This window comes from Actinacidiphila yeochonensis CN732 (genome assembly GCF_000745345.1).
GTDB lineage: Bacteria > Actinomycetota > Actinomycetes > Streptomycetales > Streptomycetaceae > Actinacidiphila > Actinacidiphila yeochonensis.
In genome coordinates, this window is the sequence record NZ_JQNR01000002.1 from 221,498 (window position 1) to 262,169 (window position 40,672).

The following is a 40,672-nucleotide window of genomic DNA, read 5'->3' on the forward strand; positions in this document are numbered from 1 at the left end:
CGGGGGTGCCGCCCGGTGAGGGGTGGGAGAGAAGCCGGGCGGCGGCACGGGGGTCAGCGGCGCATCCGTCGGTAGCGACCTTCTGACACATTAAGTATAGCCTCAACGATGCCGGAGAGTCAAGTTTTATGTGTCGTTACGGGTAGCGGTGAGGGTGCTCACCGTGCCGTGATGAGCACCCGATCCGGCAGGAACCGCTCCAGGTCCGGCAGGAGCCCTGCGTGCCGGAAGAGCGCCGGCCGCCCGGTCGACGGGGCGGAGCCGTGGGCGGCCCCGCGGGCGTAGGCGAGAGCTTCGTCCAGGGCCCTCGCGTAGTCACCCCGCATGAACGAGCGAAGCCGCCAGGCGTAGCCCAGGCGCGTCCGAGCGCCTTCGGCGTGACGCTCCGCGAGTCGGACCAGGAGGGAGCGGCCTGCCGTCAGGTGTGCGACGGCGCGGAAGCCTGCGGCGCGGCAGGGGCGGGCTTCCGCGGCCGGGGTCAGCTCCAGCTCGGCCAGGCGTACGGAGCGGGCTATGGCGCGCCAAGTCTCCTCCGTGCGGGGCGGGATGACGCGTGGTGTGCGGGCGTGCTTCGCACGGGAAGGCATGTGGGATCCTCTCGAGGAATGTTGCGAACGACACGTAAAACTAAGCTCGAATGGCGGTGCGGTCAAGTTTTACGTGTCATAATGGGAGTCGCTCCACCGGGAACGGAGGGGCGACCGGACGCCGGCGGACATGCCGGTGCACCCGGATTGTCAGTGCCGCCTGGAACCATGTCCTGGCCGCATCCGTAGACAGAACAGAACATGGAGCAACCCCATGAATCGCAGCGAGCTGGTGGCCGCGCTGGCCGACCGCGCCGAGGTCACCCGCAAGGACGCCGACGCCGTTCTGGCCGCGTTCGCCGAGACCGTCGGCGACGTCGTCGCCAAGGGCGACGAGAAGGTCACCATCCCCGGCTTCCTCGCCTTCGAGCGCACCCACCGCGCAGCCCGCACCGCGCGCAACCCGCAGACCGGCGAGCCGATCGACATCCCGGCCGGATACGGCGTGAAGGTGACGGCAGGCTCCAAGCTCAAGGAAGCCGCCAAGGGCAAGTAGCTCTCCCCCGGCCGCTGCGGCGCCCCTCCCGCTCCGCAGCGGCCGTGAAGGCAAAATGCTTGCACTGCATGTAGAATGCCTTCATGGCAGTGGTGCAAGTCCGCGATCTCCCTCCGGACGTCGTGGAAACCCTCAGAATCCGAGCCGCCCGCGCGCACCAGTCCCTCCAGGGCTACCTCCTGCAACTGCTCGTCGACCACGCCCAGAGGCTCACGCCGGACGAAGCGGCCGAGCGGGCCCGGGACATCGCGCAGCGCTCCTCCGTCACGACCCTGGACATCGCCCGGGCCCGAGACGCGGTGAGCGAGCAGCCGTGACGAACACTGTCGTCCTCGACAGCGGCGCCCTGACCGCCTTCCTGGTCGGATCGGACGAGCAGGCCGAACGGATCCGCACCGAGGCCGCCTACAACCGTCTCGCCGTGCCCTTCGGCGCGGACCTGCAGGTGTCCGGGCTGCTGAGCACCCTCGTTCAGCAGCCCGGCCTCCTTCCGGAGGCGGAAGCCGCCCGGGCCCTGGAGCTCCTGCGCGTCATGCAGCTCGACCGCCACGACACGATGCCGCTCATGGCTCGCACCTGGAGCCTGCGGAAAGTCCTGGGCCCGTACGACGCCGCGTGCGCAGCTCTCGCCGAGCTCCTGGACGCCGAACTGCTCACCCTGGATCCCGCGTTCGCCGCGGCATCCCTTTCCTGCCCCATCCGCGATCTGCGGCACCCTGCCGATGGTCGCTCGTTGAACTTGAAGAGGAGCTGACGATGGCGGAGGTACGGCTGGCCGGATGCGGCGGCTGCGTCGGCAGCGGCCGCCCCGGATATGTCGTCGGCTGGCACGAGGAGGGCGGCGAGATGAAGTCGTCCTGGAAGCGCTGCCCCGAGCAGTGCACGCCCGACTCCCGCGCCGCAACCGTCGAGCGTCTCACCCGCGAGCGCGCCGAACGTGAACAGCAGACCGCCCAGCCGGATGCCCCGGCCCCGGCCGAAGCGCCCCGCCCCGCGGGAACTCCCATGCACCCGGCGAGTCCCCGTCCCGTTCCCGCGTACCGCGGGCGGCCCGAGCGCGCCACGAGTCCGGCACCCGCCCGCCCGGCACCCGCCAGGCGCCCGGCCTCCGCCCCCGCGCCCGCCGCACGTCGCTGGCCCGCTGTAGCACTGGACCACACCGACGACGGCTGGACCCTGGACATCCGTGAGGTGCCAGCACCGGCCGGGAAGAAGCTGACCGACTGGGTCGCCTGGCTCGGCACCGGACTCCCGCTGCGCGTCGAACGTCTGCACGCGGCCGGCCGGGCCGGCGACGGCATGGTCTGTCTGACCGCGGCCGCCCTGAAGACGCTCGGTCTGCCCGCGACCCTGCCCACCACGGACAAGGCCCTGGCCGCGCTCAAGAAGAAGCTGGACACGGCAGCCGCCAGCGTGGGCATGGAGGTGTCCGAGGAGATCGGCCCGGTCTTCCACGTCTTCCGACGGGCGGGCTCGGCCGGCGGACCGAAAGCGTCCCTGCGCGTCATCGTCACCCCCTGGCTCGGCCAGGGCAGCGAGAAGCAGAAGACCACCACCGGGATGACCGCGACCCTCGCCACCCTCCCCGGCGGCCAGCTCGACGCCCACGCTCTCGCCCGCCGGATCCGTGCCTTCGTCGCCGACATCGGCATCGCCCCCGGTGTCACGCCGGCGACCTCGAGCATGCTGCTCCTGGAAGCAGTCCGTCCCCGTCTGGAGCCCTACGAAGACGAAGAAGGGCAGTGGAAGCGGCGTCTGCGCGAGGGCGCGCTCCCGGGCGGCGACACGACAGTTCCCCAGGCGGCCGGCGCCCGGCACCCCTTCACACGGGAACTGCTCGACCGCCGCGAAGCCATCTGCGAAGAAGAGGACTTCAAATGGTGGGCCCGGCCGCTCACCGACGAGGAAGCAGTGTTGGAGTGGGCCGTCGCCGTCGACGTCTGCGCCTCCTACCTCTCCGTCACCCAGACCCTGCCGCTGCCCATCGGCCCGCTGCAGCACATCACCGAACCGGCCTGGTCACCGAAGACGGCAGGCCTGTGGTGGTGCGACTTCACCAGGATCGAGGTTGACCCGCTGCTGCCGCACCCCGCCACCTTCCACGGCATGCCGCCGACCGGGCCCGGCTGGTACGCAACTCCCACCGTGGCCTACATGACCAGCGAGTACGGCTTCGACCCCGCCGCCATCACCGACGCCCTCCTGCCCGACCTCCAGGACGAAGAGGGACGACCGCAGGGCACCGCGCCGATCCTCAAGGAATGGACGATCCGCCTCCGGGACGCCTACAAGCGCGTCTACAGCGTGCTCGGGCTCTCCGACGGACAGGACCCGGAGACCTTCCTCGCCGCATACGCCACCCACAAGGACGTCGACCCGGCCGACACCGACCGCGGCGACGCCCTGGTCCTCGCCACGCTCTACAAGCAGCTCTACAAGAACGGCATCGGCAAGTGGATGGACTACGCGCGCAAGTCCCACCCCGATGAGAACGACTGGCTCGAGAAGGTCGTCGCGCACTGGTCCTACCGCCCCGAACTCCGCTACCAGATCATCTCCGCCGCCCGCATCGCCGGCCACCGGCGTATGCGCAAGACCTACAACAAGACCGGGCGGGCGCCCTTCGCAGCCAACGTCGACTCCTACCTCTACGCCACCACGCAACCGTCACCCCTCGAACTTCTGACCCCTGTCGAGAACGGCAAGCCCGTTGCCGGCGTGCTGCGCCTGGGCATCGCCCCCGGGTCGTCCAAGCACGAGGCGAGCATCCCGATGAACGCCGTCCTGGAGGCCATGGAGGCTGGCCAGCATCCCTCCCGCCTCGTGCACGCCTTCACCACCGACGGCACGGCGCTGCCCGACGCCGAGGCCGAGGAGAACGGAGACAGCCAGTCGTGAGCGGGGACAACGGGGAAGACGAGATCGACGGACCGGGCATGAACGTGCGGGTCAAGGAGTTCCTGTTCCGCTCCCGCACCGCACCCACCCGCGCCACCACCCAGGCCACCCACGTGCGCGACCGTAAGTTCAACGGCAGCACGAAGGCGATGGCCGCGGCCTACGGCGTCACCCCCCGCACGGTCTCCCGCTGGATCGACGGCTCCCGCAAACCCGTCAAGTACGCCGACCGGCTGCAGCGCGACGCCACAGAAGTGCAGACCACCCCCCGCGGCCGAGAACGCCGAGCCCGGGAGATGGAAGCCCGCGGCGACCGATCGGGTATCGGCGCGCGCGTCGGCCGAGCACACACCTTCCAGGTCCGAGGCTCCGATGCCGTACGGGCACGCGACATCTACCTCGACCTCACCGGTGCCCAGGTGGCCGCCCTGGCACGGGCCACGGAGGAGAGCGAGGTCCAAGGCATCATCAAGCAGGCCCTGGCCGACAACTTCAACGGAGGCAGCGTCTACGGCGGTTTCTCCGCCGACGACTTCGAATTCGACATCAACGACGTGGACTACTCCGGCTCCTGACCGCCTACGACCTCGAAGGCGGCAGCTGAGCCTGCAGCGGCTGTCCATCGGGCCGAGAGTCCTCGAGCCGGGCCGGCGCTCGTAACCCCAAGCGGGCACGGCTAGTTTCCCGTGTATGACTAATGGGTTCGACGCCGAGTTCGGCGGCATTCTGCACTCCGCGCGCGAGGTCCTGCCGGAGGGATCCGTCCTCCGTCTGGAGGGCAAACTGCGCCAGATCCGCGCCGAGCGGCCCGACCTGGATGTGCCGGAGGTCGTGACGATGGCCTTCGACGTCTTCGACGGCGAGGCGGTTGACGCCCGCATCGCCCTGGAGGAGGCAGGCGCGCGGGTCGATGAGGCGGCAGCGGCCGAAGCCGCCCACGCCGCGTCCATCGGGCGCATCAAGGAGCGCACGTACGAGTTGGACTGTCTCGAATCCCAGTACCCCGGGAGGGCCACCATGGCCGAGGTCCTCGCCGACGCCGGGATCTCCTGGGACTACCTCGGTCTGAGCGAGGAGGACGGCACCCTCGTCGAGGAAATCCGCCGCGGCATGAGGTAGGGCAGCGCCGAGCTCTGCTCGACGACGGGAGCGGCCACAGGCGGGCGCGTTCGCCCAGGACTCTCGCGCCGCAGCCGGTCATCAGGCAACCTCACCAGCACGAGCCGCCCGCGGGCCGGGCCTCCAATGTCAGCACGCCGAGCCAGACTGGCGACATGGACATACCCCGCGACCCCGTCGTGGCCGAGCGGAGAATCCTCCCGGCACTCCCTGATTCCGACCCCGAGATGGGTGAGATCCGCTGGGAGCGCTGGGAGCCCGCGCTGATCATGACGCACATCGACCCGACCTGCGTCACCTGCGCCTTCCCCGGCCCCCTGTCCACCGCCTTCGGTAAGACCTTCTACACGCCCCCGCCCTCACTGGCCCGCGTCGAGCGTTCCGTCCGGGGCCGGCCGTCGAAGTGGGCGACGGTCCAGCACCGCCCCTACTGGTGCATCACCCACTGGGCCGTACGGTGCCCACGCTGCGACGAGATGCGCGTCTACCGGAAAGGGGACTGGACAGAGATCCACTACCGGCCGCCCACGACCGAGCGAGCCGTTCCGCCCACCGAGGACAACGTCCTCTTCTGACAAGCCCGTTGCCCCGGGCGTCACCGGATCGGGTGCTGGACGGCCGTCGCGCCGTCAGCTCTTCGCGATCCAACGGGCCATTCCTTCGTAGGCGTCCAGGGTCTGCCCTTCAAACGGGCCGGCCTGCGCACGCAAGGTGTCGCCCAGCTCCTGGTAGAGCAGGTAAGCGCCACGCACGTCGCCTTGCTCACCAGTCAACTCGGCCAGGTGCATGGCCAGTTCGACGACGTTGGGGTGAGCGGGCCCGTGCTGCGCCCGCAAGCAGTCCAGGCGCTGCCGGACCTCCGCAATCCCGTTCTCACCGCTCACGTTGTGCCGCCTTCCCTGGCTGACGTGCCCCGCGGCTGGCGACCGCGCCACGGTGCACTCCGGGCGCAGTGCGGCGGGCATCTGGATTGCTGGCGGATGCTTACGGTTCCGCGACCGCCTGAACCGTGGCCGCCGTCCCGGCCGTGTCACAAGGGCCGGCCATGCGGCGCAGTACCCACCACAGGCGATCCGCGGACCCAGGTTCCCACGGCGTACGCAACTCGCCGGTCTGCGGGTCGAGTTCGCCTCGCCACTGGGCGAACCGCGCCGGAACGGAATCGTCCCAGAAGCGGTCACCCAGCCGGGACCCGGCCGGCGGAGTGGGCGCCGTGGCCCCCGTGAGAGGGTGCCCCAGCTCGGACAACCGCGCGGCCACCGCACTCAGAGGCCCCCAGACGACCTGACGCCGTCCGGCCATCGCCCGCGACAGCGCCAGTGCGCCGTCGCCCGCCGGCAGAGCATCTGCCGGCGCCCCGTCCGTACGGGGTCCGGCAAGGCGCACCAGCACATCCGCGCGCTTGCGCCCGGCCTCGTCGGCCACCTGGACCCGACCGGCGAGCGGCGGCCGGCGACGTCCCGCGGGCGTGTCCGGTGCGGCCGTCAGCTCGACCCACACGATCGCCAGCTCGCCACCCGCGAACAACGACCGCGCCCAGGAGCCGATCTGGTCCCTCCGCGTCCGCAACTCCGCCTGGAACCGTGCGATGCCGGCCACTCGGCGGCACATCGCGCACAGGTGGCCGCCTTCCTCGGACAGGGGGAGCTGGGTCTGGGCGCCGCATCCCGAGCACTCGTAGACCGCCGCAGTCCGTCGGCCGGCAGCGGCCGCCAACTGCGGTCCGCTCGCACCGCTGGGCCGGGACGCACGCACGTCGTACACCGCGACCGGTACCTCCTTGTCGCGGAAGTCGCGGCCGGCCACATAGCCGACCACCGGTCCGTCCGCCTTACGGGGAAGGTCCGCCCGGTTCATCTGTGTGCGCGAGGCGTACTCCCACGGCACTTCACTCCAGCGACCGAACTGGGTCGGCTGTTCCTTGGACATGGCACCCCGCATCCCGACGGCGACAAGCAGAAGGCTGCTCGCTGACTCATTCAAGGTAGCCAACCGTAGCGCTAAAAACAAATCTCAAACATGCTCTGACCTGCGGTTTTATTGTTTCTACTTTGCATAGTGCGATGCGAGTTCTTCGGCGGTTTGGATTCCGCGGCGAAGGCCGGCGCGGTAGATGTCGCCGACGGTGGTGACGTGGGCGGCCAGTCGCTCGTACTCGGCCAGCGGGCCGGTCAGTTCCTCGGAGTCGCCGAGGGGGCCGCGGGGGACCACGACGCCGGGGTTCCGGTCCCTCCAGTCCCTCAGCCGGGTGATGTACGGCGCGGAGGTCCCCCAGCAGGCGTCCAGCACCTTCGCGGCGACCTTCGAGGGCAGACGCAGTTGGACGCTCTCCTTGTAGCCACCGTCACGAGATCCCGGCCAGCGGCCCGGTAGCCGCGCCTCCGCCGGCGCCCGCCGGAAACGACGCTGCGCCCATCCGCGGTCCTCCAGCTCCTGCATGATCCCGTAGACCGCCAAGGCGTCGATCACGTCGAGGAGTTCGCCGGCCTGGCGCATGCGCACCACCTCGGCCTGCCAAGCCGCCCGGACGCGGGCCGCCTCGTTGCGGGAGAGGTCGAAGGTCTGCCACCGGTCCGCCGCGGAGAGCACGAGCTTCCTGGTCTTCTGCTCCTCCAGCGCGTGTGTCAGCCTCTGGCGCGTGCCTTCACGCACCCAGGCGGTGACGGGCGAAACTCCCGTGGCAGCCATGATGTCCTCGATCTCGCTTCTCGATGCGGCCCGACCGTACCGCGTGGCCGCAGGCAGCCGACACAGCGTCATGGTCGTCCCAGGTGGCGGAGGGCGCTCCGACTGTTCACGCCCAGTCGTGCCCGGTCGAGCACTCAGCGGCCAGCGCGGCGCCGCTGACCTCGTGGTGAACGAGGCTGAGCGACATCAAGGCGAACGCCCGCGCGCCTTCGCGGCGTTGCATGGTCAAGAGCTGGTACGACCTGCGGAGCAGGGCGTCCCGGACTTTGCGGTACCGGGCCATCCGGGCCGAACAGCCCGTGACCGGGCCGCTGAGCAGCGCCTGCCACCACAGGGCGTCAAGCAGTGCGGTCTCGGCGGCAAAGCACCTGTCGAGGTACGGGTCGGGGCCGAGGTTCCGCAGCTCGCTCTCGTCGAGGTCGGCGAAGCACGCCACTGCTTCCAGAGCGGTGATGATCACCGTCCTGCGCAGGGCGCCCGACGTGGTGGCCTGAACTACGGCGTCCCAGTCCGGCTCGGCGAGGCCGAAGTGCGCCGTGGCCCTCAGCATCCGAGGGAGCGCCTTCTTTGTGAGTGCGCGGCGGTACGCGAACACTCTGGTCCTTTCCGTCGGCCCCGCGGGGCGGGTGTGGTCGGTCGGCGTGCGGTCCGCCGCTCAGTGGCGCAGCCAGCCCCACAGGGTGTCACGCTTCCTGGTGAGGGCATCCAGTACTTCGTGCGCACGCTGCGGCGGGACGCCGTGCCGGGCGAAGTCGGCTTCCGCCGCCCGCAGGCGGTGACTGGCCTCCGCCACCTCCTGGCGGCACTTCTGCACGACGGCCAGAGCGTGCCCGGCCTCGCGCTCCCGGGCGAAGACCAGCAGCGGCTGCAGCCGGTCCTCCTGCTGTTCCACGATGCTGATGACGGCCGGGGCGACGAGCGGTTCCACGGCACGGACAGAGGAGAGGGAGGTGTCCTGCCGGCACCGTACCCACTCCGTCTCCCACTGGCCCGGGGCGCTGTTGCGGACGACCGCCTCGAAGCACAGCGGGATCCGGAAGTGGAGGGAGGCGCGGACGCTGACGCCGGGCACCGGTGATCCGTCGTCGGCGTCGAGGACGGTGGGGCGGAGGGTGAAGCGTGCCGTACGGCCTGCGAGCGGGCCGTCGACGGCGATCTCGGGAACCGGCTGCGCATGGTCGTGACGGGCTGGCGGGAGAGGGTGAGGCGTGAGCAAAGGCGTCCTTCCGGTGGGCTGGCGAACAGCTAGGCAGCGAGGAGGGCGAGCCTCCGCGCCAGGATCGCTATGGGCAGGGTTACGGGGGCGGGCGCGTGTCAGGCGCGGGTTGGTGCGATGCATCGGCGGACGGCGACCATGAGGCCGAAGGCCAGGGCCAGTCCCGCGAGGTCGGAGCCGCCGCGGACGGCCACGGCGCAGGCACCGGTGAGGTCCTGGTGGTGAGCGATGATCTGGCCTGCGACGAAGCAGGCGCCCCAGACGATCACCATGACCAGTGCCAGGAGTGCGACGCGCACGCCCACGGGGAGCCACTCAGGCCCTTTGGACGGGCCGGTCTGGGCGTCGATGTGAGCGAGGTACACGTTCAGGGCATCCTCGTGGGTGTCTGCGGGCAGCCGGAGCATCCGGCCGCAGGAACAGCCACTCCGGTAGCGGGCTGCCCCGGCGGCGGTAGAGGCGTCCTCGTCGATGACGATCTGGGGCAGGTGGCGGCCGTCGTCGATGATGTACCGGTCGAGATTGAGCACGGTGTCTTCCTTCATCCGTTCTGGGCGCGCGGCGGAACTGGCGGCTTGAGGCCGGACTGCGGTCAGGCCTGGTGCCGGCGGCCGGTTGTGGGCTAGGCCTGCCCAGCCCAGTCAGCCGGGCGCTGCGCGAAGTACGTACAGACCGGGCCCGCGTCGTCGAAGGCCACGGCCACGGCGAGCTCAAGAGACATGGGCGCAGAGGCCGATACCGACAGCGCCCCGGCGATGGGGCCTGGCGTGATCAGGTCCGAGCCGTGGCGAAGGTCCACCAACCGTCGTAACCGGCGGGCAGGTCGGGGTAGTTCTCCAGCATCGGCTGGAGAACGGCCAGGTGCTGCTTCTGCACGGCGAGGGTGACGTTCCCCCAGTAAGAGGTGCCGTCCCAGCGGCCGTCGCAGTCGGGCCCGTACCGGCCGTCGTTGTGGGCGGCGAGGAACTCGGCTGCGCCGACGGGCCGTTCGTGCTGGAAGTCCCAGAGGGTGCCGATGCAGGCGACGGTCAGGCCGGCGCGGCGCCGGAACCAGAGGGCGTTGATCCGACCGCTGTAGTAGTGGGTCCCGTCGTCGCGAGTGTGTTCCTCCACGCGGAGGCTGCCGAGGTCGACAGCGTGCGGCTTGCGGGAGATGACCAGCCGCTCTTCACGGATCACGTACGACTCCAGGGGTTCAGCGGACGAGGAGGTGGATGTGGGTGTGCAGGGTGCTGCTCGTCGCGTATCGGGCATAGGCGCGCCCGGCGACCCGGTGGAACGTGACCTTCGCGCCGGGGTGCCGCTTGAGGACACCTTCCAGCGTGGTGCGCACGTCCGCGGGGCGAAGGCGGACCGGGAGCGCGGCGTCACGAAAGGTGCCGTGGTCGTCGCCGAGGAAGGACTGCGGCCGGCCCAGGCGGGCGATATACAGGGCTGCTCCGGACGCCGGGGCAAGTTGCAGACTGCGGATCTGTTCCACCGCAGTGCACTCGGTGCCGGGGAGGGGGGCGGTCACCGGCGGCAGGAATGGGATCAGCAGCCAGTCTCCCCCCGCTTCCAGTAGGGCGCGCATCTGCTCGTCGGACCGGACAGTGAGCTTCTCGGCCGTAGGGAACTCCTCCCACACACCCGGCGTGCGCAGGCCGCGCCACCAGGAGGCGCCATAAGGGCCGCGGACGCGGTCACCATCGGTGAAGCGCAACGGCACCGCCAGCAAGTCGGCGACGGGGGTGCTGTGCTTGGTCATCGGATGCCTCCACTTCGGCGTCGCCGCGCTGGCTACATTCATTAATCTATCTCATGAGAGCCTTACAGTCAAGTTTTATGTGTCGTCCGTGTCGTGCTCGCAGGAAATCCGCGTCCGGCGCCCGGAGATGCCGTAGGGTGGTTGTACCGACGCGGGGTGGAGCAGCTCGGTAGCTCGCTGGGCTCATAACCCAGAGGTCGCGTGGTTCAAATCCCGCCCCCGCTACGAAGATCTGGCCCCCTGCCGACATTGCGTCGGGAGGGGGCCAGAATCGTGTACAGGTGCCCACGGCAGGAATTGAACCTGCCCGGTTGCACATGGCCCCGTGCGAAAGGCCGCCGTCTTCCCGGGCCCATGGGGCCCTGAAGCGTGGACGTGAGGGGCGCCCTCGTCCTGGAGCCGGTAGCTCTTCCTGTGGCCGCGTTCGCGTGACCGCGGGAACAGGGCTTGCCGCGTCACCGTGGGCGATGCGTGGCGCGCTCCTCCGGCTCATGCAGGCGTCAGGCGCGAGGTCTCCACCGTCTCGGTGTAGCCGGGATGCCGGCGGGTGTGATGACGTGGGTCGGTCGTCTTGATGACCGTCAGCCCGCTGTCGCAGTGGTAGAGCACCTCGGCGCCGAAGGCGGCGTCCTCCCCCTCCCAAGCCGTGTGCTCGCCGGCGCTGATCGGGCCGTGGGCGACGCTCACGGCGGTGCCGTGGGGCAGCTGCTTCTGCTTCGCGGTCAGGGTGTAGGTGTGGCCGGCGTGGGCGTAGAGGACAGGGTCCGGCATGACGACTCCCGAAGGGCGGGTCGGGCGGCGGGCAGCCGCCGGTCCCCCGGTGTGGCACGAAGCCGCGTGGGACCGGCGGGAGTTCGGCGATCGCGTCCTGATGAGACCATCGCCGCTGGGCACCGGGTCGCGGCGCGTCAGTAGAGCGGGCGGCGACCGCCGCCTGCTCCGTGCTGAACCGGAAGCAGGCGACAGTGCGACGGACGGTCCGTTCCCGACGTCCGCGCCCGGGGCCATAGCGGGCCGACTCCGGATTTCGCGCACCGGGTCTCAGCGACCTGCCAGAGGGTGTTCCGGACGCGGGTGGCCACTCCGCGAGAGTGGACCGTCCCTGCCGTACCCGTGAGCCGTACGGCCCCGCCCGGGTGGGGCCGGGAAGGCCGTACGACGCCGTGAGCTTGCGGGGCGTGATCCCGCTCCTCCCCCACACGGGGGCGTGCTACCAACACCAGAGCTCCAGAGGGGAGCTACCCCTCCTTCGACCCGTACCGGTGATATCAGGCCGGGCGAGTCCGTTCTGGTGTGCTGGGACGCGCCCTCTCAACGGGGCTTCGCCTCTGGAGGGGCGCCTTCCAGCACACTTCGCGATCCGAGGGGACTTGAACCCCTGACCCTCCCCCGGCGTGGGGGCCGCTCTACCAGCTGAGCTACGGACCTGCCGGACAGCGCGGATCGGCCGCTCCTCGTTGTCCAGCGCCCGCGGGGTCGATCACCCCCGCTGACACATAAAGAATACCCTACCCGAATCCTTTGAGTCAAGTTATATGTGTCGAACGGGGTTCCCGTGAAGCGCGCTTTTCGCGAGACTGCGCGCGGGCGCCGCGCGCACCCTCAATGCGGGGTGCACGGGAACGCGTCCACCCGAGCGTCGACACGCCGCCGCGGGGCGGCTACGCGTGGAGGACCTTGCGGACCGTGTTGCGCGAAAGGCCGGTCAGCCGAGCGGTCTCCGCCTCCGCGATCCCTGCGTACGCCGAGCGGGCCAAGAGCCCGTCGCGTCCGCGGGCGTGGACCCCGTACTCCGCCAGGTCGCGGCGGACCAGGCTGCGCACGCATTCGGCAAACGCCCGGTAGTCGCCGGTGGCCAACTCCTGTAGCGCCGAGATGGGATATCCGGCCGCCTCCAGTAGCGCCTGCACCCGGTCGGGCCGGCACGAGTTGGCGCCGAGCTCGATTCCGCCTGCGGCCAGCAGCATGTCAAGGCCCGCGAGGGCGTCGCACAGTCCGCCGGCATCAACGCGGACGGCAGGCCACTCGCCTTGCCCGAGCCGTCCCGCCAGCCGGGCGAAGGACTGCATCACGGCTCCCATGGCCTCCGCCAACTGCCGCTCGCTGTCCGTCGCACTGGTGTAGATCGCGCCGTTCATCTCCTGCAGCACAGTTCCTCCCTCGGATCGTTCCGGAGGTACAACGAGCCGCGGGCTGTTGCGTCCTGTGCAGTTCTGCACATTCTTGACCCCGATTGCCGGAAGTCGGCACGAGAGGAGGGCGGGAGCTGCGGACCGGAGTCAGGCTCGGCGCAGCGGCGACACCTCCTAGATGACACATAAAACTTGACTCGCAGATCCTCGTGAGCTAGATTAATGAATCTGACGGCGCGCACTACAGGAGGTCACGTTGACGGTGTTCTGGGTGTTCCAGAGCGAGCCCACGCACAGCGGCGAGGCCATGGAGTGGGCGCCGAACCTGGCCGTCCCGGAGCGGATCCTCAAGTCGCGTTCTGCGGAACAGCGTTCACGTACGTACCACGACGGCCCCGCTCGTCACCCGAACGTCCAGCCGGAGGAGCGGTTCCCCAACGCCTCCATGTCCTCGCGGCTGGTGGTGTGGCGGCGCACGAGCGGCCAGGTGCCGCCTCGCGGCGAACAGCCCGATGAGGTGTGGTCGCTCACGCCCAGGGGCGCGGTCGTGCGTACCGCGCTCTCCGGCGCCCGGCAGCGCGGCCGTTGAGCAGGACGGCCAACGCCGGCAGCAAGTCACGAACCTCCACGGACGACGAACAGGAGCGAGCCACATGCCCAGCCACCAGACCGCCCCCACTCCGACCGCACCGCCGCCGACCTCCACGGTCGACGAGCCTCTCCACGCCCTCGCCGCATTCCTGCGCAGCGGGCAGCAGTGGAAGGCCGGACGTCTGGTCTCGTCCTCGTGCCCGTCCCAGGCTGACATCTGCGCCGCACTGGGCTGGCCGCCCCCCTGGGACGCCGCTTGGGCTCCCGCCAGGCATGACGCTCCGGCCGCGACCGGACGGGACGGCTGCATGCCTCATCGGCGCTTCCCGTGCGGCCACTGCCCGCACGACGTCTGCCAGGACTGCGACCGCTGCTGCTCCTGCCGGTGCGGCCAGCTCACCGCTCCGCCCGCGACCTGACCGCCCGTCGGACCTGCCAGCCAAGGAGACTCCCGTGCACGATGCCGTTCCCGCCGAAGGCCACGAATCCGACAGCCGGTGTGACCAGCTCATCGCCGGCTACGACGAAGACGGCCCGACCGCCTACGAATGCGGCGCTCCGGTCCACCACACCGACACCGGATACAGCTGCGACCGCGGACACGCCTACACCTACGCCGCCTGCCGCGCCGCCGAGGGCTGGGACTACGCCAGCGACCGGGTCGAAGCTGAACTCCTTGCCCGCGCAGGCGTAGTCGGCGTCCGGCCGGACGACGGCCGTCCCTGGGTATAGCCGTCCCTCACCCCATCCCGGCGATCGCCCCGGAGCGGCAGAACGATGACGCTGGCCCCGGGGCCTACGCGGGCGCCCACTTGATCCACCGGGCTCCGGCGTCGTCTTCGCTCCGAGCGTCCCATTCCTCGGGGTCAGGTCGGCCGCCGCGTACCTCCTCGACTACGCCGTCGAGCCAGGCGTGAAAGCCTCCGACGATCTCGCCGCACAGGCGCCGCGCCTCACCGAGCGGCATGGAGGACGGCACTTCGACCTGGTCTTGCTCCAGGTCGTAACGCAAGCCGTGTGCGGCCAAGCGGTCGCGGACGTGCGCCAGCCAGCCCTCGGTGACTCCGTCGAAATCCCAGGCCTCGTCGGCTGCCAGCACGCACGTTCCGGATCGTCGGTCGCCCTCACGGCCCATCAGGGCCTCGTAGCACCGATCGCTATGGGCGTGCACGCCGAGATCGTCGGCGGATTCCGTGGTGCTCGAGCTCATACTGAACAGTCTGATCGGGACCGACTTCTCGAGCGGGGAGCGACAGGCCGGCGTCCTGCTGGAGCGGACTCGGACGGCCGTGGGAATCGTCCAGCCCGGCACTCCGGCTACGGCGACGGGATGATGACGACGTCACCGGCCGCCACGGCGTGGTGCGCGGCGATGGCCTTCCGCAGGTCTGCGCCATCGGCGCCTTCGGTATCGAACAGGCCGACGCGGACCTGATCCCCGAGAGCGGGAATCAGGTAGGTGACGGTCTCGCCGAGAGGCTGGGATACAGAGTTCCCCTCGGTTCCGAGGCGCTCGAAGGCGGTGGGCTGGGGAATCAACTGCAGACCGTTGCTGACCCAGAACCGTTCCGCGGTGGAGCCCTGCAGCAGGACGCTGAGACCGTCGCCCGTGGAGAACGAGCGCAGCTTGCGCTCCCGGTAGCCGGCGGCGGTCGCCCGGTCGCCCGGGGCAAGGAGTTCGGCGGGTGCGTTGAACATCTCCACGGCCCGCCAGAGTGCGGTTTCCGGGTTGCCGTCCGGGACGGTGTAGGAGAACACCCTGAGCATCGGGTGGCGGCGCCGGTAGCCGTCGTAGTGGTCGCGGTGCATGTTGTGCCAGATCGTGATGCGCATGGGCTGCTCCTGGGTGTCGGGCGACGTCAGCGGGCGAGGACGCTCAGCAGGGTGGCGCCGCACTGGCGCATCCAGTCCTGGTGGGTCTCGAAGTTCGGGTTGGCCGGCGGGATGGGCCAGACGGCCTTCCACTCGGGCCCGCGGCCGGGCCGTACGAGGACCTGGTCCAGCCGGTCGTGGGGCGCACCGTCGCCCGCGCGGTAGTGCTCCAGGATCACGAGGGGGCCGGGGTACTGGCTGATGAGCGCGGCGGTGATTTCCTCGGCGGCGTTGGTAATGCTCACCGGGCCGACGCTCTGGGTGACGATGGCGAGGTGTCCGCCGTCGGCGGTGCGCCAGACCCGTAGGAGGGCGGTGCCTCCGCCGCCGGCGCAGGTGGAGGTGTAGGCCCATGCCGGATCGTCAGTGACGAGCCGGAGCGGATCCTCGATGAGAGGCAAGGGCGGAAAGGTGTCGTTCCGGCGGGCGGGCACGGGGGCTCCCAGGAGGTTGGAGGGGCGAGGACGGTCCGCGGTAGTGGGGTCAGGACGGGCAGGGCGTTTCCGGGCGTGGCGCGTCAGCGGACGGCTGGTGGGCGAGTGAGAAGGAGAGCTGCCTCGGCCCAGCGCGATTCGGAGGCTGCGGTCTGCTGGCTCGCAGACGGCGCCGCCTTCGCTCTCCCAGGTCTGTTCGGCCTCCAGAGCTGCTCGCGCGTTCTGTTCGGCGAGGGGGACCGGCCGCTTGAAGGACCGCAGGACGTGGCGGTCCAAGGGGCGCAGCCGCCTGGCAGCGGCCTTGACCTCCTCCCTGCTGCGCCCTCGACGGCGGCCGGCGGCAAGGCGGGCCTGGTGGGCGGTCCGGTCGTCCGGGTGGAGGCCGTCGGGGTGCAGTTGGGCCAGGTAGAGGGCGGTCTCGCCCATGGAGGTCACCGTGATCGCCCGGTCGGCTCCGCGGCCGACGGCGAGGAATCCGGCGCTGGCGAGCATGAGAACCCGTTCCCGGGCGACTCTCCGGCCTCCGGTGAACTGTCCCGGGGTGCGGCTTTGCCAGGCGTAGCCGTCGCGCCGGTAGAGCTTGCCGGCCTGGGCGACTTCCATCGCACGGAGCATCCCCCGGCTCCATCCCCAGCTTGGAACCTCCTGCCGCGCAGTGGACTTGGCGACCTCCAGGCGCACGCGGTTGTCGGCGTCCATGCCCGTGGTGGCGCGCTGCTCGGCCTCGTAGGCCGCGTCGCGCTCCCGTTCGGCGCGCGCCTCTTCCTGGATCTCCGCCTCGGTCCGCTGGCGTTCGATCAGCGCGGCCAGGGCCTCGGCGGTGCACGGCACTCCGGCCGTCCGCTGGGCGTCCACGGCGCGGGCTATCGCGAGCGCAGTGAAGTTGCGGCCGGTGGCGGGGTTGCCGGCCCGCTCTTCCTCGGCGGCCAGGCGGGCGTAGCGCTCGGCGTCGGTGGCGGCCTGGTGCGCCTCGAACATGATCGTGTCGAGCCTGGCGCTGTTCGCCGCCGTGCTCCGGGCTGCCGCCCGCATTGCCGTGTCCGCCGCTCGAGTTGCCTCCCGTGCTGCCTGCTGCGCGATGCGGGCGGCGGGGCAGTCGGGCACCTCGGCCGGCGTCGAAACGGTAGGCACGTCAGCCGACGAGCGAATGCCGGGGGCCACGGTTGGCGACGCGTGCATCTCAGCTCCTCATCTCGTGGGGCGGGGTCTGCTCGGGCAACCGGGGGACAAGGGAGTCAGGGACCGACGGGCTTGCCCCGGACGTAGCACCGGCAGGGGCCGGCCGGCGGGCAGTGGTGGTGGACCGCGTGTTTCGCTGCCCAGTCCATGGGCTGGGCGCCCGCCTCCTGGCGGCGGCCGCAGCGGCAGTAGCTGCGGTGGAGCCAGGGGTGATAGGTGACGAAGGGGTGGCCCCGGTCGTCGCACCAGCGTGCGGTGGCTTGTCCGATCACGGGCGGCCGGCCGGCCGCAGGTGGTGTGCGATGGCGCGGACGGCGCGGGCGGCAACCAGCGCGGGCAGCGTGAGGGCGGCGTCGGCCACGCCCCCCGCGCGGACAGTAAGGCGCTGGGTGGCGCCGTGGACCCGTGCGGTGAAGCGTCCTTCGCTGGCAACGCGGCCCAGGGAGGTCTGGACAGTGAAAGGGGAGAAGCAGATGCCGGCGCGGGGTACCAGTACCTCCCGCATCACCGTGACAGGCAGTCCCTTGATGACCAGCGAGACGATGTCGCCGGTGACCTCGATCCGGACCTCGCCCGGCTCGGTGTCCACGTGGGAGGGCAGGGTGCAGCGGAAGGCCCGGTACGGGTCGTCGTAATCCCCGAGGAGACCCAGGGCGGGCAAGGCCTCGCGCAGCAGGGCAGCCGTGCTGACGCGGTAGGCGTCGCGCGCTGCCCACCACGCGTGCTCGGTGGGAGACAGGTCGAATACGTGCGTCATCGGGCCCTTCGCAGGTGGGTGGCGATCGGCGGTGGTCACTTCGTATGGGTGGTCATCGTCGGAACGCCGTCGATGAGGACCGGCTGCCAGGTGTCGCCGAGCGTGACCGTGCTCGCGCACTGGTGGCACAGCGACCCGGTATCGCACTCCTCCACCGCCCGTTCGGCGATGGCGCCCGGGTTGGTCAGGTCCGTCTCGATATCGACGGCGGTGCCGGCGTGCGTGGTCAGCGTGACCATGTAGACGCCGCCGCCAAGGGAGGTCAGGTTGGGCTCGCCGCCGACCGTGACGCACTCCCATTCGTCACCGAGTTCGATGTCGCCGCAGTAGTTGCACAGCGAGCCGACGTCGACCAGGCCCAGGGCGAGTTCCACGACCGCGTCCAGGTCCGTGAGGTCCGTCTCGACGCGCACCACCGTGTCCGCATATGTGGTCAGGGGCACGGTGTAGGCGGTCATCGGTCTCACCTCGTCGTGATCGGGCCGACGGAGTCGGGACGTGCTGGACTGTTGGAGGTCTAAGCGGTGCTCCTGCGAGGATTCGAACCCCGGGTTCCGGCTCCGTAGGCCGGTGTCCTCTCCGCTGGACGACAAGAGCTGGCGGGCATCAGGCGATGGCGTTCGGGATCTGGAGGGCTGCCCCCGCCATCGGTTGACACATAAAGAGTACCCCGCAGAAGGTGTTAAGGTCAAGTTTTATGTGTCGCAATGACTGGTCGGGCACGCGTCTCGCCGCAGTAGTTGCCGCGACAGCCCACTCGGGCGGGGACGGCATGGGCCATCCCCGCCGGGCGATCAGCTCGCGAGCGAGGCGACGAGATCCGAGGCGGACAGCAGCCGAAGGGTGCCGGCATCCAGTCCGCCGGTGTGCAGGGCGTATGCCTCGGCGCCGGCCGGGAGCGGGATGTCGCCGCGCAGCAGGTAGGCGAGCGAGGCGTCGCGCAGGTCCGCCGGATCGTCGGTGTGCGGTGCGCCGATGCGTGCGGCGAAGGCGGTCACGTCCTCCTGGGCCCGGCGCCGGTAGGTGCTGGCCGATCCGTCGTGGTGGCGGACGATGACCGTGCTGGCCCGCGCGGCGGCGTGCCAGAGGGCCAGCTCGCCAAGGCTGACGCGGGCGCCGGAGGCGAACAGGGCGGTCAGGTGCTCGGCGAGGACGGCCAGGTCGTCCGCGTGGCGGTGCACGGCGTGGTGGGTGCCGGTCACGCCCTGGGCGACGTCGAGCCAGCGCATGGTGCGTCCTGCGATGTCCAGCATGAGCGGGACGCTCGCGCGCGAGGCGCTGGTGAGGTCGTAGCGCTGCTCGACCTGGCGGGCGTCGAAGACCGCGCCGGTCGTGCCCGGCTCGTCGCGGGCCATCAGCCCGGCGAAGGCGTCGTCCAACTTGACGAAGGGGACGTTGTTGAAGCTGTAGACGACCGCGACGGCGTAGCGGACGCCACGGGCTGCGAGCTTGTCCAGGTCGAGGTCGACGAACTCGGACGCACCGTGCGGCGGCGGCGCGCTGGTGAGGTCACCGGAGTGGACGGCCGCGTCGTTCCCGAAGCGCAGGTTGGTGTAGGCGCACGTGCCGATGTGCTCCCAGCGCTCGTTGAACAGGGCGACGGACAGGTCCAGGTCGGTGCGGCCGGACTCGGCGGATTCCATCCAGTGCAGGAACAGGCGCAGCGTCCGGCCGTCGGGAACGGGCAGCTCGCTGCCGCGCGGGAGGGTCACCAGGGCGCGCGAGGCGGTGCGCTCGGCGAACGGGGCGATGATGCCGTCGAGTTCGGCGTCCAGGACGGCCACATCGGCCGTGGGCAGCGCTCCGGCACGGCGCAGGACCTCGTCGGTGAGGATGCGAGTGGCCTCCTCGGCGGCTCCCGGGTTGAGCGGGGCGCGCTCGTCCGGGGTGATGTACGCCCGGGCGGTTTCGCCCTTCGGGAAGAACACCCGGCCGGGAAGCGGCGGCTGCGTGCGCGAGCGTACGGCGCCGAGTGCCGAGAGCAGGACGGCGGGGGCGACGCGGGGCGCGGCGGTGCGCAGTGCGGCCAGAACGGGCTCGGTGTCGTCCGGGCCGGACAGGCGGAGCAAGTGGTCCAGGCGGCGGACCAGTTCGCCCGGCCGGCGGCTCAGCGGGGCCAGAGCGCCGGGCACGTCCGTGGCGGCCAGGGCGGTCTCGACCTGGCTCGCCCAGAGGGGGACGCGGATCGTGTCGCCGTCGGCTTCGACGCCGTCGGTGGCGCGGGCGGTGGCGCGCAGCCCGGTGGACAGGTCGTCGTCGCCGAGCTGGGTGGAGCGCAGCGCGGCGAACGCGAGGGCGGCGCGCGGGAAGCGGTCGGCGTACTCGAAGACGTGCAGCCGTTCGGCGGCCGCCTTCCACCGGAGCGGGTACCGGTGCAGGTCCTCCGCGACGAGCTGCGGGTCCAGGCCGTCGAGGGCCTGGAGCAGGGCGCGGCGCAGAGGGCGCGGGACGGTGGTGATGCGGGCCGCGGAGGTCAGGCCGGGGTCGCCGCCTGACCGGACGGCCAGCAGGCGCAGGACGTCGGTGGCAGTGGTGATGCGGTCCGTGGCCGCGGGCAGGGTGGTGGGGTAGAGGGCGCGGTCGTCCAGCAGCCAGGCCAGAACGCGGGCCTTGGTCTCACGGCCGGGGACCTGCGCGGGCAGCCAGCCGAGGGTTTCGCGGTCGCCGGCTCCGTCGAGCAGGACGGCGAGGTCGTCGGCGTCCTGCGGGCTGAGCGCGCCCGTACGGTCAAGCAGGGTGGTCAGCTCGTCGGCGGCGTGCGACCGGCGGGCGGTCGGGCCGCCGCCGAGGGAGAGCACGCGCAGGCGAGTCGGCAGGGCGCGCCGCGCGGAGGCGGTGGGCCGGGCGCTGGCCGGGTGGAGGAAGGGGTCGGCCGGGTCGATGCGGCGGTGGCAGATCGGGCAGGCGGAGAAGTCGGCGCCGTCGAAGCAGGTGCGGCACACCAGGTGCGCACACGGCGAGACGGGGTGGACGCTGCCGTGGGTGCCGCACAGGACGCACGGCTGCTCCGGGGCCTGGAGGAGCACCGTCAGGACGCGGTCGGTCCAGAAGGCGAGGGTGTCGGCCGGGACGGACTGCGGGAAGCGGCGGAAGAGGGGGGTGTGGTCGCGGTCGGCGCCGAGGTCGGCGTCGAGATGCGCCAGCAGCGCAGCGCCCGCCGTCGCCAGTGCCGGCGAGGCGAGGGCGGCCAGGGCTTCGCGCAGCGACGCGGAGATGAGGTAGCCGCGGTCGATGAGGTCGCTTTCCAGCAGGGTGACGCCGGCAAGGACGTCGGGAGCGGTCGACGATGCGGAGTCGGGGAGGTAGACGGAGCCGCGGCGCTGGAGCAGGACCGCGTCCAGGCTGCGCTGGCTGCTCGACGTGATGCTGGTCGCCGTGGTCGTCATGTGGTGGTGTTCCCCCTGAGTTCTACCGGCGTCGGGCCGGGGTCCGTGTGGCGCCGCCGGGACCGAGCCGCCGGCGCTGTCCTGCGAGGCACCCGCGACGGGCCGGGCATGGAAAAGCGGGGCGGGAAGTGCGCGCGCTGGTTTCTATTCCAAGAGGTTGAGAAGGAAGCACGCTGCGGAGCCGCCCCGCGAGACCTGACGGTATCAACCGTGATGTCGCGGGCACATGGCATTTTCGTTGCCCGGTGCAGGGGAGGCCGGAGGTCTTAACTCGGCGTGGAGTCCGGGCCGTCACCCGCACCGGGTGACACATAAAACATACCTTGAGGAGGAGGGGCTGTCAACTCTCGAGGACGAGTTGCATGGCGTCGCTCGGGCGCCACTGCGTACGGGTCCGGTCACGCCGTCGTTTCGGGGGAGGCGAAGTCGGCCGGCGCCGGACCTACCTCACCGGTGGTGTGCCAGTCCCACAGGGACCATGCGGCCTCGACGCTGCTGCACCACGCGGTCGCGCGTCCAGCGCGGCAGAGGTCGATGGTGGGCGAACAGCGGCAGGTGACACGGAACTTGCCCGCGTGGCGGGTCACGACGGCCTGGATGATTCGGCCTCGGTGGGCGCCGGCCTCTACATCGAGCTGAACGGCCGCATCGATCTGCTCGTGGGTCACCACGACCAGCCGTTCCACATCGTCGACGAGCCCCCAGGTGTGCCCGTCTGCTCCCGTGTGGGCGGCCTCCGCCACCCAGCGGCCGAGCCGGTACACGTGGCCGACCGTGCCGGCTAGGACCTGTTCGGGGAAGTTCTGCACGACGAGGTCGCCGCGGCGCACCTGCGGAGCGTCGGCCAGGGCCCGGAGCTCGACCGTACGGGCCTCGGCCGGCGCACGGTCCTTCGGTCGGGCGGCCTCGATCCGCCACACCCCTGGCGCGGGGGTATGGCTCATCAGCTCCCACTCGCCCCGGCGGCCCTGGACGGCGACGATGTCGCCCTTCCGGAATCCGCCCCACATGACCAGGCCGGGCATGCAGGATCCGGCGTCAGGGTGATCCCTCGCACTGCCCGGCGGTTCAGGGAAGGTCGAGTCCGGCATCTTCTTCCCTGACGCGAGCCCAGATGACCATTTCGTGCCGGTGCCCGGGCGTACACGGGGGCAGCGCCTCACCGGGGCCGAGATCGAAGTACGGCTGGCTCTCCCCGGGAGAGCACGGGCTCACCATGGCGCGGAGGCAGAACTTGCAGAAGGGCAGGCTGATGCGCATGGGCGCTCCTTTCGCTGAACGGGCGTGTCCGAGGAAGGGGTGAGGGCGGGGCGGGCCGGAAGGCGGGCCCGCCCCGGGGTCACGCAGACTTCAGCGCGTCGACCAGGACCCGGCCGAGGGTCACGGGGATCTCACTGATCTCGCTGATGTCGATCCGGTGCGCACCGGGCAGGACATCGGAACGCGGGCTCAGGCAGTACCAGATGACATGCACTCCTGCGGCCTGGAGCCTGCGGACGAGGCGCCCGCCTCCACGCCGCTCCGCAGGCTCCCAGTGACCGTCGGAGACGATGACCAGGACGCGCGCCCCGACGGGGCGCGACAGGGCCAGCGCGCCGTCGAGGGCGTTGGCGGCCTCCGTGAAGCGGTGGTTGCCGTCGTTGGCGCTGAACTGGGTTACCTGGGTGGGTGGTTGCCCGGGCCGGACGATCGGGGTGACCGCCGTCCCGAAGGCCACGGTGGCCGCGGTGCCACCCACTTCCCGGGCTGCGTGGGCGAAGATCCACGAGGTCGAGGCGATGATCTCGGTGTAGGCGCCCATCGAGCCGGAGACGTCGACCGCGACCGCGACGGCCACCGGTGGTTCGTCACTGTGCTTGCGCACGGTGGCGCGGAAGGGCCGGGCGGTCACGGGGTGGCCAAGGGAGCGCTGCGCGGTGGCGAGCATGGCGTCCCGGCCGGACAGGCGGCCGGGAGGAAGCGCTGACGCGACGCGCGTGCGGGAGGGCTCGCGGAACTGTGCCCTGCGCAGAGCGTGGCCCAGGCGGCGGGCCGCCGCACGCTCTTCCGGCTCCGGCCCGCGCCGCCCGCTGACCGGGCTGCGCGGGGGGCGGCGACGGGAAGAGGGCGCGGGGGCCCCGAAAACCCGCTGCGCCGCCTGCAGGGCTTCCTGGCTGGCGGCCTCCTCCGCCTGTGCCTGTGCTTCGCGCCGGGCGGCTGCGGCCGCGGCGCGGGCCTCTTCCTCGGGATCGGGCAGCGCGCCCGTAGCGATCTGCGCGTTCGTGGACACAGCCGCCGCGACAGCCGCTGCGGCAGCGGTGAGGGGATCGTCCCCGGCCGCAGGGGAACCGGGGGCCGACGGCTCTCCCGCGGCGCAGCCGACGACCGGCATGTCGGCGTCTTCGTCGACGCCGACCACCCGGACCCACTGGCGGCTGACCCGGTACAGCCCGAGCTGGTCGCCGTCGTCGAGGCTCAGGGCCCTGCGCCACAGACGCCGCAGCTTGGCCAGGTCGGCGGCGCCGAGGGCTTTGGTGATCTCCGCGCGCACCGGCGCGACCTCCTTGGCGGTCAGCACTCCCGCGTCTGCGCGGGCCAGGAGGAGGGCGGCGGCCGTGGCAGCCCGCCACCGGTTGGCGATCGGTGCGGTCGGGGCCGAGGCGGGCAGGTTGATGTGGCGGGCGGACGCCCGCAGGAAGACCCGGTCGTCCGGCCGGACGACCAACTGGCGGCCTTCGATGCGGGGTTCCTCCAGGAGGACGGCGGCGCGCACGACCGCGCGGCCGGCGCCGTCCGGCCAGTCCTGCCAGCGGGTGCTGCGGGCGTGGCTGGCTTCGTGGCTGGCCAGCCCCATGATGACGGGGTGACGGTGGCGTCCGGAGACGGTGAGGGGGTCGACCTCGTCCGGGTGGGTGTCGGGATCGAGCGCGGCTCCGCCGTTGACCGTGACCCAGGCGGTTGCCGGGTCGAACCACGCCGGCGCGGGGCTGCCGGTGAAGTCCCAGATCATGTCGAGCAGGACGTCGTCGCGGTCGGCCAGTTCGTTGATGATGGCGCCCAGACGGCGGCCGAGCGCCGCGCGGGCGCGCGAGAGGTCGGCGCCGGGCGTGTCGAGGGTCGGCGGGGTGGTCAACGGCGGCTCCCTGCGACGCGTGCGCCGAGGGCGAGGGGTGCGGCGTCGGCGAAGTCGCTCTTCGACTTCAGGGCCTTGCCCAGGTCCTCGCGGTCGGCGGCGGGGCACTTGCGCAGAAGGCTGTTGACCGCGAAGGCGGTGCCGTAGCGGCGGGCGGCCTCGGAGAAGGCGAGCGCGTCGCGCATCTGCGGGATCCAGCCTTCGTAGGTCTGCTGGCCCTTGCGGGTCTCCAGGTTCTTGATCACGGTGATGAGATCCATCGGTACGCCCATGTCGGCGGCCAGGTCCCAGTCGGTCGTGATCTCGAAGTGGTGGTGGAAGCGGGACAGGAGAGCGTCGCTGAGATGCGCGCCGGGCACGTCGGGGTTGCAGGCGCCGATGACGAACCAGCCGGGGCCGACCTTGATGGGGTCGAGTGAGGGGTTCATGGGGATGCGCAGCTCGCCGCGGCCGTCCATGAGGGCGTACAGGACGGTCAGCACCCTCGGGTCGATGAGGGCGACCTCGTCGACGAGGAGGGGGACGTCGTTCAGGACGCTGCGCATCAGCGGTCCGGGCAGCCACTCGAAGGTTGCGGTGACGGGGTCCTGGACGAAGGTGCCGAGGAAGTCGGCCTCGGTGGTGTCGGCGGTGCCCACGATCGTCTCCAGGCCCGGCTGGCCGGGCCGGGTGTCCATGACGAATGCGGCTTCGGCCAGCGCGGTCTTCCCGCTGCCGGGGGGTCCCGTCATCAGGACGTGCTCGGTGTGGTCGCGGGCGTCCCGGAGGAAGGCCATGTCCTCGATGCCGCCCAGGAGCCGGGGCTGGTAGGTCTGCCCGTTCGGCCGCACTTGGGGGCCGATCGGCGCGATGTGCGGTGCTGCTGGGGCGCTGGGGCTCGGCTTGGGCGAGCGCTTGGGACGTGCGTTGGCGCGGGCCGCTTCCTGCATGAGGGTCTTCTTGATGCGCTCTGCGTGCACGGGTCTCCTGCTCAGGCGTGGGGATGCGGTCAGGTGGAGGGGATGGACGAGGCGTTCGAGAGTTCGGTCCCCTGCTCCTTGGCGCTGTCGCGGAAGTAGGCGGCGATGGCGTGGGCGTTGGCCTTGAAGTCGCCGCGGACAGCCAGTTCGGCGGGTACCTCGAACCGCGTGAAATCGCGGGACAGTTCGTAGTCGCCGTTCTCCTTCTCCTCGCAGGTCTTGCAGGCCTTGTCGATGACGGCCTGCACGTCTGCGGGCGAGTCGACGAGCTTCACCGTGGGGGTGCCGGCCCCGCCGGTGGGTCCGTAGAGGGTGATGAGGGCTGGTTCGGGGGCCAGGAAGACCAGGAAGCGGTAGAAGGCGCTTCGTGAGGTGTTGTTCTGGAGTTCCCAGCCGTAGCCCTGGACGGTCGATGTGGCCATTCACGTCCGTTCTCGAAGGTCACAAGAGCATCGGAGGCGAGACCCCGATGACACATATAATATACCTGCACTTTAGGTCTTGAGTCAAGTTTTACGTGTCACTCGGAGTTGTTGTGGCGCCCGCACGGAGTCGGCCGCCTCCCGGTGGGGAAACCCGCCGCCTTCGCGCGGCCTGGACGGGTGGTGTCAGTGGCGGTTGGCATCCTGGGCATCGCCGGACAATCAGGGAGGACACGGCGATGCAGGAGAACACGTCGGCGGCTGTCGCTGCCGGCACACTGGAGCAGCTCTCCGGCCGAGGTGAGTCCGCGCCGCAGGCACGCCGCGCCGTCTCGGCGCGCACCGGCGCTCCCGCGGGGGAGCTGCTCAGCGCCCACGGTGGCCTTGCGGCGGTGGAGCGCGGCGAGGCGGTGTTGGGGCCCGATCAATCCGCCCGGTGGCTGGGCATCCGCCGACGCGAGCTCGACTTTCTCGTAGAGGCCGGGCTTGTCACTCCATCTGGTCGCACCCTGGCAGGCGCCCCTCGATTCTCTGTCGCCGCGCTCACCGCCGTCGCGCTGCAGCCGCTCGAATGGAAGCAGGCCCGAGCCGCCGACAGCCGGCGCCCCTCGCCCTGGCGCGAGCTGGCGGGCCCCGCAGGGGAACGGGCGGCGCTGGTGGAGAGCACGTGCGAACAACTGCGGGCCGACGGCGTCGACGCGTGGGTCAGGTTCAGCCGGGCGGCTGACCGGTGGACGCTCGACTGGGAGCCGCGGCAAGACGGCGGCCCGGACCGCGAGGCCGTCACCGACCTGCTGCCAGCCCGGCTGCTGCGCGCAATGGATGCCCGCCGGCTAGTCCTGCTCGGGCCGGTGGGTCAGACCCTGCACTGGGCGCATCGGATGCTCCAGCCCGGCGCGGCGTGCGTCCTTGACGTGGAGACAACCGGACTGGGGCCGGATGACCGCGTGGTGGAGGTTGCGGTCGTGGACGCGCACGACGGAGCCGTGCTCATCGACACCCTGGTGCACCCGGGAGCCGGCGTGCGCATCGCGGACGCGGCGCGGGCCGTGCACGGCATCACGGACAGCATGGTGGCCCAGGCGGAGCCGTGGGAGCGGATCCTGCCCCGGGTGCTGAACGCCATCGGAGACCGGACGGTGCTGGCCTACAACTCCCGCTTCGACGAGCGGATGACGGTGGGCCATGCCCGCGCCGTCGGAGCGGATCCAGGCCGGTTGCTCCTGGCGGACTCGTGGGACTGCCTGATGCGGCGGCGCTCAACCTGGTTGCGGACCACGTCTCGACGGCGCCTCGGCGGACACCACCGCGCGCTGGGAGACGCCCATGCTGCTCTCGACGTACTGCGCACGCTTCGGACCCGTCCGCCGCACACCGTCTCAGCCTGAGAGGGCTGCCGGCTCCGGCCGGCGCTCAGCCGGTTTCGGTCAGGGACTCCTGAAGACCCAGCTGGCTGTCGCCCTGGTCGTGCGCCGCACGCGCGGCCTCAAGGAGTTGGCGCCACGACGTCACGGTCGGGCGTCGGCGGAGCAGCCCTCGGCGCTCCCTCTCGGTCATCCCGCCCCAAATGCCATGCTCGATACGGCCGTCGAGGGCGTAGGCGAGGCACTCGGTGCGCACTCGGCATCCGTTGCAAACGGCCTTGGCCCTGTTCTGCGCAGCCCCTTCGACGAACAGTTCGTCGGGGTCGGTCGCGCGGCAGGCCGCTCGCTCTTCCCAGTCCTCACGCGTGGCCACTGCGGCGCTGTCCCTCCCCAAGTCCCGCCTGCCGCGCGCAGCGGTTCCCTGCGGCAGATTCGCGAGGCTACGGCAGCAGCTTCGATTCCGGGAGAGGGGGTCCGCCGGCGGTGACTCGTTCGGGTGAAGTTTGCCGCGGTTCATCGTCAGCCAGCCCGCGCAACTGGTCCGGCAGAGGCGAGTCCCCGCCTGTCTCGCAGCCTCCTGGAACCCGCCCAACGCGCGGCCGAGCGGAGACCGCCTCGGCTTCCCAGTCGCCGACGTCCGCAGCTTGTCCCGAGTACGGGACGGGGCTCGAGAAGCCGAGATGCGACACATAAAACTTGACCAATGGGGCCTATTTGATTAGACTAATGAATAAGCGATCGACCCAAGGAGACCCTTGAATCACCTCCCGCTCACCGAACACGAACTCGGGGCCGTGGCACTGACCATGGTCGATCTGGGAATGCTTCGCCCTGCACAGGGGGTTCCCGCCGAGCCGACGCCTCTGCCGGGGCGCGAGTCCGAGTGCCTGGAGGCTCAGCTCGGGATGCCCACGGTCCATCTCGATGACGAGCTGCGCGCATTCCTGAAGGCGTACAACCGCCGGATCTCGTGGCACCCTGAGCCCCTGACGGGGATCTGCGCACACAAGCTCGCCAACCCGGGCTGGGTGATCTCCGTCGCCGAGGTCCGCAGCGCGTTGGCCACCCTGGACTCGACGCCGGGCCGGTCGGTTCGGGCAACCGTCGAGGCGCGCTTCCCCCTCGCGGACCGCGAGGTCTGGCAGGACTGGGTGAAGGTGCTGCGCGGCAGCGCCGACTCGGGCCTGCCGGTGCTGTTCGGCCCCGCGGACTACGAGGGCCCCTGGGCAATCGCCGAGATTCTCCTGGAGAGCGACTACCGCATTTCGTGAGGCTCGGGTCGGCGCGCTCTGTCCACAGGGTGGCGCTCCTACCTTCCGTTCAGCCCGGTCCGCCGCCACCCGGCGGCGGACCGGCGGACCCGGAAGGAGAACAGGTGCGCATATCCAAGCGATTCGGCCGTCCGCTCGCGGCGGTCGCCATCAGCGCCGCCGTGGCCGGCGGAGCTCTCGTCGTCGCGCCAGCGGCCCAGGCGTACGACACCGGACACGGCAAGATCTCGTGCAGTGCCGTGAAGGTGCGCAAGAGCCCGGCCAAGAACGCCACTGCACTGGGAGTGGCGTATCGCGGTGACGCGATCGCGTACGACCAGTTCGCGTACGTCAAGGCCGAGAAGACCTGGTACACGCGCGGCACGGTCACGCGGAAGTCGGACCACGCCAAGATCCGCGGGTACGTCTTCTACGACTGCGCGAACCCGTACGGGACGGATCCGGCCCCGAAGCCGCCGATCCCCAAGTAGGCCGTCACCGGCCCCGGTCCGGCGACCCGTGTACGGATTGCGGGTCGCCGGACCCATTCACTCAGCGACACATAAAACTTGACCATACGACCCTTTAGGGGTAGATTACTCGTAGGCCGGTGAGCAAGCACCGCCGCAGCGCTACGGATCACGAGGAGCCCTCAGTGAGCGTCACCTACTACGCCAGCGGCACCGTCGCGTTCGACGCCCCGGTCCCGCTCGCCTCGTTCTGGGAACTGCTGGAGGCGCGTCACACCCCGTGGTGCATCGCCCCCTTGGCCGGCTCGGACACCACCGCGCCACGCTCCGCGCGCGAGCGTCTTCTGCTCCCGGCCGACGACGCCGACCTCGACGGCCAGGGACGTCCTTCCCACATCAAGGGCTTCACCATCGACTGGGACGACCGCAGCTACCTGATCGGCAACGCCCTGCGCGACATGGTCGTGGCGGTCTACTCCGGCGGCGGGGACCTGCACGACTACGACATCACCTTCCAGGGTGAGGACGGGTCCAAGGGCGAGATCATCTTCTACGCCAACGAGGACGATGCGGCCCTGGGCTGGGAGGAAACCTACGCCCCCGGCCGCCCCACCGAAGTCTTCGGATGTGTGCCCTGGACGTCCCGGCCGCCCCGGACCAGCTGAGCCTCTGCCGCTGGCCTTCGGCACCAACTGCCCCATGAGGAGCCCCTTGTACGAGTTCGGAGACGTTCCTGCCGACTGGGAGCCGAACACGCGCTGCTGCCTCGAATGCGGCAACACCGAACCCCTCGTCACCCTCCTCGCCGTCACCAACCTGGCCACCAACAAGCAGGCCCTGTCCTGCCCCCGGCACGCCCAGCAGGTGGCCGCCGCCCTCGGCTAGAGGACTACCCAGCCCGCGCAGCTCTCCCGGCCCCCTCACCTCGCAACACGGACTCCGCCCATGTGACGGAAGGACTCAGCCATGCCCGCCGACCATCCAGACGCCTACGGCAGCGCCCGCGACGCCCTTGCGGACATCTGGCGCATCACCGCCCTGCGCCAGCAGCTGATCGACGCCGCCGCGCGGGCCTTCCTCTTCGAATACCTCCGGCAGCCGCAGGCCGCCCAGTTGTTCGGCGCCCTCGACGACCTGGACGGCATGCGGTACGTCGGCCCGGCCGAGTACCGGCGCACGGTGGAGGTCCTCTCCACCCTCCAGAGCGCCGCCAGCGCCCTGGAACTGCTCGACGGCGACGCCGGCGAGTGGCTGAGGCCGCCCGTACACCAGGTCCGCGAGCTTGCGGACAAGACGCTGCCTCTCATGAAGGCGACGGCCGGCCGGGCACCGGGGGCCCTCGGAGCACACTTCGCCGACCGGTACGAGGGCGACTTCGCCCTGGACGCCCTTCGTCAAGCCCAGCGCCGTGTCACCCGTACCCGAGGTGCAGCAGCCGACTTCCTGCGTCCCGTACCGCCGGACGAAGGTCTGCCGGGGCCGGGCGCGGGAGCCTCGTCCAGGAGCTGCCGCAGTTCGGCACTCCAGGTCGACGCCCTCGTCCAGCGGGCATCGCTTGCGATCGACGCTGCTGCCGGCTCCGTCGCAGACCGCGGACTTCAGCATCTGGTCGACCTGGGTATGGAAGTCAGCAGACGCTTCACCGCTACGGCCTGCATCTTGGAAGACGCACGCGACTTGGGTGGCGCTTCGCATCTGCTGGCCGACGTGACGACCGTCCATGTGGACGAGTCCGCCGACGCCCTGACCGTCACGATGCCGTCCGGCGAGACGAGCACGGTCCGTCGGGAACCGGACGGACGGTGGACCTTCGCCGGCGAACCGCGCCCCTACGCATCACCCGAGGGAGCCGTGGCCGCGCTGCTGCGCGCCTCCCGCTCTTGAGCCACGCCCCTGAACGAGGGCTCGACGAAAGGACTACACCTTGGATGACCCCACGTCGTCGACCGCGGTCGACTTCCGCGCGCAGGTGGAGGCCGAGCGGCAGGCCGTGCACACGCAGTTCGACCAGCTCGGAAGGCAGGTGGCCGCGAAGCTCAACGAGGACGGGGTCGAGGGCGGCGGCTGGGCCCACACAGTCTCGGCGCTGTACTCCGGAGGCATTGTTCTGCGCCATCAAGGCCGTGACCTGGGCATCCAGGTCTGGCGGGAAAAGTCGTACCTCAAGGGCGCCGCAGGGCGGCGGCTGAAAGTGGAAGGCTGCTACTCCACGGAGTACCACGGCTGGCGGGCCGACTCGATCACCGTGTCGATGGACCGTCCGGCCCCGGCAATCGCGCGGGACATCGTGCGCCGCTTCCTCCCCGGCTATCTGGCCACTGTGGACGCCTCAATCCAGGCCGCGCGCAAGGCGGAAGAGGAACGGCAGGCGCGCCGGCATTTCAACCGCCGGCTCGCCGACGCCATCCCCAGCCTGCACGCCATGGGCGGCTACGACCCGGCGCGGGAACCCGACCGCACCCGGTCGTACTGGTCCTCGCCGGAGTACGACAAAACGTCGACGGCACTGGCCGGCGGCCACATCACCCTGGCCTCGGACGGGTCGTCCGCGAACATCACCCTCGACGGCGTCCCCCAGGAGCTGGCGCTACGGGTTCTCGCGCTGATCCACCCGCGGCAGGTCCTTGAGGGCACTATCGCTCCGCGTGCGCTCCCTCCCGCCCGCCGCGCGCTGTCCGCTTCCCGTGTCATTCCCGGTGAGGTGGTGGGACAGGACGTGGGCGGGGAGCGCCTTCTCGCCGAAGTTCGGCCTGTGCGCCCCCGCCCTGGTGGACCGGGCGAGCTACGGCCGGCGGGCATCGGCGACAAGCCAGCGGCCCGGTAGCGGGTCGCTGAGGTTATGCAACGGAGGCACTTTGGTGTCCGAGTTCGGCAGCGTCGATCCGTAGGCCCATCGCAGCAGCTGGCCCGTTACGCGGTCCAGGGGAGGTCGTTGTCGCTGGTGCCGTCGAAGAGCTGGTGGAACAGCTCCATACGGCCTGCGGCGTGTTTAGCCGCCCCGTACGCCTCCGTTGCGACGCCGATCCGGCGCATAGCGTCGTCGTTGACCAAGGCGTCGGTGAAGGCCGGACCGGGCGGGAAGAGCCGGTCGGCGTCCTCGTCCTCCTGGCGTAGCCGGGCGAGATTGGCGTCCTGGACGCGGGCGACGGCTGCTTCGTGTGTCAGCTCGGCGGCTTCATGTGCGGGGTTTGCCAGATGGTGGTGGTCGTCAGGGGTGTTCACCCGGTCACGGTAGCGGGCGCCCGGGCCGCACGCCTTCCCGTCACTGCTCCGGCCGCCTCCCGCCCCCGGGGCCGTCCATCTCGGCGTCCGCCCCGCGCCGCGTTCGGTCGTGCCGTCTTAGTCCGCCGTCGGGGTGCTGGTTGCGTCGGTGTTCCGCCGTTGGGGGCGGTCATCTCCGGGCGTTCACGGCCGTCCGGGGCGTGTCGTCCAGGCGGAGCCGTAGGTTGACCGGTTATGAAAGATGTCACCACCGCGACCGGTACCACTGTGCCCGGCGACGCGATCCAACAGCTGCTGTTCACCACGGACTGGCTCACGGGGGTGCGGGCCGTTGCGCACGACAGCATCAGCGAGCGGGCCTCGTACGCGTACGCGAACGCCTATGCCCTGTCCGGCGGCGGAGAATTCCACGAAGACGCGCACTCCGTCGCCGTCACAAACCTTCTGCACTGCACGGCGAACAGCATCGTCGCTTTCGCCCTCCACCACCTTCGGCCCCTGCTGCCCGATCTCACTGATGAGCAGTGGGCCCGGATCGATGCGACCGTGACCGCTCTGGACCTTCGAGTGTCCGAAGACCTCACCGGAGCTAATGGCACCGATCCTCGCGACGTCCGCGTGCCGAGTCCCGAGCAACTCACGTTGGCGCCCGAGGCGGTGGGACAGACTGCTCTGTGGGGCAGTAGCGGGCGCGAACCCGATGCTGGCCCGGGGGCATGACGACACGCGGCAGGCGTGCGGGTCACGCTGCCCGGGCACGAGCCACCTGTCGCAGCTCGGAGCGGGCCGCCGGCACCGAAGGGACGGAATCCCAGTAGGGATGCCACCACAGCCGTACGGACAGGACCAGCAGGCGGCGTCGCAGGGCAGCGGTGTCACGGGGGCGGGGTATGGCGAGCGCGTTGTAGGTGGCGTACCAGGCGGCTTGTATCTGCACCAGGTCGGCGGGGAAGTCGGTCACGTCCATCCCGCCATTAGATCGCTTGTTCGAATTACATGTCACTTCGGCCGCCCCGGTCCGAGGCGTCGTCGCCTCCGTGCCACACACCGCCCCGCGGTTCCTGCGCACGGCCGCGCCTGCTCTGTCGGCCCGTCGTTCTGTCCTTCTCCCACCTCCGTCCACGCCTCCCGGCCGTGCTGCCGCTCTCGGGCCCGCGCCCGCCGGCCTGCGGCGCTGCTCCCGGGCTTGTGTGAAACTGTGCGCCGAACTTTATGGGCCGTTTCGAGTGGTGGAGGAGGCCCCATGACAGAGCCCGAAGGCATCGTTGCCAGGGCTGAGGAATTGCTCCTGGAGGGCACCCAGGCTCAGCGCGCGGACAGGAACCTGGCCCAATTGCGGGCGAAGGACCCGGACGCGGCTCGCGTGCTGACTGTGGGCTTTGTAGAGGCCCTGATGGATCCCAGCCTCTACAAGCAGCAAGGCGAGGAACACCGTCGGTATTACGGACTCAAGATAGAGGCAGACGAGAGGTACCTGTGGGACGAGCTTTTCTCTGGCATCGACGAGATTGAGTAGGGCCGTCCCGCCCGCCGTCGCCCGCCGTCGCCCGCCGTCCCTTCCGCCGCGCCGCGCCCCGTGCCGTGCCGCGCCTCCGGCCGCGCCGCGCCCGCTGCCGTCGCCGCGCCCCGTGCCGCGCCTCTGCCCCGCCCTGGGCCGCCCGCCGTGCCGCGCCCTCGGGCCGGCCCGCCCCTCCGCCGCGCCGCTGCGCCTGCCGCGCCCCGCCGCCTGCCGCCGCGCCCTCCGGCCGCCCGCCGTGCCGCGCCCTCCGGCCGCCCGGCCCGCGCCCCGCGCCTCCGGCCCGCCCTGGCCGTTGCCCGCTCCCGGCGCCCGCGCCGCGCCCGTGCCGCGCCCGCGCCCGCGCCGCGCCCGCTGCCGTCTGCCGCTCCCGGCGCCCGCCGCGCGTTCGGCCGCCCGCCTCTGGCTGGCGCCCCCGCCGTCCGGGTCCCGCCTCCGTCCCGCCGCCGGGCCTGCCTGCGCCGCCTCCGGCCGCTCGTCCGCGCCTCCGCCCCGTGCCGCCGGGCCTGTCCGCCCGTGCCCGTGCCGTCCGTGCCGGTGCCGCGGGGGTCGTGGTTGTTGTGGGTTCGTTGGTGGGTTGTTGGGGTTGGGGTCCGGGGTGTGGTGTGGGGGTTCTACGGTGCACCGGTGGGTATCGAGATGCCGCCGGTCGGCGGGGATGTGCGGGCTGGGGCGGAGTTGTCCGGGGTGGTGCTGGCGGAGGTTGATGAGGTCCTGGCCGGTGCGTTGGCGGCGCAGGGTGATGCGGGTGTGCGGGCGTTGGGGCTGCTGCGTGATGCGCGGCGGGCGTTGACGGGGGCGGGGTTCGAGCGGCCGGCGGAGGTGGCCGCGGCGTGTGTGCGGTCCGCGGCGGACGCGTTGCTGGGCCTGCCGGGGGCTCCGCGGTCGGTGGGCCTGCAGGCCGCGGCGGAGGAGGTGTTGGCGGCGGTGGACGCTGTCGGGGCGCCGGGTGCCGCTGCTTCGTGCGGGGCGTCGGCTGTCGAGGCCGCCGGCCGGGAGGTGCCGGGCGCCGGGACCGGTGCTGCCGGGACCGGTGCCGGTGATCCGCGGGGTCTGCCGGGTGCGGGGTGGGGTCGGGTGGTGGGGGCGGCGGAGGTGCTGCGCGGGGAGCTGGCCCGGCCGGGTGGGTATCACCGGGGGCGGGCTCGCGGGATTGTCGAGCGGTTGACGGGTGTCTCGGTGGGCGGGGCGCAGGAGCGGGCGCTGGATGTGTGGGGCGAGGTGTACGGGCTGGCGTCGGGCATTTTGCACGGCCGGGCGGCCGGTCCCGGTGACGCCGTTCTCCTCTACACCGAACTCCTGGGGGCGGCGCGCGAGTTGCTGGTGCCGCTGCCGGAGCGTGCTGCCCGGGTCCTTCAGCTCGCCGCGCTCCAGGGCCCGGGTGCGGCGGATGCCGCCGAGCTGGCCCGCTGGTGGGACCTGCGCGCCGTCGACTTCTTCTTCCGCTCCGAGCCGGCGCCGCTGTGGCTGGGGGTGCTGCAGGAGTACGCGCCGCAGCTGCTGCTGCCGGACCGGGCTGCCGGCGGGCGGTGGCCGGCCGCTGCGTTCCTCGACCACGTCGCCGGCGTCGACCCGGACGCGGTCCGGGAGTGGCTGACGGCGCCGGACGATGAGGACCCTGCGGTCAGCCGGGCGCAGAAGGCCTCCGCGGCCGGCCGCCTGGCCCTTGACGCGCTGCTGGGCCTCGCGCTGGCCCACCCCGACGTCGTCGGCGCCGACCAGGTGCGCGCCGTCCTGGCCGACACCGCGGCGGTGCGAGCGGGCGGGGGCCGGCGGTGGGACGACGCTGCGCCTGGCGGCGCGGTGGGCGCGTGCCGTTCCGCGTACGGGGCGGGGGCGGGAGTGGGTCCTGGTGGTGGAGGGACTGCTGGCCGGCGCGGTCGAGGACGAGCACGCCGGCCACCTGGCGTTGCGGGCCGTCGTCGAGCGGGTGGCCGACGCCGAGGCCCGGGCCGCCGGCACCGGGGACGGCGCCGCGGCCGAGGAGCTGGTCGCGGCCGCGCTGGCGGCCGAGGAGGAGATGCGGGAGCGGATCGCCGAGCAGAGCGCGGCACGGCTGCCCGGGCACGAGGTCGCGGTGCTGCTGCGCGAGTTGGTGCGCACGGCCTACCCGGCCGGCCCCGCCGCCAGCGCGCACCCGAACGTCGCGATGATCCGGGCGGTGCTGGCCGGCCTGCTCGCCCGCGACGTCGCGCTGCTGCCCGGGGCCTCCCGGACGCTGGTGTTCGGCGGTGACCTCGACCTGGTGCACGCGGGCGATGCGGCCGCGTACGGCGGTCCCGGGCTGGCGCGCACCGTCCTGGACCTGGCCGCGGCCGACGCGGACGCCGGCGTGGGCCTGGGCTTGCGCACCTGCGCCTGGGCCCGGCTGGCCGCGGTCGACGCTCCGCTGCACGACCGCCTGGTGGCCGCTCATCTCGCCGCCCGGCCGCCCGCACCTGCCGGGCAGTCCCCGACGCCCGCCGCCGGGGACGTGAACGAGTGGTGGGAGCGGGCCCTCGAGCTCACGGCGCGCCTGGTGGCCGCCGGGCCCGGCCCGGAGCCGGCCCGCCTCGTCGACCTCGTGTTCAGGACCTGCCCGCCCGGGCGCGCCGGGGAGTTGGAGACGCGGGTGCGCGCCGCGCTCGGCGCCCCGCCGCCGGCCGCCGCGGTGGAGGAGGTCCTTCCCGCCGGCGCCGACCGGGCGGACGGCCTCGCCGAGCCGCTCGCCTCGTGGCTGCGGGTGTGGGACTGGTCGCCGGTGCTGCCCGCGGGCGTGCTGGCCGGCTGGGAGCTGGTGCTTCACGCGGTGCGCCGGCTGCAGCCCGCCGGCCCGTCCGACCCGCGCACCGCCCCCGTCCTGGAACCGGTCAAGGAGAGCACCGTCCTGGCCGCCGGGGACCTGGAGCAGACGGCCGGCGGCCCGCTCGCGGCCGCCGCAGCGCTGGCCGCGGCACCGGATGCCGGCGCAGACGGCTACGCGATGGTCCTGCACCGCCTCGTCGCCGCCGACCCGGCCGCCTGGACCGCCGATCCGTCCGCCGTCCTGGCCGCCCTGGAGCTGCCGGAGCTCGGCGCGTTCTACCTCGCCGCGGCCGCCCTCCACGCGGAGCGCCCCGGCGCCTTCCCCGGAAGGACGCTCACGGGCGCCGTCACCGCGGCGCTCGGCCTGCGCCGCGCCCTCGACGGCCCGGCCCCCGGCGCCGGCCAGAGGACGGCCGCCGGCCGGGGCGACGGGCTGCTCTTCGCCGACCAGGCCCTGGCCGACCTGCTGACCGCCGTGTGGCGCACCGGGGCCGTCCTGGACGCGGGCCAGGACAAGGACGTCCTGGACCACCTGTACGCCCTGGCCGCCGAGCTCACCCGGCCCGCCGCGCAGAGCACTCCCGCCGCTCCCGCCGGCGACGGGGCCGCGGGCGTTTTTGCGGACGGCGCCCCCGTGGCGGGGAGTTCGGGGGAGCCGGCGCTGCTGGGGTCGGATGCGCGGGTGCGGGCGCTGGGGTGCCTGCTCGAGTACGCCGCCGGCCAGGCCCGCGCCCACGGGGAGATGCCGGCCGAGGTGCTCCGGGCGGTGGCCGGCGCGCTTCCCGCGGCCGCCGGCCAGGAGGCGGTGGCCACCGCGATCGGGGTACGGCTGCCGGCCCTGCACCGCTACGCCCCCGCCTTCGCCGCCGAGCACCACGCCGCCCTGTACCGGCTGACCCCGGGCCGGCCCTCGCCGGCCGCGTCGTGGCTGCGCTGGGGGCCGCCCAGTGCGCCGCTGCTCGCCGCCCTGGACCGCGCCGGCCTGATCGGCGCGCTGCGCGACGCCCCCGGTCTCGCCCAGGGCGCTGCCGGCCGCACCGCGGCCGCGCTGCTGGCCGATCCGGCCCTGCTGGGCGAACCCGCCGCCTGGTGGGCCGAGTTGGCGGGCGCCACCGGCGCCGGGGACGACAGCGCTGAGGGCGTTGCCACGGTCTCGGGCCTGCTAGAGGCGATCGCCGCCGGCACGCCGCACACCGGCGCCGGCAGCCCGCTCCCGCCGGCCGGGCAGGCCCGGGCGGGGGCGGCGGTGGTCCTGTGGCGGGCCGCGCTCGCCGCCGGCCTGCCCGCCGGCGCGCTCGCCGGGGCCGGCGCGTTCGCCGACGCGGACCTCGACGAGGCGGTGTGGCTGGAGCTGATGCGCTCCAGCGCCGAGCACTCCCCGGCCCTGACCGACGCCGACCTCGTCGCGGAGCGCGCCGCCGCCCACCCCGGCCGGCCGGATGCCCTGCTGCTCGCCGCGGTGCTGGTCTCCCAGGCGCCCGGGACCTGGCGGGAGGCGGCCGTACGGCGGCACGCCCGCGCCCTGCTGGACGCCGCAGCCGTGCTGCCCGGGGCCGATCGCCCGGACGCATGGCGGGAGTTGAGGGAGGCGCTGGTCAACGCCGGCGACGTCGACGCCGCACGCCACCCGTAGCCGGCCAGCGCCCGGGCGCCGCCGGGAGAGAGGAGAGGAGAGCCGACGTGCTGGGACGCCGCGTCCACGTCACCGGGCCGGCCCGGCTCAAGCTCGGGGCCGAGCTGAAGAAGGCGTACGACAGGGGGGCCTCGGTCCGGGTGCTCGCCGAGGGCTGCGGGAGGTCGTACGGGTTCGTGCACCGCCTGCTCACCGAGGCCGGGACCACCATGCGCACCCGCGGCGGCGCGAACTCCCGCCGTTCTGCGGCACGCTGACCCGCGGCCGGCCGCGGGGCTCGGCGCTCCCGGGTCCCGGGGCCTGCCGTCCCGCCCGGGCGCCGCCCGGCGCTGGGGTGCGCCGGCCGACGGGTCCGGGGCGCCTTGCCGCACCGCGGTGCGCCGAATCGGCTCCGCGGCCTGCGCCTTCGGCGGGCGCTCGCCGTGCCGGTGGGCGGCCCCCGCCGGGAGTGACACATAAAACTTGACGCACAACATCTTGATGGGTAGATTAATGAACGCCCCGAGCGGGGGTGATGTCGTCGCAGGGGAGTGACCAGTGAGCCGGTTCAGCGAGATGCCCGCAAGCCCGAAGCGCGGCGAGAAGGTCGCTCTGCACTGGAGCAGGAAGCGCCGCGCGACGGGGCTGATGATCACCCGGCAGGGCGAGAAGTTCGGCGTGTGGAACATCGCGCCGGTGATGGGCCGCCCGACCGCGTTCATGTTCGACCTCGTGGCCACGGAGGAGGCCGCCCGGCAGATCGCCAACCGGGAATGGGCCGGGATGGCGATGTGAGCACCGCGGGCCCGGGCCGGCGGCATTCCGCGGGCCCGGGCACACACGGGTGACGGGGGCGTCCCGCCACCCCCAACGGCCAACCCTGCGAGTAGAGATGGACACCTGATGACCGAGCGCACCGCCATGGCTGTTCCGGCTGCTGCGGGGATGACGCGGGACCGGCACGCCCCGGCGGGACCGGTCCTGGACACCCCGCTTCAGGAGCCGGTGCAGACGCCTCAGACCGCGCCGGAGGGCACCCCGGACAACGCGCGCCGGCTGATCGGCGCGAGCGGCACCGGGCGCGCGTACGCGACCGGGAGCGGCGACCGGCTGCGGATCGAGTCGGCGGACGGCCGCCTGGCCTACACGCTGCCCACGGTGCCCGACTGGGCGCACCAGCAGGCGAGGGACGGATTCGCGGCGCTGGCCCGGGAGTTGGCCGGTGAAGTCGAAAAGCGCGGTGCGGGTACGCCGGAGTTCAGCGAGCGCCCGGTGGACATGTGGCCGGGCGAGCCGCAGGAGTTCGAGGAGTTCGCCCCGGCCGGCTACGCCCCGGGCGTGATGCTGGCGTGGTCCGTGGACGGGGTCCGGTACACCGGCCAGGTGTGGGCGAACCGCGTGCAGTCCGGGCGCTGGAACGGCCACCGGGGCCAGACCTCGGCGGTGGTGGTGGCCACGGTCGGCGGCCGCCGGGCCCGGCGTGACGAGGCGGTGTGCCTGCCGCTCCTGCACGGCCGAAAGCACCCGCGCGCCTTCGTGGCCACGGCCCACGGGAGCGCCGACGTCGAGGTGATCGCCCCGCGGTGCGCGTCCGAGGGCCTGTTCGACGTGGTGGCCACGGCCGGCGACCCGGTCGAGGAATGGGAGTCGGAGGGCGGCTACGTGCCGCCTGCCGGCCTTCCGGCGGAGCCCGCCGACGCGGTCGAGCCGGCCCCGGCCAAGACGTCCGGGGATGCCGGCGCTCCGGCGGAGGTCCCGGCCGGCAAGCACTGCCCGCGCTGCGACCGGAACGCCCTGTACGGCATCGAGTGCTCGTACTGCGGCCACATCATCATCACGGCCTGGGTGACCACGCCGTGCCATCCGCCGGCCTGGTCCGAGGGGTGTTGCCCGACGTGCTTCACCACCGACCCGGAGGTGTGGGAGATCAGCGGCCGGCTGAAGTGCACGGTCTGCGCGGAGGGCCGCAGCCGCTGGGGCGACCAGGTGAAGGCCGGACCGGGGTGGCGCGGGCGGGCGCGCCGTGTCCTGGCGTGGGCCGACGACCCGGGGGAGCTGTCGTACGCCACCGCGTACGCGGACGACGCCGACAAGGATCCGGCCGCACTGCCCGGCGTGCTGGTGTCCCCACGCTGACCTGCGCGACCACCGCCCAGACGATCACCCGACTGCGCGCCGTCGAACCCCCGGGGGCCCGCCCGCCCAGGGAGAAGATGGCCGAGGCCGGCGGCGCTCTCCCGCAGCCGGGGGGCGCGGGCCGGGAGGAGACGGCGATGGCGGGGTGGACACGCCTGGTGGCCGCGCTGGCCAGGCGGCGCCGCACCGGCACCCCCGCCGACGCCCCGGTACGCGCTGAGCCCGCCGGGCGCCCGCCCGGCGCCGGCGCCCTGGGCGGCGGGCGCTCGGCGGGTACGGCGGACGGGCCCCGCCCGTTTCCCGCGCCGCACCCGGCCCGCGCGGTCCCGGTCCGGTGGTGCCGGCCGATCAGTGGCAGGCCCGCCGTACCCCGCAACTGCTGTACGCGCGGATGTCGAACGCCGAGCGGGCCCGGCTGCTGCGGCAGCGCCCGACTGCGAGCTGTGCGTGCGCAGGGAGTCGGCCGCCGTCGACCACGACGCGGGGACGGGCCGGGTGCGGGGTGTGCTGTGCAGGAGCTGCAACAGCTGGCTGGGGTCGATGGAGGCGGCGCTGTGCGTGCCCCGGAACCGGATGCAGACGCAGGCGGCCTACCTGCACTGGCGGTTCGAGGCCGGCGGCACGGCCGCGCTGGCCTGGTACCGGGGGGGAGCTGTCCTATCTGGGCCTGAGCGAGCAGGAGTTCGCGGACGGCCTGCGCCGGGTGCGCCGGCTGCTGGCCGT

Annotated in this window: 48 protein-coding genes and 3 tRNA genes; 24 read left to right on the plus strand and 27 right to left on the minus strand. The window is 72.2% G+C overall.

Features of this window, described 5'->3' with window-relative positions; genetic code table 11:
- Positions 1 to 158: 158 nt before the first annotated feature.
- Positions 159 to 587: a hypothetical protein gene (locus BS72_RS01505; protein ID WP_037905555.1), complete on the minus strand. Its 429-nt coding sequence runs from the start codon at positions 585 to 587 to the stop codon at positions 159 to 161.
- A gap of 214 nt (positions 588 to 801) precedes the next feature.
- On the opposite strand from BS72_RS01505, the gene BS72_RS01510 reads away from it, so the two are divergent.
- From BS72_RS01510 to BS72_RS01540, 7 genes are all read left to right on the plus strand, one after another.
- A complete protein-coding gene (locus tag BS72_RS01510) occupies positions 802 to 1,083 on the plus strand; it encodes an HU family DNA-binding protein (RefSeq protein WP_037905556.1) in 282 nt (93 codons plus the stop codon).
- 83 nt (positions 1,084 to 1,166) lie between these two features.
- A complete protein-coding gene (locus BS72_RS01515; protein WP_037905558.1) occupies positions 1,167 to 1,400 on the plus strand; it encodes a FitA-like ribbon-helix-helix domain-containing protein in 234 nt (77 codons plus the stop codon).
- Complete coding sequence (locus tag BS72_RS01520) at positions 1,397 to 1,837, plus strand: PIN domain-containing protein (RefSeq protein WP_051950471.1); 441 nt, start codon at positions 1,397 to 1,399, stop codon at positions 1,835 to 1,837. The genes BS72_RS01515 and BS72_RS01520 overlap by 4 nt, the downstream gene beginning before the upstream one ends.
- Positions 1,838 to 1,839: 2 nt before the next feature.
- Entirely contained in the window at positions 1,840 to 3,981 is a 2,142-nt protein-coding gene (locus tag BS72_RS01525; protein WP_037905561.1) for a hypothetical protein, read from the plus strand.
- Positions 3,978 to 4,556, plus strand: a complete 579-nt coding sequence (locus BS72_RS01530) for a helix-turn-helix domain-containing protein (RefSeq protein WP_037905564.1) — start codon at positions 3,978 to 3,980, stop codon at positions 4,554 to 4,556. Before BS72_RS01525 ends, BS72_RS01530 begins: the two co-directional genes overlap by 4 nt.
- 115 nt (positions 4,557 to 4,671) lie before the next feature.
- Positions 4,672 to 5,100 (plus strand): hypothetical protein, encoded by a 429-nt coding sequence (locus BS72_RS01535; protein WP_037905567.1) that lies wholly within the window; start codon positions 4,672 to 4,674, stop codon positions 5,098 to 5,100.
- 155 nt (positions 5,101 to 5,255) lie between these two features.
- On the plus strand, positions 5,256 to 5,675 hold the full coding sequence (locus tag BS72_RS01540; RefSeq protein WP_157856121.1) for a hypothetical protein: 420 nt from the start codon (positions 5,256 to 5,258) through the stop codon (positions 5,673 to 5,675).
- Between the two features lie 54 nt (positions 5,676 to 5,729).
- Here BS72_RS01540 and BS72_RS01545 read toward each other — a convergent pair whose 3' ends face one another.
- From BS72_RS01545 to BS72_RS01580, 8 genes are all read right to left on the minus strand, one after another.
- Positions 5,730 to 5,984 carry a hypothetical protein gene (locus BS72_RS01545; RefSeq protein WP_051950473.1) on the minus strand — a complete coding sequence of 85 codons (255 nt, stop codon included), beginning with the start codon at positions 5,982 to 5,984 and terminating at the stop codon, positions 5,730 to 5,732.
- Positions 5,985 to 6,084: 100 nt separating this feature from the next.
- Complete coding sequence (locus tag BS72_RS01550; RefSeq protein WP_157856122.1) at positions 6,085 to 7,029, minus strand: hypothetical protein; 945 nt, start codon at positions 7,027 to 7,029, stop codon at positions 6,085 to 6,087.
- Between the two features lie 117 nt (positions 7,030 to 7,146).
- On the minus strand, positions 7,147 to 7,788 hold the full coding sequence (locus BS72_RS01555; protein ID WP_051950475.1) for a hypothetical protein: 642 nt from the start codon (positions 7,786 to 7,788) through the stop codon (positions 7,147 to 7,149).
- A 106-nt stretch (positions 7,789 to 7,894) separates the two neighbouring features.
- Complete coding sequence (locus tag BS72_RS01560; RefSeq protein WP_157856123.1) at positions 7,895 to 8,338, minus strand: hypothetical protein; 444 nt, start codon at positions 8,336 to 8,338, stop codon at positions 7,895 to 7,897.
- A gap of 105 nt (positions 8,339 to 8,443) precedes the next feature.
- The gene (locus tag BS72_RS01565; RefSeq protein ID WP_157856124.1) at positions 8,444 to 8,860 is read right to left on the minus strand and encodes a hypothetical protein; all 417 of its coding nucleotides are present in this window, start codon (positions 8,858 to 8,860) and stop codon (positions 8,444 to 8,446) included.
- Positions 8,861 to 9,102: 242 nt separating this feature from the next.
- Positions 9,103 to 9,534, minus strand: coding sequence for a hypothetical protein (locus BS72_RS01570; RefSeq protein WP_037905576.1), 432 nt, complete (start codon positions 9,532 to 9,534; stop codon positions 9,103 to 9,105).
- Between the two features lie 241 nt (positions 9,535 to 9,775).
- A complete protein-coding gene (locus tag BS72_RS01575) occupies positions 9,776 to 10,183 on the minus strand; it encodes a hypothetical protein (protein WP_037905578.1) in 408 nt (135 codons plus the stop codon).
- Positions 10,184 to 10,199: 16 nt separating this feature from the next.
- Positions 10,200 to 10,751 carry a hypothetical protein gene (locus BS72_RS01580; RefSeq protein ID WP_051950480.1) on the minus strand — a complete coding sequence of 184 codons (552 nt, stop codon included), beginning with the start codon at positions 10,749 to 10,751 and terminating at the stop codon, positions 10,200 to 10,202.
- Between the two features lie 150 nt (positions 10,752 to 10,901).
- On the opposite strand from BS72_RS01580, the gene BS72_RS01585 reads away from it, so the two are divergent.
- Positions 10,902 to 10,976, plus strand: a tRNA-Met gene (locus BS72_RS01585).
- A 264-nt stretch (positions 10,977 to 11,240) separates the two neighbouring features.
- Here the strand turns inward: BS72_RS01585 and BS72_RS01590 are convergent.
- The 3 genes from BS72_RS01590 to BS72_RS01600 form a co-directional block, all read right to left on the minus strand.
- On the minus strand, positions 11,241 to 11,522 hold the full coding sequence (locus BS72_RS01590; RefSeq protein WP_037905584.1) for a hypothetical protein: 282 nt from the start codon (positions 11,520 to 11,522) through the stop codon (positions 11,241 to 11,243).
- A gap of 583 nt (positions 11,523 to 12,105) precedes the next feature.
- Positions 12,106 to 12,181: transfer RNA gene (locus BS72_RS01595), tRNA-Ala, on the minus strand.
- Between the two features lie 231 nt (positions 12,182 to 12,412).
- A complete protein-coding gene (locus tag BS72_RS01600; RefSeq protein WP_037905587.1) occupies positions 12,413 to 12,901 on the minus strand; it encodes a hypothetical protein in 489 nt (162 codons plus the stop codon).
- A gap of 238 nt (positions 12,902 to 13,139) precedes the next feature.
- On the opposite strand from BS72_RS01600, the gene BS72_RS01605 reads away from it, so the two are divergent.
- A complete protein-coding gene (locus BS72_RS01605; protein WP_037905594.1) occupies positions 13,140 to 13,472 on the plus strand; it encodes a hypothetical protein in 333 nt (110 codons plus the stop codon).
- A 455-nt stretch (positions 13,473 to 13,927) separates the two neighbouring features.
- On the plus strand, positions 13,928 to 14,206 hold the full coding sequence (locus BS72_RS01610; protein ID WP_037905596.1) for a hypothetical protein: 279 nt from the start codon (positions 13,928 to 13,930) through the stop codon (positions 14,204 to 14,206).
- A 64-nt stretch (positions 14,207 to 14,270) separates the two neighbouring features.
- On the opposite strand, the gene BS72_RS01615 is transcribed toward BS72_RS01610, so the two are convergent.
- The 12 genes from BS72_RS01615 to BS72_RS01670 all read right to left on the minus strand — a co-directional run bounded on the left by BS72_RS01615 (position 14,271) and on the right by BS72_RS01670 (position 25,595).
- Positions 14,271 to 14,684, minus strand: a complete 414-nt coding sequence (locus BS72_RS01615; protein WP_037905599.1) for a hypothetical protein — start codon at positions 14,682 to 14,684, stop codon at positions 14,271 to 14,273.
- 107 nt (positions 14,685 to 14,791) lie between these two features.
- Positions 14,792 to 15,307: a hypothetical protein gene (locus tag BS72_RS01620; RefSeq protein WP_037905602.1), complete on the minus strand. Its 516-nt coding sequence runs from the start codon at positions 15,305 to 15,307 to the stop codon at positions 14,792 to 14,794.
- 26 nt (positions 15,308 to 15,333) lie between these two features.
- On the minus strand, positions 15,334 to 16,812 hold the full coding sequence (locus BS72_RS31935; RefSeq protein ID WP_051950482.1) for a hypothetical protein: 1,479 nt from the start codon (positions 16,810 to 16,812) through the stop codon (positions 15,334 to 15,336).
- 415 nt (positions 16,813 to 17,227) lie between these two features.
- Positions 17,228 to 17,755, minus strand: coding sequence for a hypothetical protein (locus BS72_RS01630; protein ID WP_157856125.1), 528 nt, complete (start codon positions 17,753 to 17,755; stop codon positions 17,228 to 17,230).
- Positions 17,752 to 18,174, minus strand: coding sequence for a hypothetical protein (locus BS72_RS01635; protein ID WP_037905608.1), 423 nt, complete (start codon positions 18,172 to 18,174; stop codon positions 17,752 to 17,754). Before BS72_RS01635 ends, BS72_RS01630 begins: the two co-directional genes overlap by 4 nt.
- Positions 18,175 to 18,241: 67 nt before the next feature.
- Positions 18,242 to 18,313: transfer RNA gene (locus tag BS72_RS01640), tRNA-Arg, on the minus strand.
- A gap of 197 nt (positions 18,314 to 18,510) precedes the next feature.
- Positions 18,511 to 21,102: an MXAN_6230/SCO0854 family RING domain-containing protein gene (locus tag BS72_RS01645; RefSeq protein ID WP_051950486.1), complete on the minus strand. Its 2,592-nt coding sequence runs from the start codon at positions 21,100 to 21,102 to the stop codon at positions 18,511 to 18,513.
- A gap of 398 nt (positions 21,103 to 21,500) precedes the next feature.
- Positions 21,501 to 22,127, minus strand: coding sequence for a hypothetical protein (locus BS72_RS01650; protein WP_037905611.1), 627 nt, complete (start codon positions 22,125 to 22,127; stop codon positions 21,501 to 21,503).
- A gap of 43 nt (positions 22,128 to 22,170) precedes the next feature.
- Positions 22,171 to 22,362 (minus strand): hypothetical protein, encoded by a 192-nt coding sequence (locus tag BS72_RS01655; protein WP_037905613.1) that lies wholly within the window; start codon positions 22,360 to 22,362, stop codon positions 22,171 to 22,173.
- 79 nt (positions 22,363 to 22,441) lie between these two features.
- Positions 22,442 to 24,214: a VWA domain-containing protein gene (locus BS72_RS01660; protein ID WP_051950488.1), complete on the minus strand. Its 1,773-nt coding sequence runs from the start codon at positions 24,212 to 24,214 to the stop codon at positions 22,442 to 22,444.
- Positions 24,211 to 25,173 (minus strand): AAA family ATPase, encoded by a 963-nt coding sequence (locus BS72_RS01665; RefSeq protein ID WP_051950490.1) that lies wholly within the window; start codon positions 25,171 to 25,173, stop codon positions 24,211 to 24,213. Before BS72_RS01665 ends, BS72_RS01660 begins: the two co-directional genes overlap by 4 nt.
- Positions 25,174 to 25,202: 29 nt before the next feature.
- Positions 25,203 to 25,595 (minus strand): hypothetical protein, encoded by a 393-nt coding sequence (locus BS72_RS01670; protein WP_037905617.1) that lies wholly within the window; start codon positions 25,593 to 25,595, stop codon positions 25,203 to 25,205.
- 239 nt (positions 25,596 to 25,834) lie between these two features.
- Between BS72_RS01670 and BS72_RS33465 the strand changes: the two genes are divergently transcribed.
- Positions 25,835 to 26,983 (plus strand): 3'-5' exonuclease, encoded by a 1,149-nt coding sequence (locus tag BS72_RS33465; RefSeq protein ID WP_051950492.1) that lies wholly within the window; start codon positions 25,835 to 25,837, stop codon positions 26,981 to 26,983.
- Between the two features lie 25 nt (positions 26,984 to 27,008).
- Here BS72_RS33465 and BS72_RS01680 read toward each other — a convergent pair whose 3' ends face one another.
- Positions 27,009 to 27,332: a WhiB family transcriptional regulator gene (locus BS72_RS01680; RefSeq protein ID WP_037905618.1), complete on the minus strand. Its 324-nt coding sequence runs from the start codon at positions 27,330 to 27,332 to the stop codon at positions 27,009 to 27,011.
- A gap of 382 nt (positions 27,333 to 27,714) precedes the next feature.
- Between BS72_RS01680 and BS72_RS01685 the strand changes: the two genes are divergently transcribed.
- The 6 genes from BS72_RS01685 (at position 27,715) to BS72_RS01705 (ending at position 31,503) form a co-directional block, all read left to right on the plus strand.
- Positions 27,715 to 28,230 carry a hypothetical protein gene (locus BS72_RS01685; protein WP_037905621.1) on the plus strand — a complete coding sequence of 172 codons (516 nt, stop codon included), beginning with the start codon at positions 27,715 to 27,717 and terminating at the stop codon, positions 28,228 to 28,230.
- Between the two features lie 104 nt (positions 28,231 to 28,334).
- Positions 28,335 to 28,700, plus strand: coding sequence for a hypothetical protein (locus BS72_RS01690; RefSeq protein WP_051950493.1), 366 nt, complete (start codon positions 28,335 to 28,337; stop codon positions 28,698 to 28,700).
- A gap of 164 nt (positions 28,701 to 28,864) precedes the next feature.
- Complete coding sequence (locus BS72_RS01695; protein WP_037905624.1) at positions 28,865 to 29,344, plus strand: hypothetical protein; 480 nt, start codon at positions 28,865 to 28,867, stop codon at positions 29,342 to 29,344.
- A gap of 34 nt (positions 29,345 to 29,378) precedes the next feature.
- The gene (locus tag BS72_RS36220) at positions 29,379 to 29,564 is read left to right on the plus strand and encodes a hypothetical protein (RefSeq protein ID WP_157856127.1); all 186 of its coding nucleotides are present in this window, start codon (positions 29,379 to 29,381) and stop codon (positions 29,562 to 29,564) included.
- Positions 29,565 to 29,645: 81 nt separating this feature from the next.
- Complete coding sequence (locus BS72_RS01700; RefSeq protein WP_037905627.1) at positions 29,646 to 30,563, plus strand: hypothetical protein; 918 nt, start codon at positions 29,646 to 29,648, stop codon at positions 30,561 to 30,563.
- Positions 30,564 to 30,603: 40 nt separating this feature from the next.
- Entirely contained in the window at positions 30,604 to 31,503 is a 900-nt protein-coding gene (locus BS72_RS01705) for a hypothetical protein (RefSeq protein ID WP_051950499.1), read from the plus strand.
- An 86-nt stretch (positions 31,504 to 31,589) separates the two neighbouring features.
- Here BS72_RS01705 and BS72_RS01710 read toward each other — a convergent pair whose 3' ends face one another.
- On the minus strand, positions 31,590 to 31,901 hold the full coding sequence (locus BS72_RS01710) for a hypothetical protein (protein ID WP_037905631.1): 312 nt from the start codon (positions 31,899 to 31,901) through the stop codon (positions 31,590 to 31,592).
- 234 nt (positions 31,902 to 32,135) lie between these two features.
- On the opposite strand from BS72_RS01710, the gene BS72_RS01715 reads away from it, so the two are divergent.
- Positions 32,136 to 32,621 carry a hypothetical protein gene (locus tag BS72_RS01715; protein WP_037905634.1) on the plus strand — a complete coding sequence of 162 codons (486 nt, stop codon included), beginning with the start codon at positions 32,136 to 32,138 and terminating at the stop codon, positions 32,619 to 32,621.
- Positions 32,622 to 32,643: 22 nt separating this feature from the next.
- On the opposite strand, the gene BS72_RS01720 is transcribed toward BS72_RS01715, so the two are convergent.
- Positions 32,644 to 32,868, minus strand: coding sequence for a hypothetical protein (locus tag BS72_RS01720; protein ID WP_037905636.1), 225 nt, complete (start codon positions 32,866 to 32,868; stop codon positions 32,644 to 32,646).
- Positions 32,869 to 33,144: 276 nt separating this feature from the next.
- Between BS72_RS01720 and BS72_RS01725 the strand changes: the two genes are divergently transcribed.
- The 6 genes from BS72_RS01725 to BS72_RS37635 form a co-directional block, all read left to right on the plus strand.
- Positions 33,145 to 33,417 carry a hypothetical protein gene (locus tag BS72_RS01725; protein ID WP_037905638.1) on the plus strand — a complete coding sequence of 91 codons (273 nt, stop codon included), beginning with the start codon at positions 33,145 to 33,147 and terminating at the stop codon, positions 33,415 to 33,417.
- 1,852 nt (positions 33,418 to 35,269) lie between these two features.
- Positions 35,270 to 37,834 carry a hypothetical protein gene (locus BS72_RS36990; RefSeq protein WP_232792178.1) on the plus strand — a complete coding sequence of 855 codons (2,565 nt, stop codon included), beginning with the start codon at positions 35,270 to 35,272 and terminating at the stop codon, positions 37,832 to 37,834.
- A gap of 47 nt (positions 37,835 to 37,881) precedes the next feature.
- Entirely contained in the window at positions 37,882 to 38,091 is a 210-nt protein-coding gene (locus tag BS72_RS01735) for a helix-turn-helix domain-containing protein (RefSeq protein ID WP_037905128.1), read from the plus strand.
- Positions 38,092 to 38,371: 280 nt separating this feature from the next.
- A complete protein-coding gene (locus BS72_RS01740; RefSeq protein WP_037905125.1) occupies positions 38,372 to 38,608 on the plus strand; it encodes a hypothetical protein in 237 nt (78 codons plus the stop codon).
- A gap of 108 nt (positions 38,609 to 38,716) precedes the next feature.
- Positions 38,717 to 39,949: a hypothetical protein gene (locus tag BS72_RS01745; protein WP_157856128.1), complete on the plus strand. Its 1,233-nt coding sequence runs from the start codon at positions 38,717 to 38,719 to the stop codon at positions 39,947 to 39,949.
- A 351-nt stretch (positions 39,950 to 40,300) separates the two neighbouring features.
- Positions 40,301 to 40,672, plus strand: a 372-nt coding sequence (locus tag BS72_RS37635) for an endonuclease domain-containing protein (protein WP_265736766.1), incomplete at its 3' end; no start/stop codon positions are given.

Excerpts from the sequence above, each read along its gene's own strand:
- BS72_RS01555 (WP_051950475.1), bottom strand. The coding sequence starts at position 7,788 with ATGGCTGCCACGGGAGTTTCGCCCGTCACCGCCTGGGTGCGTGAAGGC.
- BS72_RS01645 (WP_051950486.1), bottom strand. The coding sequence starts at position 21,102 with ATGACGACCACGGCGACCAGCATCACGTCGAGCAGCCAGCGCAGCCTG.
- BS72_RS01670 (WP_037905617.1), bottom strand. The coding sequence starts at position 25,595 with ATGGCCACATCGACCGTCCAGGGCTACGGCTGGGAACTCCAGAACAAC.
- BS72_RS01720 (WP_037905636.1), bottom strand. The coding sequence starts at position 32,868 with ATGGACGTGACCGACTTCCCCGCCGACCTGGTGCAGATACAAGCCGCC.
- BS72_RS31935 (WP_051950482.1), bottom strand. The coding sequence starts at position 16,812 with ATGCGGGCGGCAGCCCGGAGCACGGCGGCGAACAGCGCCAGGCTCGAC.
- BS72_RS01580 (WP_051950480.1), bottom strand. The coding sequence starts at position 10,751 with ATGACCAAGCACAGCACCCCCGTCGCCGACTTGCTGGCGGTGCCGTTG.
- BS72_RS01635 (WP_037905608.1), bottom strand. The coding sequence starts at position 18,174 with ATGACCGCCTACACCGTGCCCCTGACCACATATGCGGACACGGTGGTG.
- BS72_RS01560 (WP_157856123.1), bottom strand. The coding sequence starts at position 8,338 with ATGCTGAGGGCCACGGCGCACTTCGGCCTCGCCGAGCCGGACTGGGAC.
- BS72_RS01745 (WP_157856128.1), top strand. The coding sequence starts at position 38,717 with ATGACCGAGCGCACCGCCATGGCTGTTCCGGCTGCTGCGGGGATGACG.
- BS72_RS01700 (WP_037905627.1), top strand. The coding sequence starts at position 29,646 with ATGCCCGCCGACCATCCAGACGCCTACGGCAGCGCCCGCGACGCCCTT.
- BS72_RS01525 (WP_037905561.1), top strand. The coding sequence starts at position 1,840 with ATGGCGGAGGTACGGCTGGCCGGATGCGGCGGCTGCGTCGGCAGCGGC.
- BS72_RS01505 (WP_037905555.1), bottom strand. The coding sequence starts at position 587 with ATGCCTTCCCGTGCGAAGCACGCCCGCACACCACGCGTCATCCCGCCC.
- BS72_RS01715 (WP_037905634.1), top strand. The coding sequence starts at position 32,136 with ATGAAAGATGTCACCACCGCGACCGGTACCACTGTGCCCGGCGACGCG.
- BS72_RS01540 (WP_157856121.1), top strand. The coding sequence starts at position 5,256 with ATGGACATACCCCGCGACCCCGTCGTGGCCGAGCGGAGAATCCTCCCG.
- BS72_RS01620 (WP_037905602.1), bottom strand. The coding sequence starts at position 15,307 with ATGCGCATCACGATCTGGCACAACATGCACCGCGACCACTACGACGGC.
- BS72_RS33465 (WP_051950492.1), top strand. The coding sequence starts at position 25,835 with ATGCAGGAGAACACGTCGGCGGCTGTCGCTGCCGGCACACTGGAGCAG.
- BS72_RS01515 (WP_037905558.1), top strand. The coding sequence starts at position 1,167 with ATGGCAGTGGTGCAAGTCCGCGATCTCCCTCCGGACGTCGTGGAAACC.
- BS72_RS01655 (WP_037905613.1), bottom strand. The coding sequence starts at position 22,362 with ATGCGCATCAGCCTGCCCTTCTGCAAGTTCTGCCTCCGCGCCATGGTG.
- BS72_RS01725 (WP_037905638.1), top strand. The coding sequence starts at position 33,145 with ATGACAGAGCCCGAAGGCATCGTTGCCAGGGCTGAGGAATTGCTCCTG.
- BS72_RS01650 (WP_037905611.1), bottom strand. The coding sequence starts at position 22,127 with ATGCCCGGCCTGGTCATGTGGGGCGGATTCCGGAAGGGCGACATCGTC.
- BS72_RS36220 (WP_157856127.1), top strand. The coding sequence starts at position 29,379 with ATGAGGAGCCCCTTGTACGAGTTCGGAGACGTTCCTGCCGACTGGGAG.
- BS72_RS01590 (WP_037905584.1), bottom strand. The coding sequence starts at position 11,522 with ATGCCGGACCCTGTCCTCTACGCCCACGCCGGCCACACCTACACCCTG.
- BS72_RS01615 (WP_037905599.1), bottom strand. The coding sequence starts at position 14,684 with ATGAGCTCGAGCACCACGGAATCCGCCGACGATCTCGGCGTGCACGCC.
- BS72_RS01510 (WP_037905556.1), top strand. The coding sequence starts at position 802 with ATGAATCGCAGCGAGCTGGTGGCCGCGCTGGCCGACCGCGCCGAGGTC.
- BS72_RS01550 (WP_157856122.1), bottom strand. The coding sequence starts at position 7,029 with ATGTCCAAGGAACAGCCGACCCAGTTCGGTCGCTGGAGTGAAGTGCCG.
- BS72_RS01535 (WP_037905567.1), top strand. The coding sequence starts at position 4,672 with ATGACTAATGGGTTCGACGCCGAGTTCGGCGGCATTCTGCACTCCGCG.